The sequence below is a fragment of the Actinomadura sp. CNU-125 genome, assembly GCF_001942465.1.
Classification (GTDB): domain Bacteria; phylum Actinomycetota; class Actinomycetes; order Streptosporangiales; family Streptosporangiaceae; genus Spirillospora.
Window position 1 is genome coordinate 1 of the sequence record NZ_MKJY01000377.1, and the last position, 50,459, is coordinate 50,459.

Here is a 50,459-nt window from a genome sequence, read left to right on the forward strand (position 1 = left end):
CTATCCGCACAGCGACTCGATGTGGCCCGGTGCGCCCGAGCAGCTTCACGAGGTGCTGGAGGCCAACGCCGTCCCGGACGACGAGATCGACAAGATGACGCACGAGAACGCCATGCGCTGGTACTCGTTCGATCCGTTCGCGCACGTGCCGAAGGCGGAGGCGACGGTCGGGGCGCTGCGCGCCGCGTCCGCCGACCACGACGTGTCGATCCGCCCGCGCAGCCACCGCGTCGTCGCCCCGGAGAAGAAGCTGGAGGCGTTCCACTCGCCGTCGTCGTGGGGAGCCGCCCCTTCGCGGTGATCCTTGTACGGACGGACGGACCGACGGGCGCGGGTCCACGGGAACCCGCGCCCGTCGCCATGCCCGCCCACTCCCGGGACGTGACCGGCTCCTCTGCGACAATGTCCGTGCGGTACGAGAGCGAGGTCGTGAATGGCATCCCCCCGGCGCGTGGGCACCGAGACATCCAAGACGCGGGACATCCTGCTGAACTGCGTCGAGCGGTTGATGCTGGAGACGGGCTACGCCGGGGTCTCCTACCGCGCCATCGCCGCGAGGGCGAACGTGACGCCCGGGCTCGTCCAGTACTACTTCCCCACGCTCGACGACGTGTTCATCGCGGCGATCCGGCGGCGGTCGCAGCAGAACCTCGACAAGCTCGCCGAGGGCCTGCGGGCGCGCCCCGACCAGCCGCTGCACGTCCTGTGGGAGTACAGCAGCGACGAGTCGGCGGCGGCGCTCACGACCGAGTTCCTCGCTCTGGGCAACCACCGCAAGTCCATCCGCTCGGAGATCACCGAGTGGACGGAGCGGGTGCGGCGGCTGCAACTCCAGGCTCTCGGGGAAGCGTCGCGGGGGAAGTCCCCGATGCTCGGGGAACTGTCGACGGAGACGCTGCTGTTCCTGGTGACCGGGATTCCCAAGCTGGTCCGGCTGGAGGAGGGCGTCGGCATCGCCGCCACGCACGCCGGTGTCGTGAAGGAGTTCGAGGAGTTCCTCGACTCGGTGGAGCCCGAGGGCGGACGCGCCTGAGCGCGCCCGCCGTTCGGGTCACCCCCGGTCGACGATCGCGGGCATCGTGTCCCAGCCCCGCACCGTGGTGGTCGGGGATCGGCGGGCCGCGGCCAGGTCGACGGCCCAGTCGGGGAAGCGGTTCAGCACCTCGTCGAGGGCGACGCGTCCCTCCATGCGGGCCAGGGCGGCGCCCAGGCAGTAGTGGGCGCCGTGCCCGAACGTGACGTGCGTGCCGATCTTCCGGTGGACGTCGAAGCGGTCGGGGTCGTCGAAGCGGCGCTCGTCCCGGTTGGCGGACGCGACCATGAGCAGCATCGCGGCTCCGGCGGGCACCGTGGTGCCGTGGTAGTCGACGTCCTCGGTGACGTACCGCGCCACGTGCGGGCCCGGGGGCTCGTAGCGCAGCAGTTCCTCGATCGCGTTGGGGACGAGCGAGCGGTCGGCGGCCAGTTCGCGGCGCTGGTCGGGGTGTTCGGCCAGGACCTTGCCCATCCAGCCGAACAGGCGTCCGGTGGTCTCCACCCCGGCGCCGGCGATCACCGTCAGGAAGGTGACGATCTCGTCCCCTGTGAGCTTGCGGACGCGGCCGTCCACGTCCTCGAACTCGACGCCGAGCAGCTCGGTGATGAGGTCGTCGGAGGGGTTCTTCTCCCGCCAGTTCACGTACTCGGCGTACATGGCGCCGTCGAAGTACTGCTCCTTGTTGATCGCCATCGGCTTGCCGGCCTCGTTGCGCAGGTTGCTCTGCGCGTAGTCGCGCACTTTGGGCTGCTCGGCGTCGGGGATGCCGACCAGCATGCCGATGGCCCGCATCGGCAGCTCGTCCCCGAGGTCGGTGACGAAGTCGAAGCGGTCGGCGCCGGTCAGCGGGTCCAGACAGGCGACGCAGAAGGCACGCACCTTGTCCTCGACCATCCGCATCCGGCGCGGGGTGAAGGCGCGGGAGACCAGGGCGCGGTGGACGGTGTGCTGCGGCGGGTCCTCGTGGATGAACACGCCGGGCGGCATGACCGGGTCGGCCTTGATCACCTCCAGGATGTCGCCCTTGGCGGAGCTGAGCCGCGTCACGTCCTTGAGGGCGGCGTCCACGTCGGCGAACCGGCTCAGCCCCCAGAAGTCCTGCCGCTCGTTGTGGTACAGCGGCGCCTCGTCGCGCAGCCGCCGGTAGGTCGGATACGGATCGCGGTCGATCTCGACGTCGTAGGGGTCGTAGTGGAGATCGCTCACTGTTCCTCCTCGGACGGTGTTGCACGATCGTACAGCGCTTGCTATACGTTCGTATAGCAGGGATGCGCCGTTCCGGGAGAAGAAGTGGGTGGGCGAAATGCGTCCGAGGACGAGCGGTTGAGCCGGGTCGCGGTCGTGACCGGCGGCGCGTCCGGGCTGGGGCTGGCGATCTGCGCGCACCTCGCCCGGCGGGGCGGCCGCGTCGCGGTGCTCGACCTCGACGCCGACGCCGCCGGACGGGCGGCGGCGGACCTCGCCGCGCGGGGACACGAGGCCGTCGGCGCGGAGGTCGACGTCGCCGACCGGGCCTCCGTCGAGGAGGCGTTCGCCGAGGTCCGCTCGGCGCTGGGGCCGGTCGAGATCCTGGTGACCAGCGCGGCCGTGTCGGGATTCGTCCCGTTCGAGGAACTCACCGCCGACGCGTGGGCCCGCACCATCGCGGTGAACCTGACCGGGACGTTCCACTGCGCGCAGGCCGCGATCGGCGACATGGCCGCCGCGGGCTGGGGACGGATCGTCACGCTGTCGTCGGCCGCGGGCCAGACCGGGACGCCGCGCCAGGCGCACTACTCGGCGTCCAAGGGCGGCGTGATCGCCCTGACCAAGGCCCTGGCGCTCGAATACGCCGCCAAGGGCGTCACCGTGAACACCGTCCCGCCGTTCACGGCCGACACGCCGCTGCTGCGCACCGCCCAGGAGTCCGGGCTGCTGCCGGGCTCGGACGTCCTGGCGCGGATGGTCCCGGCCGGGCGGCTCGGCACCGGCGACGACATCGCGGCGGTGTGCGCGTTCCTGTGCTCGGACGAGGCCGGATACATCACCGGCCAGGTCATCGGCGTCAACGGAGGTGCGGTCACATGAGCGGCGGGTTCGACATGGACGGACGGGTCGCCCTCGTCACCGGCGGCGGCACCGGCATCGGACGCGGCACCGCCCTGGTCCTCGCCGAACACGGGGCCGACGTCGTCCTTGCCGGGCGCCGGCGGGGGCCCCTGGAAGCGACCGCCGAGGAGATCGAGGGCCTCGGGCGCCGCGCCTTCGCCGTCCCCACCGACGTCACCGACCCGGAGCAGTGCCGGACGCTCGTCGACACGACCGTCCGGGAGACGGGCCGCCTCGACGTCCTGGTCAACTGCGCGGGAGGGGCGCCGACCAAGGGGCCGATGAAGTGGACCGACGACGAATGGGACCGGGTCCTGGCGCTCAACCTCGGCAGCGTCTTCTTCCTGTCCCGCGCGGCGGCCGAGCCGATGCTCCGACGCGGCAAGGGCTCGATCGTGAACATCTCGTCCGGTGCGAGCCTGCTGGCCATGCCGCAGGCCGCCCCGTACGGCGCCGCGAAGGCCGGGGTGAACAACCTGACCGGTTCGCTGGCCGCCGCGTGGACGCGCAAGGGCGTCCGGGTCAACACCATCGCGGTCGGGGCCGTCCGGGCGGCGACCCTGCTGGACGAGGCGGACCGGCAGGGGATCGACGTGGACGCCATCGCCATGACCAACGGCTCGGGACGCCTCGGCGAGCCCGAGGAGATCGGCTACGGCGTCCTGTTCTTCGCCTCCGACGCATCGAGCTTCTGCTCCGGCCAGACCCTCTACATGCACGGTGGCCCCGGACCCGCCGGGGTCTGAGTGATCGAAGGGACCGCGGGTCGGCCCCCTCCGGCACGATGCGGAGGGGGTCGGCCGTCACGCGCTCACGGGCCCGCCTCCCGCCGGACGGGCGGGGTGGCGAGTTCGCGGAGGAGGTCGCGGGTGCGGCGGCGCGAGGCGGCGCGGTCGGGGCCGACGCCGACGATGTTGACCCAGATGTCGGTGGCTCCGGCGTCCAGCAGCGACTGGAGCTGCTTGCGGACGGACGTCTCGTCGCCGACGAGCGCGGCCTCGGCGGGCGACGACGCGCCGCCGATGTCCATCACGCGCCGGTAGTTGGGCATCCCGGCGTACGCCCCGGCGGTCGCGGCGACCGCCTCGCGGGCCTCGGGGACGTCGTCGTGGACGGCGACGGGCAGCCCCGCGACGATGCGCGGCGCCGGACGTCCGGCGGCGGAGGCGGCGGCGTGGATGCGGGGCGCGATGTGCTCGCCGACCGCCTTCACCGGCGCCATCCACAGGATCGTGCCGTCGGCGTACTGGCCCGCCACGCGCAGCAGCCGGGGCGACAGCGCCGACAGCAGCACGGGGACGGGCTCGGCGACCGGCGCCATGCGGCCGCTGCTGCGGGTCGACCAGTCCTCGCCCCGGAAGTCGACGTCTTCGCCGCGCAGCAGGGCGGTGAGGATCCGGATGTACTCCTCGGTGCTGCGGCCGGGCCGGTCGTAGGACATGCCGTAGACGTCGCGGACCATCGGCTCGTGGGAGGGGCCGATGCCGATCGTCAGGCCCGGGCGTCCCATGGTGGCGGCGGCGGAGACGGCGCGGTTGGCCTGCAGCAGCGGATGGCACGGGTAGGTCTGCAGGACGGCCGTGCCCAGCTCGATCGCCGAGGTCTCCCGTCCGGCGACGGCCATCGGCGCCAGCGGGTCGCCGGTCACGATGCTGGCGTACCACAGGGAGGCGAAGCCGTCGGCCTCCGCCCGTTTCGCCTGCTCGACGATCTTGTCGGGCGTCGCGGCGCCGCCGGTCAGGCCTATGCGCATGGGGGCTCCTTCACTCGTGGACCACCACTCGCACCCGGTCGAGGTTCCGCACGAGCGCGTAGGGGGTGGAGGTGTCGCCGTCGCGGTGCGAAGCGGCGCGCAGGACGGGGTAGTACGTGCCGGGTTCGGTGTAGGTGTGCGTCGCCCGGACGTGCACGGTGCGTCCGGGACGGCGGAGGGGCGACCGCGTGAACTCGCCGGTGCCCATGAGGTCCCAGGCGGTGGAGACGACCTCGCCCGTCCCCGGCGGGACCTGGATCTTCGCCCGGAAGGTGACGGGACGGCCGGCGCGGACGTCGATCCGGTCGGTGCCGCGGGCGGTCAGGTCGACGACGGGCTGGACGCCCCGGCGGGCGGCGGCGTTCGCGGGCACGGCGACCTGTCCGTCCGTCACGCGGCGGCGGGTCGAGCGCGGAGGCTCCACGCCGCGTTCGGCCCAGGCGGCCACGTCGCGGAGCGCCTGCTGGAGGATGCCGGTGTAGTCGACGACGCCGGGCAGGTGGGCGCCGATGTGGTCGGCGTTGTCGTTGAACCAGACGCGGAGGTTCCGGCCGGACGGCCCGGACGCCTGCTCGGCGTACCAGTCGGCGTGCCATGGGAACGCGTCGGTGTCGAGCAGGTTGGCGACCATGATCACCTTGCCGGTGAAGCGGCCAGTATGGGTGCCGCCGCCGCTGACGCCCGTGGAGATCGCCGGGCCGACCTCGACGGGACGCTGCGGGTAGATCGGTCGTCCGTGCTCGTCCCGGAACTGGTCCCAGGCGTCGAAGCCGGGGCGCGTCGGGACCTGGTGCCGGTGGTAGGCCAGCAGCGCGAGCGACCACGGGTCGTGGTCGGCGCGGGCGGCGCGGAACAGGTCGCCGAGCGGCGACCGCTCGGTGCCCAGGTAGCCGGGCTCGGTCCAGAAGTCGTCCGCGTACGTCGGGTCCATCGCCTTGACGGCGCCCGCGAAGCCGAGCAGGCCGTCCGGGGCGTCCAGCCCGAGGACGTACGAGGGGTTCTGCCACGCGCGCAGCGGTACGCCCATGGCCGTGACCTCGCGCAGCACCGACCGTTCGACACGGGTGAGCCCGGCGTACGGGTCGCCCGAACCGCCCGGACGGACGCGTCCGCGATCCGCGGGGCGTTGTCCTCCAGGACGAACCGGGCGAAGGCGCGGACGAAGAAGTTGTTCGGGATCGACGTGGGGACCCCGGGGATGAACGGGACCGCGCCGTCCCAGACGCCCGTCGTGTTCTCCATCGCGCCGATCGTCTGGTACGAGCCGCCGCTGCCGCCGTAGACGTAGCCGTGGATCCGGTCCTTCGCGGACGCGTAGTGCCGTGCGGCGACCGTCCTGGAGAACTTCGCCGCGGCGGCGTCGGCCCGATAGCCGGCGGTGCCCGTGACCTGGACGGTGTAGGCGCCGGCGTCCGCACCGGACGCGATGCTCTCGGCCGTGGCGTTCGCGTCCTGCGTCGGGTAGACGAGCTGGTGGAACCGGCCGTCCCACCGGTTCCCGGCCGGGAAGTAGAAGTTGAACCGGACGTCGGTGCCCGCGAAGTGCCCCGAGACCCGGCGGTGCGGGACCGGACGGGCCACGTCGCTCTCACCGTCGATGACCGGCTGGTCGTACATGGGGTCGACGCAGTCGGCCGTGACCTGCAGGGGCCCGCCGGGTTCCCGGGGCGCGCACTCCGGCGCCCGCGGTGCCGCGCTCGCGGCCGGGGCGCCGGCGAGGCCGAGCAGCACCGCGGTGCCCGCCGCCGCGACCCGCCTCGACGGCCGGCCGAAGCGCCGGCGTCACCGGGCGGCCTCCTCGTCCGACCAGCGGGCCGGGGCGGGCTCGTCCAGGAGCAGCGGGCGCCGGTAGGACAGGTCGTCGGTGTCGCGGGTGCCCTTCGGGTAGCCCTGCTCGGTGAAGAACGGCGACTTCAGCACCGAGGCGTCGGCGGTGAACATCGCCTCGACGGTGGAGCGGCGCAGCGCGATGCGCCACCGGCCGTCCCGCCGTTCGAGGCGGTCGAGGTAGCGCCCGTTGATGATCTGCGCGGTGCGCCCGTCCCGGCCGAGCAGGACGACGAGCGAGTAGCTCTCGCAGTGCGCGACGTCCCCGTCGATCTCGCAGGAGTGCGTGGTGATGTTGTGCAGGTGCGTCCGCGACGTCGCCGCGTGCGCGGGATTGACCCACGCCGCGTAGTCCGCGCCGGAGTTGACGGCGAACCCGTGTTCGTCCGCGCCGTCCGGATGGTAGGCGCCGCCGATCAGGTCCGCGTCGTGGCGGTCGCAGCCGCGCGCGTGGCGGGCGACGCAGTCCAGGATGTCGGCCCGGTCCTTGAGGTACCGGACGTCGCGCCGCAGCGCCTCGAACTCTTCGCCAGTCACGTCAGGCCACCGCCTCTTCGCCGACGAGGGTCGTGCGGTGCATCAGCCGCCGCGACGTCGGCTCGAACGGCATGGCGCGGTGCAGCATCCCGGTGTTGTCCCAGATGACGAGGTCACCCCGCCGCCAGCGGTGCCGCAGGACGAAGCGCGGCCGCGTCGCCCATTCGGTCAGCCGGTCGAGCAGCGCCCGTCCGTCCTCCGCCGGGAGCCCGACGACCTCGCCCGCGGTGGCGCCCACGAGCAGCGACCGGCGCCCGTTCCGCCGCGTCCACACCAGCGGGTGGGTCCTGGACGACACCCGCTCCCACGCGGCGCGTTCCCGCTCCGACGCGTCCGGGACGGCCCTGCTCTGCGCGGCGGCGAAGCTGTGCACCACCCGCAGGCCGTCCAGTTCCGCCTTCTCCGCCTCGGGCAGTTCCCGGTAGGCGAGGAAGGTGTTGGCGAACTCGGTGTCGCCTCCCGCCGGGTCGACCTCCCGGGCGGTGAGCAGCGTGGCCTTCTGCGGGACGTCGATGGTGGCCCCGTCGATGTGCCAGTGGAAGTTGCCCCGCCGCATGGCCGCCAGCGCGGCGTTCGTCCTGCCCGGATCCAGGGTGATCGTGTCGATCTCGGGATGCCGGTGCTCGCCGGTCTTCGACACCAGCGGCTCCCCCAGCAGCCGGGTGAAGGCGACCAGGTCGTCGTCCCCGATGTCGAGCTCGCGGTAGACCACGACCCCGTGTTCGTCCAGGGCGGCCCTGCACTCGTCCGCGGCGCGCCGATCGACGAGCCGTCCGCCGGACGCGCCGGTGACCTCGACGCCGAACGGCTCCAGTGCGGTGAACGTGACGGTCATTCCCCACCTCTCCGATGTTGATGATCCGTATAAGAGTTATATATCAAATATTTGAGAATCGCATTCTCGCAAGACCCGTCGGGCGCATCGCCCTCTTAGGCGATCGCCTAAACTTTGCTTGGGCACATGCCTAACACCGGTCCATCGCCCGGGTCAAGGCCCCGCTACAGTGACCGGGGCGCCGGGCACCGGCGGATCCGTCCCACCCCGCGATCGAGAGCGACATGAGCGACACCCCACCGACCAGGGACTCCAAGACCCGGACCGCACTGCTCGACGCGGCGACGCGGCTGATGCTGGACGAGGGGTACGCCGCGGTCACGACCCGCAAGGTCGCCGCGAAGGCGGGCGTCAACCAGGCCCTCGTCTACTACCACTTCCGCACGATGGACGAGCTGTTCCTGGCCGTCTTCCGGCGCGGTGCCGAGGCCAGCCTCCAACGGCTGGACGACGCGGCACGGGCCGACGACCCGCTGCGCGCACTGTGGCAGGTCAGCAGCGAACCGCAGAACAGCGCCCTGACCGTCGAGTTCATCGCCCTGGCCAACCACCGGCCGGCCGTCCGCACCGAACTGGCCGACTACACCCGCAGGTTCCGGCTGCGGCAGCAGGAGATCATCGAACGAGTCCGCGACGACCGGAACGCCGACGTCCCCGAGGGGCCGACCCCCGCCGCCGTGACCGTCCTGGCCGCCGCGCTCGCCCGCATCCTGTCCATGGACGGCGCGATCGGCATCACCGACGGCCACGACGAGGTGCTCGCGCTCGTCGAGGACTACCTGCTCCGCTCGTCCCCTCGTCCCTGAGCGATCCGGTACCGGACGGCCTCGCCGGGCCCGAGTCCTCGGCGGACGGCCGAGCGGCGGCCGGGTTGTGCGCGCCCCCTTTCACCGAATAGATATAGATGTTCATATAAGGCGGAGGTGGACGTGCGGTCGCTGCGGCCAGGGGATCCGGTGTCGGTCGGCCCGTACCGGATCCTCGCCCGGCTCGGTGCGGGCGGAATGGGGATCGTCTACTTCGCCCGGTCACCGGGCGCCCGACCGGCCGCGCTCAAGGTCGTCCGGCGGGAGTTCGCCGACGACGCGGGGTTCCGGGAGCGGTTCCGCCGCGAGGTCGCCGCCGCGAGGAAGGTGAGCGGGCTCTACACGGCCCCGGTGCTGGATGCCGACGCCGACGCGCCGCAGCCCTGGTTCGCCGCCGGCTACGTCCCCGCGCCCACGCTGGGCGAGGCCCTCGCGAGCGCCGGAACGCTGTCCGAACCCGCCGTCCGCGCACTGGGCGCGGGACTGGCGGAAGCGCTGCAGGCGATCCACGCGGCCGGCCTGGTGCACCGCGACCTCAAGCCCGGCAACGTCCTGCTGGCCGAGGACGGTCCCAGGATCATCGACTTCGGGATCGCCAAGGTCACCGACGCCACGCGGCTCACCGGCACCGACGCCATGATCGGCACGCTGGCCTACATGGCTCCCGAGCAGATCACCGAAAGCAGGGACGCCGGACCCGAGGCGGACGTGTTCTCGCTGGCGGGGGTGCTGGTCTACGCGGCGACGGGCGCCAAGCCGTTCGGCGAGCGGGACCCGGCCACGGTCCTGTACGAGGTCATGTACGAAGAGCCGTGCCTCGACGGCGTCCCCGCGTCGCTGCGTGGGCTGCTGGCCGCCTGCCTGGCCAAGGAACCGTCCGAACGTCCCGACCTGGAGTCCGTGCTCGCCGCGCTGACCCCGGTCGATCCTCGGGCGCTGGACTCGCCCGCGCTGCGCCGGGAGGTCGCGGCCAGGGAGGCCGAGGCGACCAGGGCGGTGACGGAGCCGGTCACGCCGCCCCCGCCGACGCCGCGGGTCGACGACGGGGAGGCCGGCAAGGTCGGACGTCGCCGGATCCTGGGGCTGGCCGCCGCGGTCGCCGTGGCCGGCATCGGCGCGGGGACGACGGGCTGGACACTGACCCGCGGGCGCTCCGCCCCCGCCGAGCCCGCTCCCCGGGGAACCGCCCTCGGCACGGCGCCGCCGCCCGCGTGGACGTTCACCCCGCCGCGTCCCGTAACCGGGACGTCGATGGTGCGGGTGGCGGGCGATGTCGTCCTGTGGGGCGGCGGAGAGGAGATGTACGGGGTGGACGCCCGGACGGGGCGGCGGCTGTGGGCGCACGAGAAGGCCAACCCCGCGTATGCGGGCAACCTCGCCCGCGGATCGACGCTCGTCGTCATCGGCGGCGTGATCGGCGACTTCGACGACCGGACGATCACGCTGGTCGACGTCCGGTCCGGCGAGGTCGCGAACCTTCCCACGCCGCGCGCCGTCCGCCCCTCGTTCGTCCCCGGCGTGGCCGGCGACACGATCCTCGTGCGTTCGCCGACGGACGCCTGGGGGCTGGACCTGGACAGCGGCGAGATCCGGTGGCACCGCTCCGACGAGGGCCTGCTCTCCGGAGCCGTCGACGAGACCGGCGTCTACCTCAGTTCCGACCGGTCCCTCGCCGCCCTCGACCCCGTCACGGGCCGCGACCGCTGGGTCCATACCTGGTCCGGGAGCGGCGGCGGGCGGGACGGGGCGAGCCTGGACCTCGCGGTCGCCGGCGGGCGGCTGTTCGGCGACTTCGGCGACACCCTCCAGGCGTTCGACACCGCCTCCGGAAAGTCCCTGTGGACGCGGAACAGCGACGAGCAGTTCGACACCGTCGTCACCGCGGGCGCCGACGTGATCTTCAAGCACGAGGTTCTGCGGGCCTACGACCAGGCGACCGGCGCCCCCCGCTGGACGCTGGTCGCCCCCGAACCGTTCGCCGACCACCGGGGACACCTCGCGGCGGGCGACGCCCTCGTCGCGGCCGCCTTCAACGAGAAGGAGGGCCCGGCCCAGGGCGTTCTCGTCGCCGGGACCGACGGCCGGGCACGGTGGGCGCACCGGGGACCGGCGGAGTCGCAGGCCGGCTGGGAGGTCGCGGTGTCCGGTTCGTCGGTCTTCGCGACCGACCACAAGCGGCTCTACCGCTTCGAGGCGGGACGATGACGGCGCTGGAGCCCGGCGATCCCGAACGCATCGGGCGGTACCGTCTGCTGCGGCGCCTCGGCGAGGGCGGCATGGGCGTGGTGTACCTGGGCGCGTCCCCGGCGGGACGGGCGGTGGCCGTCAAGGTCGTACGGCCCGAACTCGCCGGAGACCCCGAGTTCCGCGCCCGGTTCCGGGCCGAGGTCGACGCCGCCCGGAAGGTCGGCGGGGCGTTCACCGGCCCGGTCGTCGAGGCCGAACCCGACGGCACCGTCCCGTGGCTGGCGATCGCGTACGTCAACGGCCTCAGCCTGAAGGAGACGGTCGAACGGTACGGGCCCATGCCCGAGCCGCTGCTGCGCACCCTCGGCGCCGGACTGGGCGAGGCCCTGGTCGCGATCCACGAGGCGGGCCTGCTGCACCGCGACCTCAAACCGGCCAACATCCTGCTCGCCAAGGACGGCCCCAAGGTCATCGACTTCGGCATCAGCAAGGCCGCCGACACCGCCACGCTCACCGCGGAGGGCCGGTTCATCGGCTCCCCCGGCTACATGTCGCCCGAGCAGATCCGCGGAGCGCGGCTCACCCCGGCCGCCGACGTGTTCGCCTACGGCGCCGTGCTGGCCTTCGCCGCCACCGGCCGCCCGCCGTTCGGGAAGGGCGCGGTCCCGGCGATCGTCCACCGGACCCTGCACGAGGAACCCGATCTGCACGGCGTACCGGCGTCCCTGGTCCGGCTGGTGACCGCCTGCCTCGGCCGGGACCCCGACCGGCGCCCGCCCGCGAAGCTGCTCCCGTCGCTCCTGGCCGCCGAGCCCGTCGCGCCCGGCTGGCTCCCCGGCGACATGGGCGACGAGCTGCGGCAGCGGGAGGACACGCTCGTCCTGGACATGCGCACGCTCGTCAGGGCCCGGACGCGGCGACGGCTGCTGGTCGGCGGGGCCGCCGCCGTCGGACTCGCCGCCATCGGCGGCGGCACCGCCGCGGCACTGGCCGTGACCCGGCCCGGGACGCGACGGCGGCTCGCTCCCCCGAAGCCGCTGTGGCGAACCGAGATCGAGGAGCGGGACGACATCGACCTCGCGGTCCGCCGCCGGTCGATCATCGTGATCGCTCGCGGGACCTTCGCGGACGACCTCCGCGGCTACTCGCTGGGCACCGGGCGTCAGACCTGGTCCGAGACGGGCCGGCTGGTCGCGGGACCGGAGCTCGTCTACACGACGGCCGGTTCCGGCGGCGCGGTCGTCGCGACGGACGACGCCCACACGGTCAAGTGGACCTACGAGCCACCGGCGAAATACCGGTACCCCGAACTCGCGGCCCCGTCCAACGGCCTGCTGGCCCTCGTCGGAGACCGGACGGTCATCGGCCTGAATCCCGCCACCGGCGGCCTGCTCTGGACCCGCGAGCGGCCGCACGCGTCGTCCCTCGCTCCGCAGGGCGTCCAGGGCCGCACCCTCCTCGTCGTAGCGTTCGAGGAGGAAGGCGCGAACCGGCACCTCGCACTCGACATCACGACGGGCGAGGTCCGGTGGTCCAAGCCGCTCGACAACACGCTCCTCATGCCGCGCGACGGTGACCTGTTCTTCGTCGGCTCCTCCCGCACGACCCTCGACGCGCTGTCGACCGGCACCGGCCGGAAGGTCTGGAGCGCCGACCTCCCCGACGCCGCGAGGGACGCCGACGGCATGCTCCTGCCCAACGTCCGGGTGGCCGACGGGCTGCTCTACGTGCCCGGGCCGACCATCTACGCCCTGGACGAGTCCACCGGGCGGCGGCGATGGACCTACACGCCGTCCTCCCCCGGCGGCCGGACACGCGGCTTCCTGGTCAACGGCGACCGCGTCCACATCATGGACGGCCCGCGGCTCGTCGCCCTCGACGCCCGCACCGGCGGACGCGTCTGGTCCGCCGACGCCCCCGTCTCCGACGGCGCCCCGCTGGTCGCCGCCGGCGGGCTGATCTGCACCGGCGTCGCGGACACCGCGGACCCGGGCCTCTACGCCTGGGACGCCGAGACGGGACGGCTCGTCTGGAACCACCCCGTGAGCACCCCCGCCTCCACCGAGCCCTGGGTGTTCGACAGCGCGGGCCCCATCCTCGCCGCCGCCCACGGCACCGCACTCCACGCCTTCCGCCTCGGCTGAGCCCATATCGAAGAGAGCGCGGTCAGTCGCGCGCCCCCATGACGTCGGACCCGCTTCGGCCTACGAGGTCTTTCCGCAGGCGGTGATGGTGTCGATCAGGGTGGCGCGGAGGAGGGCCACCTTGTAGCCGTTCCCCGGCAGGGGGCTGCAGCGGGCGGTCGCCAGGTCGGCGGCCGCGGTCGCGGTCTCCTCCGTGACGGGCCCGCCGATCAGGGCTTCGGCGACTTCGGGGAGGAGGAGGGGCGTGCGGGCCGCTCCGCCCACGGCCATGGCGGCGGTGGCGACGGTGTCACCGTCGAGGGTGAGGCGGGCGACGGCTTCGGCCAGGGGCCACTCCGCCTTCTCACGGGCGGTGGCGCGGCGGTAGGCGGCCCGTTCGTCCGGTGCGGGCGCGGGCATCCGGACGGCCTGGAGGATCTCGCCGGTTTCCAGACGGTGGTCGCGGGTCGGGTCGCCGCCGTCCCCGTACAGTTCGGCGACGCCCAGCGGGGAGCGCCCGTGGACTTCGACGGTCGCGTCGTAGGCGAGGAGGGCCACCGCGAGCGAGGAGGGATGGGGGGCGATGCAGGGGCCCTGGTCGATGACCGCCGAGTACAGGTGGGCGCCCGCGCGGGCGGGGCAGGTGTCGCCTCCCGTCTGGTGACAGGCGAGGGCGGTGTTGCGCGGGTACCAGCAGCGGTTGCGCTGGAGGAGGTTGCCGCCGACGGTGGCGACGTTGCGGATCTGCGGGGTGGCGACGGCGGCGGCCGTGGCCGCGAGCGCGGGGTAGGCGGCGGACAGGCGGTCGTCGGCGAGCAGGTCGGCGACGGTGGCGAGGGCGCCGATGCGGGCGGCGCCGTCCGGTCCCCAGGTGGTGCCGCGCAGGCCGGGGATGCCGAGCAGGTCGACCGGAGGGCGGGTCGCGCGGGTCATGACGTCGGTGCCGCCCGCGCGGAACTCGCCGCCGGTGTCGCGGACGGTCCGGGCGGCGTCCTCGATCGCGGTCACGTGCCGATCCCCTCCAGCAGCAGGTCGGGCCGGATCGGCAGGTCGTGCGGGCGCCATCCGGTGGCGTGCCTGACGGCGTTGCCGATCGACGCGGCGACGGCCATGGTGCAGATCTCGCCGAGGCCGACGCCGCGGCCGGGGACGTGGTCCCAGCCCTCGGTGTGGAAGTACACGTCGATCTCCGGAGTGTCGGCGATGCCGGGAATGCGGTAGTCCTCCATGTTCGTGGTGAGGACGGTGCCGGTGGCCGGGTCCTCCTGGCGCTGCTCGAACAGGGCGTAGCCGATGCCCTGCACGACTCCGCCCTCGCACTGGTTGCGGGCCGGCCTGGGCGCGTAGATGTGACCGGCGGCCACGCCGCTCCACACCCGGGTCGGCCTGACGCGGCCGAGCAGGGTGTCCACCTCGACCTCGGTGACGACGACGGCTCCCGAGAAGCCGCGGCCGATCGCGAAGTGGTCGAGGGCGAAGGGGGTGACGTAGCCGCGGCGGTCCCGGGGCCGTCCGCCGACGACCCGCAGCCCCTCGGCCTCGTCGAGGGAGCGGGTGCCGAGGGCCTTCCGCAGGCGCCGGGCCGCGTTCTGGGCCGCGGGGGCGATGGAGGGGGTGGAGCAGCTGCTGGCGGCGGACGGTCCGTAGGCGTGGTCGCTGCGGCCGAGTTCGACGCGCACCCGGCCGGGCCGCAGGCCGAGCTCGGACCGCACGACCTCGGCGATCACCGAGCGGCTGCCGGTCCCGATGTCCTGGGTGGCGATGCGGGCGACCACGACGCCCTCCTCGACCGTCAGCTCCACCTTGGTGCCCGGGTCGAGGAAGTACATGTAGTTGGCCGCCGCGACGCCCACGCCGCGGCGATGGCGGCCGCCGCCGGGGTCCGTCCGCCCGCGCCACACGGGCAGGGCCGAGGCCCGGTCGTACAGCGCGTGCCGCTTGGTGTTGCCGTCCCAGCGGCGGCGCAGCGCGATGGGGTCCTCGCCGCGGCGCAGCGCCACCTCGTCGACGGTCTGCTCCAGCGCCCACAGCATCGGCGGCAGGCCGGGGCCGCGGAAGGGGATGCCGGGGGCGCGGTTGGTGATGTGGTCGTAGTCGCGGATCCGGCGGGGCGCGTTGCCGTAGAAGAACCGCGAGTGCCAGGCCGCGTTGGACCCGATGGAGACGCCGGAGTCGCCGTGCGCGTCCATCGTGAAGGCGGACAGCCCGCCGTCGGCGTCGGCGAGGAGCGCCAGTTCGATGCGCACCCCGGGGCGGGTGCCGCCGTCGACGAGCTCCTCCGGCCTGGTGAGAACGACCCGTACCGGCGCGTCGTGCAGGCGGGACAGCTCGACGGCGGCGACCACGTCGGAGGTGACGTTGACCTTCGAGCCGAAACCGCCGCCCACATGCTCGGCCACGATATGGACCTGTTCCGGGCGGAGCTTCCAGCGCTCGGCCGCCTGCGCGGCGACGCGGGTCACCGCCTGGGTGGACAGGTGGAGACGCAGGTCGCCGTCTTCCCAGCGGGCCACGCAGCCGTGCGGCTCCATGCAGGTGTGGGCCTGGACGGCGGTCGTGTAGGTGGCCTCCACGAGCGTCCGGCCGTCGCCGTCGCGGGCTTTGTCGATGCGCTTCACGGCGGTGCGGTCGCGCCAGCTCATGGTGGCGGGCCCGCGCACGTTGCCGTCCCACCTGGCGGACGCGAGCGGGCCCTCGCTCGCGCGCGGGGCCCGCTTGCGGGACTCCTCGGTCGGGTAGACGACCGTGTCCGCGTCCGGCGACAGGACCGCGGGCAGCACCGTGTAGTCCACCTCGACCCGCGCCGCCGCCGCGAGCGCCTCGGCCCGGGTGGGCGCGGCGACCGCGGCCACCGGCTGGCCCGCGTACCGGACGACGCGGTCCGGCGGCAGCAGCTCGGCCAGCGGCCCGTCGTAGCGGATGTCGCCCACCTTCGCGTGCGGGTGCGGCGACCGGACGATCACACCTTCGAGCTGCCCCTCCAGGACGACGTCCGCCGTGTACCGCGCCGCGCCCGTGATCTTGCTGAGGGCTTCCACGCGGGCCGGAGTCACGGTGCCCTCGTCGTGCTCGCCCCTGCACGCCGCCGCGACCGCCGCGTAGATGCCGACGTACGCTCCGCAGCGGCACAGGTGTCCGGCGAGGGCCTCGGCGATCTGTTCCCGGGACGGCTCGGCCATGCCGTTCGCGGCCCGCCACCGGTCCGTGAACGCCGCCGCCTCCACCACGAAGCCCGGCGTGCAGTAGCCGCACTGGAGCGCGTCGTGCGCGGCGAAGGCCCGCTGCACCGGATGGTCGCCGCCGAGCCCCTCCACGGTCGTGATCTTGCGGTCCGCGACCGCCTCGGCCGGCAGCAGGCAGCTCGCCGCCGTGCTCCCGTCCACCAGAACGGTGCACGTGCCGCACACTCCCGTGCCGCAGGCGACCTTGGTCCCGGTCAGCCCCATCCGCTCCCGCAGCACCCGCGCCACGGTCTCCTCGGGCTCGACACCGACGTCAACGGGCTCGCCGTTGAGGCTGAATTCCATGTGCGCTCCATGCGCCGGACGATGATCAGCGCCATCGTGGCACAGTGAATTACACAAATCACCGCTTTCGTGCGATCTTGCCTTCTAAGCTCGTTCTCGACGGCCAACGCCCACGGCAGACGGGATTCACCGGTGTCGCAGCAGCCAGACGTGCCGCAGGGGATCGACCCGAACACCCCGAACGTGGCCCGCATGTACGACTACGTGCTCGGCGGGAAGGACAACTACGCCGCCGACCGCGAACTCGCGGGCCACCTCATCGCCTCCATCCCGGACGGCGTCGAGGCGCTGCGCGCCAACCGCCGCTTCCTCGGCCGCGCCATCGCCCGCATCGCCGCGGAGGGCATCGACCAGTTCATCGATCTCGGTGCCGGACTGCCCAACCAGGGCAACGTCCACGAGATCGCCCAGCGCGTCCACCCGCACGCCCGCGTCGTCTACGTGGACATCGACCCGATCGTCATCGCGCACGCCCGCGCGCTGCTGGCCGCCGACGACCGCACCGCCGCGCTCCAGGCCGACATGCGCACCCCCGAAACCGTCCTCGCCTCCGACGCCGTGGCGCGCCTCATCGACTTCGACCGCCCGGTCGGCGTCATCTTCAACGCCATGCTGCACTTCGTCACCGACGCCGAGGACCCCGCGGGCATCGTCGCCGCCTTCACCGACCGCATGGCGCCCGGCAGCCGCCTCGTCATCTCCCACAGCACCCTGGACGACCGGCCCGCCGAACTCGTCGAGATCATCGAGGCCGCCTACGAGAACGCGTCGGCGCCCATGGTCTTCCGCGACCACGACCGGATCCTGCGCCTGTTCAACGGCCTCGCCCTCGTCGAACCGGGACTGGTCAAGGTCAACCGGTGGCACGCCGACGACGCCGAGGCCGCCGCGAGCGGCGGCGCCTGGGTCTACGGCGGCGTCGCCGCCAAGTGACCGCCGCGCCTTCTCCCGCGCGTCATGGGGTGGCTCCGGTTCGGTCGGCGCCGTAGCGCTCGCGTAGAAGACGTTTGTAAAGCTTGCCGTTGGGATCGCGCGGCAGTTCGTCGACGAAGTCGACGCTTCTGGGACATTTGTAGGTCGCCAGTTCCGCCCGGCAGTGGGCGATCAGTTCCGCGGCCAGCGCCGGGCTCGCCGCGGCGTCCCCGGTGAGCCGGACGACCGCCTTGACCGCCTCGCCCATCTCCTCGTCCGGGACGCCGATGACGGCGACGTCGGCCACCGCGGGATGACCGACCAGCGCGTTCTCCGCCTCCTGCGGATAGATGTTCACCCCGCCCGAGATGATCATGTGCGCGCGGCGGTCGGTGAGGTAGAGGTAGCCGTCCTCGTCCAGGTAGCCGATATCGCCCAGGGTGCGCCAGCCCTTGTCGTTGGTCACCGACGCCGTCTTCTCCGGATCGTTGTGGTACTCGAACGGCCGCCCGCCCGCGAAGTACACCGCCCCCGGCCGCCCGGGCGGCAGGTCCCGCCCGTCCTCGCCGACGATGTGGCACTCCTGCGCCGGCCTGCCGACCGAGCCCGGGTGGGCGAGCCATTCCTGCGGCGTGATGGCGGTGTGGCCGACGTCCTCGGTGCCGGAGTAGTACTCGTGGACGATCGGCCCCCACCAGTCCAGCATCCGCCGCTTCACCGGCACCGCGCACGGCGCCGCCCCGTGCGTGACGTTGACCAGGCTGGAGGGGTCGAACCGCTCCCGGACCTCGCGGGGCAGCCGCAGCATCCGCACGAACATCGTCGGGACGAACTGCGCGTGCGTCACCCGATACCGCTCGATCAACTCCAGGCAGTACGCGGCGTCGAACTCCTCCATCACCACGACCGTCCCGCCGATGCGGTGCATCGACATGCAGAACACCAGCGGCGCACCGTGATACAAGGGCGCGGGAGACAGGTAGACCGCGCCCGGACCGGTGCCCTGCAGCACCAGCCCGTTCGCGATCTGCACGGGCGGCGACGCCGGATCCCCCAGCGGCGTGCCCGGCAGCGGCTTGCGCACGCCCTTCGGCCGCCCGGTCGTCCCGGACGAATACAGCATCTCCCGGCCCTCGCACTCGTCCGGGAGGGGATCGGCCGAGGAGGCGGCCAGGAGGTCTTCGTAACGCTCGAAACCCGGGACCTCCCCCGCCGCCGCCACCCGCAGCGGGACCCGCGCCAGGTCCAGCCCGGCGACCACCCCGGCCATCGCCTCGCTGGACACCAGCGCGACGGCGCCGCAGTCGTCCAGGACGTACTGCACCTCACCCGCACGCAGATGACTGTTGATCGCGGTGTAGTACAGGCCCGAACGCTGCGCCGCCCACGCGACCTCCAGAAACGCCCGGTTGTTCTCCATCAGGATCGCGATGTGGTCACCGACCCGCAGGCCACGGGCGCGCAGCGCCCGCGCGAACCGCACCGACCGCTCCTCCAACTGCGCGAACGTCACGACCTCGCCGCTCGCCCCCATCACGATCGCCGGACGGTCGGGGGACTGCCGGGCATGCCGGGTCGGCGTCATCGGCTCCGTCATCGTACGGACTCCTCCACTGACAAGAATTGAATTCTTGGCTTTGAGAAGGATATTTTCACTATCGGGAAGACGCAATGGCCGGGCGCGGGCCCGGTGGGACTTGGGACGGGAAAGAGGTGAGGCACGTGGGGGACGATCTGGGCGCCGCCGGGTTGCGACTCGAACGCCGGGGGCCGATCGGCTGGTGCTTCATCGACCGGCCCGAAGCCAGGAACGCCTTCACCCCGGCGATGTACTTCGGCATCAAACGCGCCGTACGCCTGGCCAACACCGATCCCGACCTGGCGGCTCTCGTCATCACCGGAACCGGCGACGTGTTCGCCCCCGGCGGCGACCTGGGCGGACGCGCCGACCCCAGGGACGCGGACGTCCCCGACATCGGCCACGAAATGCTGCCCTTCCTGACCATCCGCGACAGCCGCGCACCGGTGATCGCCGCGGTCAACGGCATCTGCCAGGCCGGGGGCCTGCTGATCGCCATGCTCGCCGACATCGCCGTCGCCAGCGACCGCGCCACCTTCCGCGCCCCCGAACTGCTGCGCGGCATCCCCGACGCCACCTTCTCGGCCGTCCTGCCCGCCCACGTCGGCATCGCCGTCGCCCGCGACCTGCTGCTGTCGGCACGCCGCTTCGACGCCGCCGAAGCCCACCGGCTCGGCGTCATCTCCCGCGTCGTCCCCCACGACCGACTCCAGGACGAAGCCACCCGAGCCGCCCGCGAAATCCTCCAGACACCGCCCATGACCCGCATGCACGTCAAACGCATGCTGAACGAACGCTACGGCTTCATCGACTACCAGACCATGTTCTGGGCCCTGGAAGAATCACCCGAACCCCGCGAAGGGATGAAGGCGTTCATGGAGAAGCGCGCCCCGAACTGGGTGCCGCCGGGGCTCGACTCCGATCACGGTTCATGACGGCGGGGCGGCGGGCGAGATCTTGCGGAGGCAGAAGTCGGCGATGCGCCGGACGTCGTCGTCCGTGGGTTCCCCGCCGCCCCACACGTAGTCGCCCAGTTTGCCGAAGGTCGCGTACGCGGCGAGCGAGGCGTCGAAGTCCGGGTCGGCGCTGCCGAGGTCGCCGAACGGTTCGGCGAGGAGCCCGGCGAGCCGCTTGCTGGCGATGGGCGGCGTGGAACCGATGACCTCGCTCACCGCGCCCGCGTTCCACAGGACGGCGCGCGTGTTCGTGCCGATCTCCTCGCGCGCCTGCGAGAGCACGCCCTCGACCCAGCGGCGGACCTTGCCCTCCGGGGTCGGCTCCTTGCTCATCTGGTGCGCTACGTAGCCGCGCAGCCGCTCGGTCCCGTCTTCGAGCAACGCGACGACCAGCGCGTCCTTGGAGGGGAAGTACCGGTAGAACGCGTCGTTCGACAGCCCCGCCGCGCGCACGATGTCGGCCACGCGCGGACGCGTCGTCGTGCCGCGCTGCCGCATCACCTCGAGCGCGGCGTCGAGCAGGCGCCGCACCTCGCCGGTGTACGTGGCACCGCGCTCGACCAGGGCGCGCTGGGCGATCCGGCTGGCGACACCGTCACCGGAAATCGGATTCTCGCTCACACGAACCGTATTCTGACACCCGTTCGGGCGGGGCGCAAACGACCCGCCGCAGATCATCGCTCGCACGGCCCGGCCAAAGCCGTTCACATGCCCAGAATCACCCTCACCCGGGGACGATCAGCACCTTGCCCGCGGAGGTTCGGTTCGCGACGGCGGCGAGCGCCTCGGCCCCGCGCTCCAGCGGGTAGACGGCGTGGACGTGCGGTTCCAGCTTCCCGTCCGCGAAGAGCCGCGCCAGCTCGGCGCGGCCGCGGCGCAGCGCCTCGGGGTCGCGCCGTCCCCAGCCGCCGATCTCGAACCCGCCGACCGTGACGCCCTTGAGCATGACGAGGTTGAGCGGGATGCGCGGGATGTCGCCCGCGGCGAAGCCGACGGACACGAACCGTCCGCCCCAGCGCATCGCCCGCAGCGCGGGCTCGGCGTGCTCGCCGCCCACCAGGTCGAGGACCACGTCGGCACCGCCCGCAGCGGCCAGCCGCCGCTTCAGGTCGTCGTAGGGCAGCGCGACCTCGGCGCCCTTGGCCAGGCACAGCGCACGCTTGGCCGCGGACGAGGCGACCGCGATCACCCGCGCGCCGAGCAGCCGTCCGACCTCGACCGCGGCGAGGCCGACGCCGCCCGCCGCGCCCAGCACGGCCAGGGTCTCCCCCGGCACGAGCCGGGCCGCCAGGGTGAGCGAATGGTGCGCGGTGGCGTAGGCGACGCCGAAGGCGGCGGCGGCCCGCATGTCGGTGCCGGGGGCCAGCGCCGTCAGGCCGGTCGCGGGGACCGCGACCCGCTGCGCGAAGGCGCCGACGAACGTCGAGCCCATGACCGCGTCGCCGGGGGCGAGACCCTCGACGCCGGCCCCCGCCTCGACGACCCGTCCGGCGAACTCGCTGCCCGGGGTGAACGGGACGGGCGCCGCCACCTGGTACGTCCCCTTGACGATCAGGATGTCGGAGAAGTTCACCGCGGCGGCGTGCACCTCGACGACGACCTCACCGGGCCCGGCGACCGGGTCGGGCAGCTCGCCCACCTCCAGATCGTCCAGGGAACCGTGGACCGGGCAACGCAGAGCCTTCACCGACGCCCTCCTCGACCACCGACCTGCGAGACGCACGAAGAATAACATTCTCCATATCAAGATTGATACTCTCAGGCGGCGTCGGAGAGCGGACGAAGCCCGGCCTCAGGACCGCGTCATGCGGGTTCCATGAGGATGAGGTACAGGCGTTCGGCTTGAGATCGATCGTCTCGTCATGGTGCGCGCCGGGCCTGACGATCTCGTCGGAGACCTGCCGGAGGCCGGCCCCGGCCGGATCGGTGAAGTAATTGCTCGTCGTCTGGTCGATTCTGAACATCCGCAGGCGGACCGGGCCGCGTCCGAGCCGCCGCGGCAGCCGGGACATGTGGATCGTGGCCCGGTGGCTCCGGTCGTTGGTGTGCTGCCAGTTCCAGACCATGAGCGATGCGCCCGTTCGGTCTTTCGAGGCGATCGCGTAGACGCCGTTGTCGTCCTCGCGGCTGCCCGAGACGGTGGCGGACACCTCGATGTCCTTCATCTTGGACTGCATCAGCATCATGTTGCCGTAGGGCGTGAAGATCCCGGTGGGGACGGGCCCGTCGTCGACCCGTGTCACCAGTTGGTCCTTGCGTCCTTCGGCGAAGTGCCGAACGACCCAGTTGAACATGTAGGTGTCGGGCTGCCGCGAGTACACGTAGTTGTAGGTGGCCATACCGGCCGCCTGCCGAAGATAGTCGGTCGTACCGGTCCGGTCGTCATAGGACGGGCCGGGATAGATTCCGGTCTCAGTAATGAAACTCGGGACGCGCCCTCGGATGCGGCGTTCTCTCAGCCACGTCAGGATGTCACCGCGTTCCGAGGAGACCTGCCGCAGGTCGGACTTGTAGAAGGTGGGGACCTGGTAGTCGTCGTCCCACTTCATATAGGCGTGGTAGCTGATGAAGTCCAGACGCTTGTGCGGGTCGCGGTCGGCGGCGTAGTCGTCCAGGAACGGCTTCATCCACTCGGGATCCATGACGCTGATCGCCGGACCGCCGATCTGGAGCCGGTCGGCCGGCCGCACGCCCTCGTCGACCTCGTTGGCCGCCTTGTAGAACGGCGCGTAGAAGCGGTACAGGTCGCCCGGTCGCAGGGTGACCTCGTCCGCCGGACGGCCGTCGTGGCGTTCGTGCCCGTGATACTTCCAGTCCGGCTCGTTGAACACCTCGACATACTTCACGGCCGGGTACTTCTTCTTGAGGTCGCCGAGCATCACCTCCAAGAGGGGCTGCAGGTCCTTGAGCGGCCGCTCGCCGCGAATGAACTCGTCCGGGTTCAGGTTCACCAGCACCGAGTCCGACAGGTGGCCGGCATCGGTGAGGTAGGCGTCCGTGTTACCGGAGAAATCGCACGTGCCGGTCTCGATGCTGCACTGCTCGAACGCGTAGTCGAGCCACACCCGATGGACTTTCTGATGCAGTCCCTGCTCGTTGAGGAAGCGCGCGTCGGCGGAACGTTGTTCGATGAACGCGTTCTCGTTGGCGTAGTTGTTGTAGCGCTCCGACCGCCGCAGTACACCCCGCCGGTCGGCGAAGTCGACCGAGACGGTCGCCGGGGCGAGCGCGGCGGGCCGCGCGGCGGCCTCGGACGGCGCGACGGCGGAGAGGGCGATGAGCAGTGCGAGCGCCGTCGTGACGAGAGCGGCCCGCATGGTACGGGTGCGGGCGAATGTCGAAGTCATGGTCGTCCCTGAGAACTGCCGGGCTCACCGGACGCACGGTTCTCCCGCCGCGCGGCCCGTCGGTCACCCGGCATCAGACGTGCTGCCCACGAGGGGCGGCAAGAGGTTGCCACGTGTTGCCGCCGTGAAGGCGGCGGGGCCGACGCGGCGTCACGGCAACAGACGGCGTCACGGCAACAGATGGCAAGCCGTTGCCGGACGGAACCTCGGGCCGTTGTGATGAACCGACGCATCGGCTCGGCGCCCGCGTTCGGCGCGCCATCGGAGGTAAGCCACTATGACGCGGGGTCCGTTTCATGCGGCCGGATGATCGGGATCGCACCATTCGCTCCGTGCTCTCGACACTCATGTTCGAACCGGATCAACTGGAGCGGCTGCGTCGGGCGTTCGCCCCGGCGGAGTTCGTCCACGTCGCGCCGTGGGACGACGCGGGCATCGCCCGTGCGCTCGAACACGCGGACGTCGCCGTCATCACGGGCGACCTGGACGAACGGTATCTCGCCGCGCCGCGCCTCGGGTGGGTGCACTGCGACCACTCCGGTCTCACCAGATCCGCGCGGCCCGAGGTGTTCGAGCGGGGACTGATCGTCACCGGCTCCGCGGGCCGTTCGGCCCCCGCGCTGGCCCAGCACGGGTTCTACTTCGCGCTCGCGCTCGCTTTCGACGCCCGGGGCCTGTTCGGCATGCAGGACGCGCACCGCTGGCGCTTCATCGACGGCTACGAGAAGAAGCTCGCGCTCTGGGGCCGGACGCTGGGCATCGTCGGTTACGGCCACACGGCCCGGGAGATGGCGCGCCTCGGCAAGGCGTTCGGCATGCGGGTGATCGTGTACCGGCGCCGCCCCGCGGAGAAGGCCGCGGACGTGGACGTCATGCTGTCATCGGACGACGGGGACCCGTTCGGGTCGTTCCTCGACGAAGCCGACGTCGTCATGATCGCGGCACAGCTGACCGACGCCACCCGCCACCTCTTCTCGACCGGCGAGTTCGCGCGGATGAAGAACACCGCCCTGGTCATCAACATGGCACGCGGGGAGATCATCGATCAGGACGCCCTCATCGAGGCCCTGCGGACCGGAGAGATCGCGGGCGCCGGACTCGATGTGGCCACGCCCGAGCCGCTTCCTCCGGAATCGCCGCTCTGGGACTTCCCCAATGTCGTGATCACCCCGCACGTGACCCCGGCCGTCCCGGACCGCACCCAGCGCTCGATCGACATCGTCGTCGAGAACATCCGGCGCTACCGCGCCGGCGAACCTCTCCTGAACGCGCTGACCGAACGCGACGTCTACACGCCGAATCGGCGCGATTGAGACCACCGGGCACCGGCGCGACTCCACACTCCCGACAGTCAGGACGTTCGATGTCTGCAAGCGACGTGGCACAGATCGGCCGCCGCGACGGCGGCTCCCCGGACATCGTCCTGGACCGGGCGACCGGCCCGCGCGGCGCCGTCGGCACGATGGTCCTGTTGAACTCGCTGGGCACCACCACCGCCCTGTGGGACGACGTCGTACCGTTCTTGACCGATTCGTTCGACGTGGCGCGATTCGACCAGCGCGGTCACGGCACCGCCGCGGACTACGCGGTACCGCAGGGTCTCGACGACCTCGTCGACGACGTGCTGGGCGTCGTCGACGGTCTCGGTACCGGACCGGTCCACCTCGCTGGCATCTCGATCGGCGGCATGATCGCCCTTCGCGCCGCGCGAACGGCGCCGGACCGCGTCGCGTCCCTCGCCGTCATGTGCTGCGCGGCGGTGCTCGATCGGCGGAGCTGGGTCGAGCGGGCGGACCTCGTCCGGCGGCGGGGCACGGCGGCGATCGTCCCGCCCGTGCTGGACCGCTGGTTCGCACCCGACTACCGGCGCGCACGGCCCGACGTCGTGCGGGCCTACGCCGACATGCTGGGCTCGACCGACCCGGAGGGGTACGCGGTCGGCTGCGACGTCCTCGCCGACGCGGACGTCCGCGCCGACCTGGTCGGGATCGACGCGCGCACGCTGGTCCTGGGCGGCGCGGAGGACCCGGCCACGCCCCCGCACGAGCAGCGCGCCATCGCGGACGCGATGCGGCGGGCGCGGCTGGAGATCCTTCCGGGAGTCGCGCATCTCGCACCGGCGGCGGCGCCGGAGGAGGTCGCGGCGGCCCTGACGGCGCACGCCCTGAACCGTCCGCGCGGCGAGTCCCGGACGTGACCACCGACTATCCGAGGAGATGGACATGGACATCGGCTTCATCGGCCTGGGCGTGATGGGACGGCCGATGGCCGCCAACCTCATCGCCGCAGGTCACCGGCTCACCGTCTACCGCGACAGCGCGCCGGCCCGCGAGGTCCTGGGCGGACGGGCGCGGTTCGCGGGGTCCGCGGCGGAAGCGGCGCGGGACGGCGAAGCCGTCGTCCTCATGCTCCCGGACACCCCCGACGTCGAAGCGGTGATGCGCGGCGAGGACGGCGTGCTCGCCGCGCTGCGGCCGGGCACCCTCGTCATCGACATGAGCTCGATCTCGCCCGCCGCGGAGCGCGGGCTCGCCGCCGAGGTCGCGGCGGCCGGTGGCGAGTACCTGGACGCCCCGGTGTCCGGCGGGGAGGCCGGGGCGCGCGAGGGAATGTTGTCGATCATGGTCGGCGGCGACCGGACGGCGGTCGAGCGGGCCGCGCCGATCTTCGAGGTCCTCGGGGGGCGCGTCTCCCACATCGGCGCGGCCGGGGCCGGTCAGGTGGCGAAGGCGGCGAACCAGATCGTGGTCGGCGTGACGATCGAGGCGGTCGCCGAGGCGCTGCGCCTGGCCGAGGCCGCGGGTGTGGACGCCGGCGCCGTCCGCGACGCCCTGCTGGGCGGGTTCGCGTCGTCGCGGGTGCTCGACGTGCACGGCGCGCGAATGCTCAAGGGCGAGTACGAGCCGGGCTTCCGCGTCGCGCTCCACCGCAAGGACCTGGGGCTCGCCGTGGAGGCGTCGGCCCGGCTCGACGTGTCGTTGCCCGTCTCCGGCCTGGTGCACCAGCTGATGAACGCGGCGGTGGCCGCGGGCCTGGGCGACCACGACCACGCGGCGCTCAAACTGCTCCTGGACGGGCGGACGGGCTGATGCCGGGCAGGTGGCGGAAACCGTTCACGGTCTTCCAGACGAACCTCCAGGAAATCGACGCCACCATGGACGTCGAGGCCGCACTCGACGTCATCGAGGACCACGGCGCCGACACCTGGCTGGTCAACGCCGGCGGGATCGTCGCGTTCCATCCGACCGATCTGCCGTTCCAGACGCGCAACCCCTTCCTCGCCGACCGCCCTTCCGGGGACCTGCTGGGCGACGCCGTGACGGCCGCCGAGCGGCGGGGCGTCCGGGTGATCGCGCGGCTCGACCTATCCAAGGTCGCCGCCGCGGTCGCCGCGGAGCATCCCGGGTGGCTGTTCAGGTCGGCGGCGGGCGAGCCGCAGGTCTACAACGCGCTCTACAGCACGTGCCCGGCGGGCGAGTACTACCAGCGGCGCGCGCTGGAGATCTTGGACGAGATCCTCGACCGGTACGCCGTCGGCGGTTTCTTCGTCAACTGGTTCAATTTCAACGAGCGCGACTACAGCGAGGTCGTCCACGGCGTCTGCCATTGCGCGTCGTGCGCCGAGCGGTTCGCCGAGTTCAGCAACGGCCGCGCACTCCCCGATACCCACGAGACCACAGACCTTCCCCTGTGGCTGCGCTACACCGCCGCCACGCTGGAAGAGCTGGGGCGGAAGTACACCGACCATGTGGCGTCGCGCGACCGCGACCTCGCGTTCGTCCTGACCAAGGGCGCCCCGATGCTGTACAGCGAGGGCAACAACGCCTTCCGGCACATGCCCGGCAAGGAGCTGTGGCCCCATGCGACCGCCGAGACGGTGAGTGCGCACGTGTCGGCCGGGACGAGGGGACCGCTCGTCCTGAACGCGGTCGCGCACGTCGATTCGACGTACCGCATGGGCGCGGAGCAGCCCGAACACGTCGCCCAGCACCTGATCCAGGCGATCGCGCGCGGCGGTAATCCCTCGACCTACATCCTCGGCGCACCGGGACGGCTGCCGATGGCGAGCGTCTCGCTGGCCCGGACCGTGACCCGGTTCCACCGCGAGCGGCACGACCTCTACGCGGCGTTGCGGCCCGCCGCGACGATCGCTCTGGTGCGGCCCGGAGGCGAGCGCGGTCGGCACCCGGGCCGTCTCGACGCCTTGGAGGAGTTCCGCGGGCTGTACCGGGCGCTGCAGGAGAGGCATCTGCCTTTCGACGTGGTCGGGCTCGGCGACCTGGCGGCGATGGACGCCGCCGGCCGGCTGGACCGTTACCGGCTCGTCGCGTTGCCCGACGTCGGCCCCCTCGGGACCGACACGGCCGAGGCGCTGGACGCGTTCGTCGAACGCGGCGGGAACCTGCTCACCACCGGCGGCGGCGGAACCACGCCGGAGGGCGGCGTGGCACTGGCGGCGAGTCCGGCGGCGCGCCGTATCGGCGCCCCCGTGTCCGGCAAGGAGGTGTGGTCGACGTACGCCACTCTGGACGAGCAGCCGCACGCCCACGAGGGCCGGTTCGTGGGGTCCGTCGTCCCGGTGTACGGCAGCAGTGCCCGTTACGTCTGGAAACCGGGCTGCGACAAGGCGGGGTCCGTTCTCGCCCAGGCCCCGTGGGGGCCGCCGGAGCTGAGCCACGGCCACGTCCCCGGCGGCGACCCGGCGGTCGCCTCGATCCACTACGGATCCGGTGTGTCGGCCATGATCCCGTGGACCATCGGCCGCACGTACCGGGAGTTCGCCAAGACCGAGATCCGCGAGCACCTGCTGCGCGTGGTGGAGCCGCTGGCGGACGCCGGGTCGGCGCGGCACTGCCCGAGCAGGTCGAACTCGTTCTGGGGCGCGACGATGACGGATACGTGGTGCACCTGATCAACCAGACGGGAGCACGACGGCGCTCGTTCGGTCCGCATGTGCCCGTCCGCGACGGACGTCTGGTGCTGCACCATGCGGCCGGGAACGAGACGGCCACCTCGCTGGTGACCCGGCAGAAGCTCGGCACACGGATGGACGGGGACGCTCTCGTCATCGACCTGCCCGTCATGGACCTGTTCGACGTGATCACCGTTCGCCCGGCACCGGTCCGGGAGGACGGGCGCGGCGGCGCCGCCTCCTGACGGGCGTCACGTGCGGCCGGGGCCGGTGCCGGTGCCGCCCGCGGCGACGTCCATGCGGCGGCGCCGGGCGGTCGAGCGGCGCACGATGAGGCGCGCGGGGAGCGGCATCGCCCGCACGGCGGGGCTCGCGGGCTCGCCGCGGTGGGCGAGCACGGCGTGGACGCCGCCCTGCCCTGGGCGCGCAGCGGGGCGGCCACGGTGGTCAGTCCCGGAGAGACGATCCGGGCGGGGAAGATGTCGTCGAAGCCGATCACGCTCACGTCTTCGGGCACCCGGACTCCGGCGGCCTGGAGGGCGAGCATCAGGCCGATCGCGAGCTGGTCGTTGTAGGCCACGACGGCCGTCGGCGGGTCGGCGCGCAGACAGGCGGCCGCCGCGCGGCCGCCCGCGACCGTGGGGGCGAACGGGCCGACGCGCTGCGCCCGGCGCCCCAGGTTCGCGGCCGACTCGCGGAGACCGCGCCAGCGCATCCCGTCCGCCCACGACGCCTCCGGCCCGGCGACGTAGGTCAGCGCGCGGTGGCCCAGCCCGGCGAGGTGCTCGGCGGCCAAGCGGGTGCCGCAGGCGTCGTCGAGGACGATGCTCGGGACGTCCGCGACGTCGCGGTTGAGGACGACCGTGGGGCGCTGCCCGGCGACCACGCGGATGGCGGAGTCGGGCAGGCGGGTGCCCGCGAGGACGATTCCCTCGACGCCGGGCAGCGCGCGGCGGAGGCTGTCGCGTTCGAGGGTGTCGGACTCCTGCGCGTCGATGAGCAGCAGGACGTAGCCCGCTTCGGCGGCGGCCGATTCGGCGCCCCGGATGATCTCGGCGTAGAAGGCGTTCGTGACGTCGGAGACGACGAGGGCGAGCATCGACGTGCGGGCGCCGGTGGCCGCCGGGGACGCCGGGACGGTGCGGTACCCGAGTTCGGTCGCCACCCGCCGGATGCGCTCGGCGGTCTCGGCGTTGACGCGGCCCGGCCGGGCGAAGGCGCGGGACACCGTCGAGGTGGCCACGCCCGCCGCCTTCGCCACGTCGTAGATCGTCGGGGGCCTGCCGGAACCGTTCGCGCCACCGGTCATCCGCACTCACCTCCACCGCTGTGAGAACCATGTTCTCTGCTGGTGAAGACAACATATGGCAACTGCTTGCCGCCGCGCACGGCCCGAACGTCTGATGGACCCGTAATCCAGGCGAAACGTCCCGTCCACCCCACCGTTCACCCGGATGAAGGAACCCCCACGATGCGTAATCGATCCTCAGGCCAGCGGATGCGACCGCGGGTCCTCACCTCGATCGCGGCCATGGCCGCGGTACTGGCCGCGGCGTCCTGCGGCACGTCGGGCGGGCAGCCGCCGGCGGACGAGCGGACGCTGACCCTCGCCGTCCAGGGCGCGCCCAACTCGTTCGACCCCGTGGAGCTGACGGACGGCACCCAGGCGTACGTCTGGAGCTCGGTCTACGACACGCTGCTGCGGCACGACAACACGGGCGAGCTGAAGCCGAACGCGGCCAAGAGCTGGAGCTACTCGGACGACCGCAAGACCCTCACCCTGAAGCTGCAGGACGGCATGACGTTCAGCACCGGCGCCCCGGTGGACTCGGCCGCCGTGAAGGCGACCCTGGAACGGACGATGAAGGAGCCGGGCCCCAACCAGTTCAAGCTGGCGGCGGTCGAGTCCGTGGAGACGCCGGACGAGAGCACGGTGGTGCTGAACCTCGAAGAGCCGGACGCGGCGCTGCTGCACGCGTTCACGATGGCGGTCGGCGTGATCGGCGATCCGAAGACCCTGGACTCCGAGCGCACGGCCCTGAACCCGGTCGGCTCGGGAGCGTACGTCCTTGACGGGTCGACGGTGAACGCCTCGAAGTACGTGCTGAAGAAGCGCGACGACTACTGGAACGCGAAGGCGTACCCGTTCGAGACCGTCGAGATCCGGGTGATCAAGGACCGGACCGCCACCGTGAACGCCCTGCAGTCGGGCGAGCTCAGCGCGGCCAGCGTGGAGACCACGCAGGTCGACCGGCTCAAGGGCGCCGGATTCGACGTGAAGTTCATCGAGGCGGTCGCCATGGGGGGCCTGACCCTCGCCGACCGGGACGGGACGAGGGTGAAGCCGCTCGGCGACGAGCGGGTCCGGCGGGCGATCAACATGGCGTTCGACCGGAACAAGATCGTCAAGCAGTTGCTGCGCGGCGCGGGCAAGCCCACGCAGCAGGTGTTCGGCCCGAAGGGCGACGCGTACGACCCGGCGCTGGAGCGGACGTACGCCTATGATCCGGCTGCGGCGAAGAAGCTGATGGCCGAGGCCGGATACCCGGACGGGTTCGAGGTGCACATGCCGAGCCTGTTCTTCACCAAGCCGTTCGAGCCGACGATCGACCAGTCGCTGGCGGAGATCGGCGTCGAGGTGACCTGGGACCCCACTCCCCCGCAGAACAGCGTGTCGGCGATCACCTCGAAGAAGTACGGCATGTTCTTCTCCGTCGAGGGGGTCACCTCCACACCGGGCGAGGTACAGGCGAACCTCGGCTCCCGCAACGTGTTCGACAGCGCCGACCCCGAGCTGACGAAGCTCCTGGCGCAGGTGAACGCCGAGTCGGACCCCGCGAAGGCCGCCGAGCTGTACAAGCGGATCAACGCCTTCACGGTCGAGAACGCGTGGTTCACGCCGCTCTTCTTCAGCGGTAGGCACTGGGCGACCGACGGGAGCGTCGAGTTCCTCGGCGACGGCTCGAACGTGTTCTCCACCATCCGGACGTTCGGCCCCACCGGCTGACCGGTTCGGCCGCGGCCGACGGCCCCCTCCTGACGTTGACCTGCGGCGTGTTGCCCTTATGGGCGCCCGAGTCAGGGCAACACGCCGCAGATCAACGAACCCCGGTGAACGCCCCGAAGGAGACCCTTCCATGTTCCTCTACGCACTGCGGCGGGCGGCCACGGGCCTGGTGCTCGCGGTGCTGGTCACGCTGATCACGTACCTGCTGCTCAGCCTGTCCTTCGACGACATCGTCCGCGGCCGGCTCGGCCCGGCCGCGACGCCCGAGACGGTCCGGGCGATGAAGGCCGACATGGGCCTGGACCGGCCGGTGCTCGTCCAGTACCTCGACTGGTCGTCGCACGCGGTGCGGGGCGACTTCGGCGTCTCGTACTTCACGAGCGAGCCGGTCGGCCCGGCCGTGTCCGCCCGCCTCGGCGTCACGCTGTCGGTCGTGCTCGTCGCGCTGGCCTGCACCGTCCTGATCAGCGTGGCGCTGGGCGTGTTCGCCGCGACGCGCGGCGGCGTCATGGACCGGGTCGCGCAGGCCGCCTCGCTCACCGGCTACCTGGTGCCGAACCTGCTGATCGCGATCGTGCTGGTCGTCGTCCTGTCGATCAACCTGGAGCTACTGCCGGCCACCGGGTTCACCCCGATCGGCGAGAACCCGTCGCGCTGGGCGCAGACGATCCTCATCCCGGTGCTCGCGCTGCTGGTGTCCGGGGTGGCGTCGCTGACCGCGCAGATCCGCGGATCGATGATCGACGAGCTGCGCCGCGACTACGTCCGGACGCTGCGGACGCGCGGCGTCCCGACCCGTTCGATCGTCCTGCGGCACGCGCTGCGCAACGCGGCGGGGCCCGCGCTGACCGTGCTGTCGTTCGAGTTCATCGCGATGCTGGGCGGCGCGCTGGTGATCGAGCAGGTGTTCGCGCTGCCGGGCTTCGGCACGTACGCGTTCGAGGCGTCGCTGCAGGGCGACGTCCCGATCATCATGGGCGTCAGCGTCTTCGCGGTCCTGCTCGTGGTGGGCCTGAACCTCACCGTCGACCTCGTGAACGGCTGGCTCAACCCGAAGGCGAGGGTCCATTGAGCGCGGATCCGATGAGCACCGATTCCACGGACGCGACCGCCGGTCCCCCTGACGCGGACGTCGCGGACACCGCGGACACCGGCCGGGCGGTGCCCCGCCGCAGGTCGGCGGCGCGGCGGCTGCTGCGGGACCCGCAGGCCGTCGGCACGGCCGCGCTGCTGCTGGCGATCGTCCTGCTGGGGCTGCTGGCGCCGGTGCTGGGCGACCACGGCCCGAACGAGGCGTCGCTCGACGCGATCAACGCCGACGCGGGCACGCCGGGGTACCCGCTGGGCGGCGACGGCAGCGGGCGCGACATCTTCGCCCGGCTGCTCCACTCGATCAACACCAGCGTCGTGTCGGCGCTCGTCGGGACGTCCATCGCGCTGGCCATCGGCGTCACGGCGGGCCTGGTCGGCGGGTACTTCGAACGGCGGATCCGGGGCGTCACCGAGTGGGTGTTCAGCCTCATCATGACGCTGCCCGGCCTGCTGCTGCTGATCGTGCTGATGCCGGTGACCGGCGGCGACTTCCGGGTCACGATGGCGATCTTCGGGGTGCTGCTGTCGCCGGGCGTGTACCGCCTGGTCCGCAACCAGGTCCTCGGGGTGAAGAACGAGCCGTACGTGGACGCCGCGCGCGTCTCGGGGCTGACCGGGCGCCGCATCATGGGACGGCACATCCTGGTCGCCGTCCGGGGGCCGGTCGTCATCATGGCCGCGTTCCTGGCGGGGCAGTCCATCAACGTGCAGGCCGGGCTGGCGTTCCTCGGCGTCGGGTCGAGCGCCACGCCGAGCTTCGGCGCGATGATCTCCGAAGGCTTCCAGAACCTGTACGAGGAGCCGCTGCAGTTCGTCTGGCCGAGCCTGCTGCTCGGCGTGCTGAACGCCGCGCTGGTGCTGTTCGGGAACGCCCTGCGCGACACCCTCCAGGGCGCACGGCCCAAGCCGTCGAAGGCCGTCCCGGCCCGGCCCGGACGCGCGGCCCCGGCGGCGGACGCGGCGGCGGACGTGGCGGCGGACGCGGTCCCGGCGGCCGGCGGGCTGCTGGCGGTCGAGGAACTCGCGATCGCCTACCCCACGCCGTCGGGCGGGCTGGAGGAGGTCGTCTCCGGGGTCACGCTGAACCTGTCGTCCGGGGAGACGCTCGGGCTGGTCGGCGAGTCGGGCTCGGGGAAGACGCAGACGGCGTTCGCCGTGCTCGGCGTGCTGCCCGCCGAGGCCGTCGTCGTCCGCGGGTCGATCCGGCTGGACGGGCGGGAACTGCTGGGCCTCGGCGAGCGCGGGCTGCGCGGGATCCGCGGCCGGTCGATCGCGTACGTCCCGCAGGAGCCGATGTCGAACCTCGACCCGTCGTTCACCGTCGGCGCCCAGCTCGTCGAGGGGGTCCGCGCGGCGGCGACGTCCCGGATCTCGCGGCGGGACGCCCGCGCGCGGGTGCTCGCGCTGCTGAAGCGGGTCGGCATCCCCGACCCGGAGCGGACGTTCCGGTCGTACCCGCACCAGATCTCCGGCGGGATGGCGCAGCGGGTGCTGATCGCGGGCGCGGTCGCCAGCCGCCCGATCCTGCTGATCGCGGACGAGCCGACGACGGCCCTGGACGTGACCGTGCAGGCGGAGATCCTCGACCTGCTGCGCGACCTGGAGAAGGAGCTGAACATGGCGGTGCTGCTGGTCACCCACGACTTCGGGGTGGTCGCCGACGTCTGCGACCGGGTCGCGGTGATGCGGCGGGGCGAGATCGTCGAGACCGGGACGACCGCCGGGCTCTTCGGCGACCCGCGGCACCCCTACACGCGGATGCTGCTCGACTCGATCCCGGACGGCGGCGCCGCACGCACCGCGCGTCCGTCCGCCGGGTCCGCCGGGTCCGCCGGGAAGGAGACGCGATGACGGCGCCGCTCCTCGACGTGGACGGCCTGCGCGTCGCCTACCCCGGGCGCGGGTTCCGGGCGCGCCCGGTGGAGGTGCTGCACGGCGTGTCCCTGACGGTCGGTGAGGGCGAGACGCTCGGCGTCGTGGGCGAGTCGGGGTCCGGGAAGACGACGATCGGACGCGCCGTCCTCGGCCTCGTGAAGCCGAGCGGCGGGCGCGTCCGGTTCCGGGACCGGGACATCACGCACGCGTCGCGCGCGAGCGCCGCGCCCTCGCCCGCGACCTTCAGGTGGTGTTCCAGGACCCGTACGGTTCGCTGAACCCGGCGCTGACGGTCGGCGACATCCTGAGCGAGCCGCTGGTGGTGCAGGGCGCCTCCGCGAAGGACGCGCGGGCGCGGGTCCGCGCGCTCCTGGACCAGGTGGGGCTGCCGTCGGACGCGCCGGAGCGGCTCCCGCGCGAGTTCAGCGGCGGGCAGCGCCAGCGCGTCGCGATCGCCCGCGCGCTCGCCCCGGAGCCGCGGCTGATCGTCTGCGACGAGCCGGTGTCGGCACTGGACCTGTCGACGCAGGCGCGGGTGCTCGACCTGTTCCTCGACATCCAGCGGCGCACCGGCGTCGCCTACCTGTTCGTGTCGCACGACCTCGCGGTCGTCCGGCACGTGAGCCACCGGGTGAGCGTGGTGTACCGGGGCGACATCGTCGAGACCGGCCCGGCCGCCGCGGTGACCGCGGAGCCCGAACACCCCTACACCCGCCGGCTGCTGCTGGCCGCGCCCGTCGCGGACCCGGAGGAGCAGGCGCGGCGGCGCGCGGAGCGGCGGCGCCTCCACGACGCCGAGACCGCAGCCGAAACCGGAGCCGGAGCCGAAACCGGAGCCGCCGAGATCGGACAAGGAGCCCACGGATGACCCGTCCCGTTCCCGGCTTCCTCTGGGGCGCGGCCACGGCCCCGCACCAGGTGGAGGGCAACAACGTCAACAGCGACTGGTGGGTGCGCGAGGAGCGCGTGCCCGGGATGGAGCGCAGCGGCGACGCCTGCGACAGCTACCACCGGTACGCCGAGGACATGCGGCTGCTCGCCGACGCGGGCCTGAACTGCTACCGGTTCGGCGTCGAGTGGGCGCGGATCGAGCCGAGCCCCGGCCGGTTCTCCCGCGCGGAACTCGCGCACTACCGCCGGATGATCGACACCGCGCTCGGCCTGGGGCTGGCGCCGGTCGTCACCCTGCACCACTTCACGCACCCGCGCTGGTTCGCCGAGGAGGGCGGCTGGACGGGCGACGCGGGCATCGAGCGGTTCGCGGCGTACGTGCGCGCGGTGTGCGGCATCCTCGACGGCGTCGAGTGGGTCTGCACGATCAACGAGCCGAACATGCTCGCCCTCATGGCCGGGGCCGCGCGCGCCGCGAAGGCGGCCGCCGCGACGGGCGACACGAAGAAGTGGATGAGCCCGACGGTCGAGGGCGCGGCGCGTCCCGTCCTGCCCGACCCGGACCCGGAGGTCGGGCGGCGGCTGGCCGACGCGCACCGCGCAGCCCGTGCCGTCCTGGCGGAACGCACGGACGCGAAGGTCGGGTGGACGGTCGCGAACCAGGCGCTCACCGCGACGCCGGGGAACGAGGAGCGGCTCCGCGAGATCCGGTACGTGCGCGAGGACCTGTACCTGGAGGCGGCGCGCGGCGACGACTTCGTCGGCGTCCAGTCGTACTCCGGCCAGTCCGTGGACGAGAACGGCATCGTCCCCCATCCGCAGGGCCCGGACACCACGCTGACGGGCAACGCGTACCGGCCGGACGCGCCTGGCATCGCCGTCCGGCACACGTGGGACGTGACGGGCGGCGTGCCGGTCGTCGTCACCGAGAACGGCATCGCGACCGCCGACGACGGGCGCCGCGTCGCCTACACCGCCGAGGCCCTCCGGCACCTGTTCGCCGCGGTCGACGACGGCGTCGACGTGCGCGGCTACATCCACTGGAGCGCGCTCGACAACTTCGAGTGGGGGCACTGGGGACCGACGTTCGGGCTGGTCGCGGTCGACCGGGAGACGTTCGAGCGGCGCCCCAAGCCGAGCCTGGCCTGGCTCGGGGAAGTCGCCCGGCGCGGACGCCCGTGACACCGGACCCCCACCCGTCCGAGACCGGCGCGGCGAGCCGCGCCCCGGTCGGGCGCGCCTTCGTCGTCCTGCTGCTGACGGCGAACTTCGGCCTGTCGATGGCCCTCATCGTGCCGATGGCCTACTCGCTGGCGCTGCGCGTCGACCGGCTGGCGCCGGGCCGGGAGGAGACCCTCGGGTACATCCTCGGGTTCGGGTCGGTGCTCGCGCTGGTGTCCGGCCCGATCGTGGGGACGCTCAGCGACCGGACCCGGTCGCGGCTCGGCCGCCGCGCCCCGTACCTGCTGGGCGGCGCGGCGCTCGGCATGGCCGCCGTCCCGGTGATGGCGGCGGCGCCGGACGTCGTCGTGCTGGGCCTCGGCTGGGGCATGGCGAGCCTCGGGTGGGGCACGGCGCTGGGCGCGCTGGGGAACGTGCAGGCCGACCGGGTCCCGCACCGGCTGCGCGGGAAGGTCGCCGGGCTGTCGGGGTTCACGATGCAGGTCGCGCCCATCGCGGGCGTCCTCATGGTGGGCGCCGTGAGCGGCAGCGGCCTGCTGGTGTTCCTGCTGCCGGGCGCGGCCGGGGCCGCCCTGCTGGTGCCGTTCCTGCTGTTCGCCCGCGAACCGGACGGGCGGACGCTCGCCGTCCCCGATCGGCTCGGCGCGGCGGGCCTGCTCCGCTCGTACCTGTTCTCGCCGCGCGCGCATCCGGACTTCGCGTGGAACTGGCTGGGCCGCTTCGCGTTCTTCTTCGGCCAGTCGTCCAGCACGACGTACCTGACGTTCCTCATCGCGCAGCGGCTCGGGATCCCGCTCGCCGACGTCGCCGGGATCGTCGCGATCACCGGCGGGATCGGCGTCGTCACGACGACGGCGGCGGCGATCGGCGGCGGGTATCTGTCGGACCGGCTGGGACGCCGCCGCCCGTTCGTCTTCGCGGGCGCCGCGGTCTTCGCGGCGGGCGGGTTCGTCCTGGCGTTCGCGGGAAGCCTGCCGGTGCTGCTCGCCGGGTCCGCGCTGACGACCCTCGGCATCGCGCTGTTCACGGCGGTCGACCAGGCCATCGTCCTAGACGTGCTGCCGGAGCGGGACACCGCGGCGGGCCGCCACATGGCGATCAACGCGTTCTCGCAGAAGGTCCCCGGCGCGCTGGCGCCGCTCACCGCGCCGCCGCTGCTCGCGATCGGCGCGGGCACCGGCGCGAACTACACCCCGCTGTACGCGGTGTCCGCGCTCCTCGCCCTGCTGGGCGGCTCGATCATCCTCTGGCGGGTACGGGAGGCGCGCGACGACAACCCGCGGCAACCCGTTGCCCCGCCCGCGCCGTCCCGCCGACGATTCCCATCGGCCGCGCCCGCCGGCGCGCCCGCCGACGCACCGGCCCCGCCGCGAGGAACCCGAACGGCCCCGAGAGAGGACGTACGACTGTGCCACCCCCCGAACTGGACGGGCTGCCGCTGGAGCGGAAGGCCGCGCTGCTGTCCGGCCGGAGCTGCACGCGCACCGAGGCGATCGACGAGGCGGGCCTGCCCTCGATCGCGCTGCTCGACGGGCCGAACGGGCTCCGCCGTCCCGGCGATTCGAGCGAGCACATCGATCCGCGCCGCAGCCTGCCCGCGACGTGCTTCCCGCCCGCGGTGGCGGTCGCGTCGAGCTGGGACGTGGGGGTCGCGGCGCGCGTCGGCGCGGCGATCGGGCGGGAGGCGCGCGCCGCCGGGACGGCCGTGTCGCTCGGGCCGGGCGTCAACATCAAGCGGTCGCCGCTGTGCGGCCGCAACTTCGAGTACTACTCGGAGGATCCGCTGCTCGCGGGCGTCCTGGCGGCCGCGCACGTCCGGGCGCTGCAGGAGCGGGGGCCGGGCGCGTCGGTGAAGCACTTCGCCGCGAACAACCAGGAGACGGGCCGCAAGAGCGTGAGCGCGGACGTGGACGAGCGCACCCTGCGGGAGATCTATCTCGCCGCGTTCGAACGCGTGGTGCGGGAGGCGGACCCGGCGACCGTGATGGCGTCCTACAACCGGATCAACGGCGTGCACGCCTGCGAGAACCGGTGGCTGCTCACCGAGGTGCTGCGGGACGAATGGGGGTTCACCGGCGCGGTGATCTCCGACTGGGGCGCCGTCGGCGACCGGGCGGCGGCGCTGGCCGCCGGGCTCGACCTGTCGATGCCGGGCCCGGACCCGGACGGCGACGCGGAGATCGTCGCGCCCGTCCGGTCGGCGCGCTGGACCCGGCGGTCGTCGACCGGGCCGCCGCGCGGGTCGCCGCGCTGGTCCGGCGGTCCGGCCCCGCGGCGGACGGCGGCGAGCTGCCCGCCTCGATGCTGGACGAGCACCACGAGCTGGCCGTCGAGCTGGCCGCGGAGTCGGCGGTGCTGCTCCGCAACGAACGGGGCGTGCTGCCGCTCGACGGCGTCCGGAGCATCGCGGTGATCGGCGAGTTCGCGGTGGCGCCGCGGTTCCAGGGCGGCGGCAGCGCGACGTCCGGGCGGCGCGCGTCGACGCCGCGCTGGACGCGATGCGGACGCTCGCCGCCGACCGGGACGCGATGGTCGCGTACGCGCCCGGGTTCTCGCTGGACGGCGACGCCGACGGCGACGGCGATCCGGCGGCGCTGCGCGAGGAGGCGGTGCGGGTCGCGCGGACGGCCGAGGTCGCGGTCGTGTTCGCCGGGCTGCCCGAGTCCGCGGAGTGGGAGGGCACCGACCGCGAGTCGCTGGCGCTGCCGGACGAGCAGGTCGCGCTCGTCCGCGCGGTCGCCGCGGCGGCCGGACGCACCGTGGTCGTGCTGTCGAACGGCGCGGTCGTCTCCCTGGAGGGCTGGCACGACGAGGTCGACGCGATCGTCGAGGGGTGGCTGCTCGGGCAGGGCGGCGGGCGCGCGATCGCCGACGTCCTGTTCGGGGCGGCGAACCCGTCCGGACGGCTCGCGGAGACCGTCCCGCTGCGGCTCCAGGACCACCCGAGCTTCCTGAACTTCCCGGGCGAGCAGGATCACGTCAGGTACGGGGAGGGCGTGCTCGTGGGGTACCGGTACTTCGCGACGGCCGAGGTCCCGGTCAGGTACCCGTTCGGGCACGGGCTCTCCTACACCTCGTTCGAGACGCGCGATCTGCGCGCCGTCCCCACGGGCCCGGACACGGTGGACGTCTCGGTCACCGTGGCCAACACCGGCGCCCGCACGGGCAAGCACGTCGTGCAGGTGTACGTGGCCACCGGCGCGGGCCCCGTCCGGCGGCCCGTCCGGGAGCTGCGGGCGTTCACGAAGGTCGAGCTGCGGCCCGGCGAGTCGACGACCGTGGAGTTCGCGCTGGACCGCCGCGCGTTCGCGTACTACGACGTCGTCCTAGGCGGGTGGGCCGTCGCGCCCGGCGCGTACACGGTGCAGATCGGGGAGAACGCGTCGGCCGTCGTCGCGGAGGCCGCGGTGACGCTCGCGGGCGACGAGGCCGATCTTCCGCTGTCGCTCGACTCGTCGCTGGACGACTGGCTCACCCATCCCGCCGTGGGCCCGGACGTCGTCCGGGAGCTGGCGGCGGGGCGGAGCGAGGAGACGATACGGCAGGGGATGCGGACGCCCGAGTTCCGGATGATGTCCTCGATGCCGATCCGCAAGTTCGCCAAGTACCACGCCCGCGACCTGACCGCCGGGACGCTGGAACGGCTGCTGGAACGCCACGGGCTCGCCGGGAGCGGCCGTGAGTGAACCGGACGGACGGGCCGCGACCGCGGGGTTCGTCGCCGCGCCCTTCTCCCCCGCCCCCGGAACCGCCGCCCCCTACTTCCGGCGCGAGTTCACCGTGGACCGGACGCCCGACCGGGCGACGCTGCACGTGACGGCGCTCGGCGTCGTCGAACCGCACCTGAACGGGACGCGCGTCGGCGACGAGGTCCTCGCGCCCGGCTGGACCTCCTACCGGCACCGCGTCCCCGTCTCCGGCCACGACGTCACCGCCCTGATCCGGCCCGGCGCGAACGCGCTGGGCGCCGTCGTCGGCGAGGGCTGGGCCGCCGGACGGCTCGGCTGGAGCGCGAACGGGAAGCCCGACCGGCACCACTACACCGACCGGCCCGCCGTCTACCTGCGGCTGGAGCTGTCCTACGGCGACCGGACCGAGGTCGTCGGGACGGACGGGTCGTTCACCTGCGCCACCGGTGCGGTCCTCGCGCACGGCCTCTACGACGGCGAGACCCACGACGCGCGGCTGGAACCGGACGGCTGGGACCGCCCCGGCTTCGACGACGCGTCCTGGTCCCCGGCGGTGCCGTTCGACTGGGACGAGCGCGCCCTGGTCCCCCGGACGGCCCCGCCGATCCGCCGGATCGAGGAGCTCGCGCCGGTCGCCGTCACGACGAGCCCGTCCGGCGCGACGATCGTCGACTTCGGGCAGAACATCGCCGGCCGGATCCGGCTCACCGTCACCGGCGAAGCGGGACGCACCGTGACGCTCCGGCACGCCGAAACGCTCACCCCCGACGGCGAACTCGACGTCCGGTCGCTGCGTTCCGCACAAGCCACGGACCGCTACACGCCGCGCGGCGGCGGGGAGCCGGAGACGTGGGAGCCCCGCTTCACCGTGCACGGCTTCCGGTACGCGGAGGTCGACGGGCCGTTCGACGAGGTCACCGCCGTCGTCGTGCACAGCGACATGCCCCGCACGGGCCGGTTCGAGACGTCGAACGACCTGCTCGACCGGCTGCACGCCAACACCGTGTGGTCGATGCGGGGGAACTTCGTCGGCCTGCCGACCGACTGCCCGCAGCGCGACGAGCGCATGGGCTGGACGGGCGACATCAACGCCTTCGCGCCGACCGCCGCGTTCCTCTACGACGTGCGCGGGGTGCTCGGCTCCTGGCTCGACGACCTCGCGGCCGAGCAGCGGGAACGGGGCGTGGTGCCGTTCACCGTCCCGGACGTGCTCCCGCACCCGTCGTCCCCGACGGCGCTGTGGGGCGACGTCGCAGTCGGGCTCCCGTGGACGCTCTACCGGGCGTACGGCGACCTCGCGATCCTGCGCCGCGCCTACGGCTCGATGACGGCGTTCGTCCGGGACGTCGAGGCCCGGCTGGACGGCGACGGGCTGTGGAGCGGCGGGTTCCAGTTCGGCGACTGGCTCGACCCGGACGCGCCGCCCGACGACTCCGCGGGCGCGAAGACCGACCGGTTCCTGGTCGCGAACGCCTACCTGTGCAGGACGGCCCGGCAGATGGCGGAGACCGCGCGGCTCCTCGGCGAGGACGCCGACGCCGCCCGCTTCGCCGCGCTGCACGAGCGGGTGCGGGCGGCGTTCCGCCGCGAGTACGTCAGCCCGAACGGGCGGGTGACCGGCGAGACCGTCACCGCGTACGCGCTGGCCATCGTGTTCGACGTCCTCGATCCCGCACAGGAGGAGCGGGCCGGGAACCGGCTCGCCGAACTCGTCGCGGGCGCCGGGTACACGATCTCGACCGGGTTCGCGGGGACCCCGCACGTCCTGCCCGCGCTCACCCGGACCGGTCACCTGGACGACGCCTACCGGCTGCTCCTCCAGACCGCGTGCCCGTCGTGGCTGTACCCGATCACGATGGCGCGACGACCGTGTGGGAGCGGTGGGACGCGGTCCGGCCGGACGGCACGCTCAACCCGTCCACGATGTGCTCGCTCAACCACTACGCCTTCGGCGCGGTGGCCGAATGGCTGCACACGACCGTGGGCGGCCTGACCCCGGTCGAACCCGGCTACCGGACGATGCGCATCGCGCCGCGTCCGGGCGGCGGGCTCACCCGCGCCGCGCTCGCGCACCGCACCCCGCACGGCGAGGTGCGGGTGGCCTGGCGCGTCGCCGGCGGCCGGATGACGGTCGAGGCGACCGTCCCGGACGGCGCCGCGGCGACGGTCGTCCTGCCCCACCATCCGGACGGCCTGGTGACCGAGGTCGCGGGCGGCGAGCACGCCTGGTCGTACGAGCCGCCCGCGGGGAGCCTGCCGAGTGCGGGCCACGACCTGGACACGCCGCTGCGGGCGCTGCTCGCCGACCGGGCGGTCCGGGCGGCCCTGGAGGCGGCGTTCGCCCGGCACTTCCCCGACGTCCCCTTCAAGCAGATCGCCCGGCGGCTCGGGGACGAGCCGCTGCGGACCGTCCTGGACAGGATCCCCGACGCGGCGGGCGACGCGAGGGCCGACCTCGCCGCCGCCGCGCTCGGCACGCGATGGGAGCAGCGCCAATGTTGAGACCACGATCGACCGCGACCCGCGAGAAGGTGAACCTGGACGGCGTGTGGCGGTTCGCCCTCGACGGCGCCGCCGGGCCCGAGCCGTGGAGCGGCCCGCTCGCCACGCGGCTGGAGGCGGCCGTCCCGGCGAGCTACAACGACCTGTTCACCGACCCCGCGATCCGCGACCACGTGGGCCGGGTCTGGTACCAGCGGACGGTCCGCGTGCCGCGCGGCTGGACGAACGAGCGCGTCCTGCTGCGGGTCGACGCGGCCACCCACGAGGGGCGCGTCTACGTCGACGGCGCGCTCGTCGCCGAGCACGTCGGCGGGTACACGCCGTTCGAGGCCGACGTCACCGACCACGTGCGCGCCGGGGAGGAGTTCCGCCTCACGATCGGCGTGAACAACGAGCTGACGAACGTGACGATCCCGCCGGGCACGATCACCGTGTCGCGGAGCGGCCGCCGCGAGCAGCAGTACAAGCACGACTTCTACAACTACGCCGGGCTGTCCCGGTCGGTGTGGCTGCACTGCGTCCCGGCCGTGCACGTCACGGACGTCACGATCACGACGGGCCTCGACGGCACGACCGGGACGGTCGGGTACGCGGTCGAGACGAACGCGCCCGCGCCCGTCCGGGTGCGGGCGCTCGACGCGGACGGCGCCGAGGTCGCGGCGGCGCACGGCACGGACGGCGTCCTGCGGATCGACGGCGCGACGCCGTGGCGGCCGGGCGCCGCCTACCTGTACGACCTGGTCGTGGAGGTCCTGGACGAGGACGGGGACGAGGACGGCGACGGGGTCCTGGACGTCTACCGGGAGCCGTTCGGCGTCCGGACGGTCGAGGTGCGCGGCACCGAGTTCCTGATCAACGGCGAGCCGTTCTACTTCACCGGGTTCGGCAAGCACGAGGACACGCCCGTGCGCGGCAAGGGCCACGACGACGCCTACCTCGTGCACGACTTCCAGCTCCTGGAGTGGATCGGCGCGAACTCGTTCCGCACCTCCCACTACCCGTACGCGGAGGAGGTGCTGGAGTTCGCCGACCGGCACGGCATCGTCGTCGTCGACGAGACCGCGGCCGTCGGGCTGAACCTCGCCGTGCAGGGCGGGCTCACCGGACGTCCGCACGACCCAACCTGGGCGCCGGAGACGTTCGGCGACGCCACCCGGGACGCCCACGCCCGGCACCTGCGGGAACTGATCGCCCGCGACAAGAACCACCCGAGCGTCGTCATGTGGTGCCTCGCCAACGAGGCGTCGACGGCCGAGGAGGGCGCGCGCGAGTACTTCGAGCCGCTGGTCGGGTTGACGCGCGGGCTCGACCCGTCCCGTCCGATCACCTTCACCGCCTGGCTCGGCGCGACCGGCGGCAACGACCTCGTCGCCGACCTCTTCGACGTCGTCACCGTCAACCGGTACTACGGCTGGTACATCGCCAACGGCGACCTCGAAACGGCCGAGCGGTACCTGGAGGACGACCTGCGCGCCTGGATCGAGAAGTTCGGCAAACCGGTCATGATGGGCGAGTACGGCGCCGACACCCTGCCGGGCCTGCACTCGGTGTGGGACGTCCCCTGGACGGAGGAGTACCAGCGGGACTACTTCGAGATGAACCACCGGGTGTTCGACCGCTTCGACGCGTTCGTCGGCGAGCACGTGTGGAACTTCGCCGACTTCGCCACGTCCAACGGGATCCACCGCGTGGACGGCAACAAGAAGGGCGTGTTCACCCGCGACCGGCGGCCGAAGAGCGCCGCGCACGCCCTCCGGGCCCGCTGGCGGGACCTGAACGGGAGGCGATGACGATGCCGCCGACGCTCACCGGACGGGACGCGCGGGACGCCGACCGCGCGGGCCGGCTGCTGCGCACGCCCGGACGGCTCGCCGTCGCGTTCTCCGGCGGCGTGGACTCCTCGGTGCTGCTGGCGATCGCCGTCCGGGAGCTGGGCGCGGACCGGGTGCTCGCCGTGCTCGGCGTCTCGCCCAGCCTCGCGGCGGACGAGCGCGGCGCGGCGCACGAGGTCGCCGCGCACGTCGGCGCGGCCGTGGTGGAGGTCGAGACCCGCGAGGGCGACTCGCCCGCCTACCGCGCCAACGGCCCCGACCGGTGCTTCCACTGCAAGGACGAACTGTTCGTGCGGATCTCGGCGGACGTCGCGGCGGCGCACGGCGTCACCGCCGTCGCGTACGGGGAGAACGCCGACGACGCGCGCCGCCCGGACCGTCCGGGTTCCCGGGCCGCCGCCGGGCACGGGGTGCTGCGGGCGCTCGCCGACGCGGGCCTCGGCAAGGCGGCCGTCCGCCGGATCGCGGCCGCGTTCGGCCTGCCGTCGCGGACAAGCCCGCCGCACCGTGCCTGGCGTCCCGGATCCCGCACTTCGCGGAGGTCACCCCGGAGAAGCTGGCGCAGGTCGAGGAGGCGGAGCGGGCCTTGCGGCGGCTCGGGCTGCGCGACTGCCGGGTCCGGCACCACGGCGAGGTCGCCCGCGTCGAGGTGCCGGTCGAGGACATCGCGCGGCTGGCGGGCGAGCTGCGCGCGGACGCCCTCGCGGCGGTGCGGCGGGCCGGGTTCCGCATGGTCGCGGTCGACCTGGCCGGCATCCAGTCGGGCGCGTTCACGCTGCCGCTGGTGGAGGCGCGGCATGGCTGACGGGTGGCGCCCGCCGGAGTCGTTCGCGCGGCTCGACCACGACCGGGCGGCGCGCCGCGGCTACCCGGAGGCGGTCTACTGCGAGGGGAAGACCCCCGAGCAGGTGCGCGCGATCGCCGCGCGGCGCCGCGACCGCTGCGACGGCGTCGCGCTGTTCGCGCACGCCGGGCCGGAACACGCGCGGGCGGTGGCGGCCGAACTCCCGGACGCCCGCCACGAACCCGACGCGCGGCTGCTGGTGTGGCCGCCCGAGCCGCCCGAGCCGTCCGGCGGGCGCGTCGTGGTGCTCGCGGCGGCAGTCCGACCTGCCGGTGGCGCGCGAGGCCGAGCTGACCGCGCGCCACCTCGGGCGGCCGTGCGAGCTGGCCGTGGACGTGGGGGTCGCGGGGCCGCACCGCGTCCTCGCGCTGCTCGGCACGCTGACGCGCGGCCCGCGCGATCGTGGTGGCGGCGGGCATGGACGGGGCGCTGCCGAGCGTCGTCGCGGGCCTGGTGCCCGCGCCGGTCGTCGCGGTGCCGACGTCCGTCGGGTACGGCGCCGCGTTCGGCGGGGTGGCGCCGCTGCTGGCGATGCTCAACGCGTGCGCGCCGGGCGTCGCGGTGGTCAACATCGACAACGGCTACGGCGCCGGGCACCGCGGGCGCAGATCGCGCACCGCACTGAGTCACCCGGGCGGGTCCGCGTCCAGGCCGGACGGCACGGGCTCGCCGTGCGCGAGCCCGTCGGCGTGCGCGCCGCCACCGCCGCGTCGAGGACCGCCCGGACGGGCACGCCGCGTTCGGCCGCGAGCCGCGCGGCGTCCTCGAACTCGGGGACGGCCTGCACCACGCGACCGTCCCGATGCCCCACCTTGACCGGCAGCCGCGCGGCGAGGACGTCCACGCGCGCCCAGCCGCGCCGCAGCATCGTCTTGCGGACGGCCCGCTCCCGGACGCCGAGCGTGCTCGTCAGCCGGAACATCGCCGCGCGCAGCACGTCCGCCCGTCCGGGCGGGCCCAGCACGCACAGCGTGTGCGCCGGGCGTCCCTTCTTCATCAGGACGGGAACGAGCCACGCGTCCGATGCCCCCGCCTCCAGCAGCGAGGCCAGCACGCCCGGCCACACCCGAGGATCGAGGTCGTCGACGTTGGCCTCCAACACGACCGCCACCGCGCCCGACCCGTCCCCCGGCTCCGCTTCGGGCCCTTCCCCGCCTACCTCCCCAGGCGCCGCTCCAAGCCCCTCCCCGGACATCTCCCTGGGCTCCTTCGCGGGCACCTCCTCGGACATCTCTCGGTGCACCTCCCCCGGCGTCTCCCGGGGCCTCTCCCTCGGCTCCCCCTCGGGCCCGCCCTCCGGCGCGGCTTCAGGTTCGCCGAGGAAGACGCGGACGATGTTGGGGCGGGCGGGGGTGTCGCGGGAACCGGCGCCGGTGCCGGTCGCTTCGAGCCGCATGGGCGGGAGGCCGGGTGCCTCGCGGGCGAGGACGGCCAGCAGCGCCATGCCGTGGGGGTGGCGAGTTCGCCGGGGCCGCCCGCGCGGACGCGCCGTCCGGCGGCCAGTTCGGCGACGGCGGGCACGGGCACCGGCGTGTCGCCGTGCGCGGTCGGGACGCGGCCGGTGCCGACGGCGACCGGGCCCGCGGCGACGTCGGTCACCGACAGGTCGTGGAGGGCGGCGCAGACGCCGACGACGTCGGCGATGGAGTCCCACGCGCCGACCTCGTGGAAGGCGACGTCGTCGACGGGGACGCCGTGGACGCGCGCCTCCGCCGCGGCGAGCCGTCCGAACACCGCGAGCGCGTCCGCGCGGACCCGGGCGGGGAGAGCGGCGCGGGCGAGCAGCCGCCGCACGTCGCGCCAGGCGCGGTGCGGGTGGTCGTCGCCCGGGATCACCCGGACGCGCGCCGCGCGCAGCCCGGCGCCGGGTCACCTCCTCGTGCACGAGCCGGACCTCGCCGGGGACGACCGCCTCCACCGCCGCCCGGACGGACGCCGGTGCGGCGCCCGCGTCGAGCAGGGCGGCCAGCAGCATGTCCCCCGCGACGCCCGCCGAGGCGTCGATCCACGCGGTCCGCACGGGTTCAGCCGCGCAGCCGGTACAGCACTTCGCCCGCCTGCGGCACGACGAGCGTGTCCGGGTCGGCGGCGAACGCGTCGACGTCGACGGCGGCCGGGTCGAGGTGGTCGAGGTTCGCGCGGCGCACGACGTCTTCGGGGATTCCCGTCGCGAGGGTGACGGTGACGCGGCAGCGCTCGCCATGCTCGGCGTCGTAGGTGCCCGCGCCGCGCAGGTGGGTGGAGTGGGCGAGGACGCCCCAGTGCAGGTGCCGGAAGCGGTCCCACTGCTTCGTGAAGTAGTCGCGGCAGTGGTAGCCGATCTCCTCGATCTCGGGGTGCATCGCCGAGATGGTCCGGACGTGCGGCGCGTACAGGACGACCTGGCCGCCGTCCGCGACGACCGGTTCGACCTTGTAGAAGCCCTTCGCGGCCGTCCACATGTCGTCGTACTTGTCCGGCATGACCGACAGCACTCGCCGCACCGGCGCGTCCAGGTAGCGGACGTGGACGCCGGCCGACACCTCGGCCGCCGCCGCCCACGCCTCCTCCGGCGGGCCGAACGCCAGCGAGTGCAGCTCCCCCGAGCCGGACGCGACGACCGCGCACAGCGCGAGCCTGCGGGCCGGGACGAGCGCCGCGGCCTCGTCGATCAGCGCGCGGACGGGCGTGACGCCGCGCGTGCCGATGATGTCCGCGCTGGTGATCAGGGCGCCGAGCCAGTGCGACAGGTCGATGACGTCGGCGTGCGCGACGCCCGGGAAGAAGTACTTGTTGCCGCCGGAGAACCCCACGACCTCGTGCGGGAACACGGGGCCGACGACGAGCGCGACGTCGTGTTCCGCGACGGCCCGGTTGATCCGCACGTCCACCTCGTGGTGCAGCAGCCCGCCGGACAGCTCGCCGACGCGCGCGGCGCCGATCGTGCCGAGCGAGACGAACGTCGACGGCTCCCACCACGCGTGGTTCAGGACGGTCATGCCGGGGAGCGCGGGGACGTGCGCGGCCAGTTCGGCGTCGCCCATCGGCGCGTGCGTCCCGAGCGCGACGAGGACGGTCAGCCGGGTGACGCGGCCGTGCAGCGCGGCGTGGACGGCGCGCACCAGCATCGGGAGCGGGCAGCTCCGGGTGCCGTCGGGCACCACCAGGCACACGCTGCGGCCGTCGAGGTCCTCCGCCGCGAGCCGCTCGGCGACGAACGCCGCCGCCTCCTCGGCGGCGAGGACGCCGCCGGGGCCGCCGATCCGGTGCATCATGGCGACAGCGGACCACGCCCGCGTCCCGGCGGGCAACCGCGCGCGGCAACACGTGGCAACCCGTTGCCGTGCGGATCGGCCGCCGACGACCATTCAGGCCATGCCGATCCATCTGCATCCCGACCGGCTCCTGCCCGCCGACCCCGGCGTGCGGGCCCTGGCGCGGCGGCTCTACGAGTCCGTCCGGGCGCTTCCGGTCCTGTCGCCGCACGGGCACGTCGACGCGCGGCTGCTGGTCGAGGACGAGCCGTTCGGCGACCCGGCGAGCCTGCTGATCTCGCCGGACCACTACGTGACCCGGCTGCTGCACGCGGCGGGCGTCCCGCTGCACGAACTCGGCGTGGGGCGCGGCCCGCTCCCCGAGGCCGACGCCCGGACGGCGTGGCGGCGGTTGTGCGAGCACTGGCCGGTGTTCCGCGGGACGCCCGTCCGGTACTGGCTGGAGGCGGAGCTGGCCGAGGTCTTCGGCGTCGACGAACGTCCCGGTCCGGGCACGGCCGACCGGATCTACGACCGGATCGCCGAGCGGCTCGCGGAACCGGCGTTCCGGCCGCGCGCGCTGTTCCGCCGTTTCGGCATCGAGGTGCTCGCCACGACCGACGATCCCTGCGACGACCTCGCCGCGCACCGGGCCCTCGCCGCCGATCCCGGCTGGCGGGCGCGGGTCGTCCCGACGTTCCGTCCGGACCGCTACCTGGAGCCGGGGCAGGACGGCTGGGCGAAGGCGGTCATGCGGCTGGGCGAGGCCGCCGACGTCGACACGTCCGGTTACGCCGGGTACGTCCGGGCCCTGGAGGCGCGGCGCCGCCACTTCGTCGAGCACGGCGCGACGTCCGCCGACCACAGCCACGCCGACGTCCGGACCGACCCGCTGCCGCCCGGCGACGCCGACCGCGTCTACCGCGCCGCCCTCGCCGGGACGGCGACGGAGGCGGAGACGGTCGCGTTCCGGCGGCACATGCTGCTGGAGATGGCCCGCATGTCGTGCGAGGACGGTCTCGCGATGACGCTGCACCCGGCGGTGCGCCGCAACCACCACTCGCCGACCCTGCACCGCTACGGACCCGACACCGGCCACGACATCCCGCTGCGGGCGGAGTTCACCGACGCGCTCCGTCCGCTGCTGGAACGGTACGGGACGGCGGACGGCTTTCGGCTCGTGCTGTTCACGATCGACGAGACGGCGTTCTCCCGGGAGATCGCGCCGCTCGCCGGTTTCTACCCGTCGGTCTACGCGGGGGCGCCCTGGTGGTTCCTCGACGCGCCCGACGCGATCCGCCGGTTCCAGCGGGCCGTCACCGAGACGGCGGGGCTGTCCCGCACCACCGGCTTCGTCGACGACACCCGCGCCTTCTGCTCCATCCCGGCCCGGCACGACATGTCCCGCCGCCTCGACGCCGGGTTCCTCGCCGAGCTGGTCGCCGAGCACCGGCTGACCGAGGACGAGGCGTTCGAGACGGCCGCGGAGCTGGTCACCGTCAACCCGCGCCGGGCGTTCAAGCTGTGACCCGGCCGCTGACCCGCGCCCGCGACGGCCGTCCGGCCGCGCCGGTGCGGATGCTCCACCTCGGCCTCGGCGGCTTCTTCCGCTCCCACCAGGCCTGGTACACCGAGCACGCGCCGGACGCCGCGCGGTGGGGCTTCGCGGCGTTCACCGGCCGCAGCACCCGGACCGCGGCCCGCCTCGCCGCCCAGGACGGCATGTACACGCTGGTCACGCGCGGCCCGGACGGCGACCGCTGCGAGCGGATCGGGTCCGTCGCGGCGGCGCACCCCGGCGGCGACCACGCGGCCTGGCTCGGGTACTGGCGCGATCCCGGGCTGGCCGTCGTCACGCTGACCGTGACCGAGGCCGGATACACCCGG

General features: G+C 73.4%; 39 protein-coding genes and 7 pseudogenes. 30 read left to right on the top strand and 16 right to left on the bottom strand.

The window, feature by feature from the left end; all coding sequences use genetic code 11:
• Positions 1-301: hypothetical protein (locus BJF79_RS33940; RefSeq protein WP_262402955.1), on the top strand; the 301-nt coding region annotated here is incomplete at its 5' end.
• Positions 302-451: 150 nt separating this feature from the next.
• The gene (locus BJF79_RS33945; protein WP_262402956.1) at positions 452-1,033 is read left to right on the top strand and encodes a TetR/AcrR family transcriptional regulator; all 582 of its coding nucleotides are present in this window, start codon (positions 452-454) and stop codon (positions 1,031-1,033) included.
• A gap of 18 nt (positions 1,034-1,051) precedes the next feature.
• Here BJF79_RS33945 and BJF79_RS33950 read toward each other — a convergent pair whose 3' ends face one another.
• Entirely contained in the window at positions 1,052-2,242 is a 1,191-nt protein-coding gene (locus BJF79_RS33950; protein ID WP_075903593.1) for a cytochrome P450, read from the bottom strand.
• A gap of 117 nt (positions 2,243-2,359) precedes the next feature.
• On the opposite strand from BJF79_RS33950, the gene BJF79_RS33955 reads away from it, so the two are divergent.
• Together BJF79_RS33955 and BJF79_RS33960 are read left to right on the top strand one after the other, a co-directional pair.
• Positions 2,360-3,103: an SDR family NAD(P)-dependent oxidoreductase gene (locus BJF79_RS33955; protein ID WP_075903595.1), complete on the top strand. Its 744-nt coding sequence runs from the start codon at positions 2,360-2,362 to the stop codon at positions 3,101-3,103.
• On the top strand, positions 3,100-3,870 hold the full coding sequence (locus BJF79_RS33960) for an SDR family NAD(P)-dependent oxidoreductase (RefSeq protein WP_075903597.1): 771 nt from the start codon (positions 3,100-3,102) through the stop codon (positions 3,868-3,870). The genes BJF79_RS33955 and BJF79_RS33960 overlap by 4 nt, the downstream gene beginning before the upstream one ends.
• Before the next feature lie 65 nt (positions 3,871-3,935).
• On the opposite strand, the gene BJF79_RS33965 is transcribed toward BJF79_RS33960, so the two are convergent.
• The 4 genes from BJF79_RS33965 to BJF79_RS33980 all read right to left on the bottom strand — a co-directional run bounded on the left by BJF79_RS33965 (position 3,936) and on the right by BJF79_RS33980 (position 8,076).
• The gene (locus tag BJF79_RS33965) at positions 3,936-4,877 is read right to left on the bottom strand and encodes a TIGR03564 family F420-dependent LLM class oxidoreductase (protein WP_075903599.1); all 942 of its coding nucleotides are present in this window, start codon (positions 4,875-4,877) and stop codon (positions 3,936-3,938) included.
• A gap of 10 nt (positions 4,878-4,887) precedes the next feature.
• Positions 4,888-5,904, bottom strand: coding sequence for a PKD domain-containing protein (locus tag BJF79_RS62875; protein WP_262402957.1), 1,017 nt, complete (start codon positions 5,902-5,904; stop codon positions 4,888-4,890).
• Between the two features lie 755 nt (positions 5,905-6,659).
• Positions 6,660-7,241 carry a nuclear transport factor 2 family protein gene (locus BJF79_RS33975; RefSeq protein ID WP_075903601.1) on the bottom strand — a complete coding sequence of 194 codons (582 nt, stop codon included), beginning with the start codon at positions 7,239-7,241 and terminating at the stop codon, positions 6,660-6,662.
• Between the two features lies 1 nt (position 7,242).
• Positions 7,243-8,076, bottom strand: a complete 834-nt coding sequence (locus BJF79_RS33980) for a TauD/TfdA dioxygenase family protein (RefSeq protein WP_075903603.1) — start codon at positions 8,074-8,076, stop codon at positions 7,243-7,245.
• A 224-nt stretch (positions 8,077-8,300) separates the two neighbouring features.
• On the opposite strand from BJF79_RS33980, the gene BJF79_RS33985 reads away from it, so the two are divergent.
• From BJF79_RS33985 to BJF79_RS33995, 3 genes are all read left to right on the top strand, one after another.
• The gene (locus BJF79_RS33985) at positions 8,301-8,882 is read left to right on the top strand and encodes a TetR/AcrR family transcriptional regulator (RefSeq protein ID WP_075903605.1); all 582 of its coding nucleotides are present in this window, start codon (positions 8,301-8,303) and stop codon (positions 8,880-8,882) included.
• Between the two features lie 117 nt (positions 8,883-8,999).
• A complete protein-coding gene (locus BJF79_RS33990; RefSeq protein WP_158079373.1) occupies positions 9,000-11,087 on the top strand; it encodes a protein kinase domain-containing protein in 2,088 nt (695 codons plus the stop codon).
• Positions 11,084-13,213: a serine/threonine-protein kinase gene (locus BJF79_RS33995; RefSeq protein ID WP_075903609.1), complete on the top strand. Its 2,130-nt coding sequence runs from the start codon at positions 11,084-11,086 to the stop codon at positions 13,211-13,213. The genes BJF79_RS33990 and BJF79_RS33995 overlap by 4 nt, the downstream gene beginning before the upstream one ends.
• Positions 13,214-13,273: 60 nt before the next feature.
• Here the strand turns inward: BJF79_RS33995 and BJF79_RS34000 are convergent, their stop codons facing one another.
• Positions 13,274-14,200, bottom strand: coding sequence for an FAD binding domain-containing protein (locus tag BJF79_RS34000; RefSeq protein ID WP_075903611.1), 927 nt, complete (start codon positions 14,198-14,200; stop codon positions 13,274-13,276).
• Positions 14,197-16,719 (bottom strand): molybdopterin-dependent oxidoreductase, encoded by a 2,523-nt coding sequence (locus BJF79_RS34005; RefSeq protein ID WP_075903613.1) that lies wholly within the window; start codon positions 16,717-16,719, stop codon positions 14,197-14,199. Before BJF79_RS34005 ends, BJF79_RS34000 begins: the two co-directional genes overlap by 4 nt.
• 132 nt (positions 16,720-16,851) lie before the next feature.
• On the opposite strand from BJF79_RS34005, the gene BJF79_RS34010 reads away from it, so the two are divergent.
• Positions 16,852-17,652, top strand: coding sequence for an SAM-dependent methyltransferase (locus BJF79_RS34010; protein WP_075903615.1), 801 nt, complete (start codon positions 16,852-16,854; stop codon positions 17,650-17,652).
• Between the two features lie 22 nt (positions 17,653-17,674).
• Here the strand turns inward: BJF79_RS34010 and BJF79_RS34015 are convergent, their stop codons facing one another.
• Complete coding sequence (locus BJF79_RS34015; protein ID WP_262402958.1) at positions 17,675-19,228, bottom strand: acyl-CoA synthetase; 1,554 nt, start codon at positions 19,226-19,228, stop codon at positions 17,675-17,677.
• Positions 19,229-19,353: 125 nt separating this feature from the next.
• Between BJF79_RS34015 and BJF79_RS34020 the strand changes: the two genes are divergently transcribed.
• Positions 19,354-20,145, top strand: coding sequence for an enoyl-CoA hydratase/isomerase family protein (locus BJF79_RS34020; RefSeq protein ID WP_075903617.1), 792 nt, complete (start codon positions 19,354-19,356; stop codon positions 20,143-20,145).
• Here BJF79_RS34020 and BJF79_RS34025 read toward each other — a convergent pair.
• The 3 genes from BJF79_RS34025 to BJF79_RS34035 form a co-directional block, all read right to left on the bottom strand.
• Positions 20,140-20,787 (bottom strand): TetR/AcrR family transcriptional regulator, encoded by a 648-nt coding sequence (locus tag BJF79_RS34025; RefSeq protein WP_075903619.1) that lies wholly within the window; start codon positions 20,785-20,787, stop codon positions 20,140-20,142. The two genes, BJF79_RS34020 and BJF79_RS34025, sit on opposite strands and share 6 nt — an antisense overlap.
• 103 nt (positions 20,788-20,890) lie before the next feature.
• The gene (locus BJF79_RS34030; RefSeq protein ID WP_262402959.1) at positions 20,891-21,805 is read right to left on the bottom strand and encodes an NADPH:quinone oxidoreductase family protein; all 915 of its coding nucleotides are present in this window, start codon (positions 21,803-21,805) and stop codon (positions 20,891-20,893) included.
• Positions 21,768-23,513 carry a hypothetical protein gene (locus tag BJF79_RS34035; protein ID WP_143220606.1) on the bottom strand — a complete coding sequence of 582 codons (1,746 nt, stop codon included), beginning with the start codon at positions 23,511-23,513 and terminating at the stop codon, positions 21,768-21,770. The genes BJF79_RS34030 and BJF79_RS34035 overlap by 38 nt, the downstream gene beginning before the upstream one ends.
• 332 nt (positions 23,514-23,845) lie before the next feature.
• Here BJF79_RS34035 and BJF79_RS34040 point away from each other — a divergent pair, with 332 nt between their 5' ends.
• Genes BJF79_RS34040 through BJF79_RS51890 form a run of 5 tightly spaced genes read left to right on the top strand, consistent with a single transcriptional unit; the run spans position 23,846 to position 28,670 of the window.
• A complete protein-coding gene (locus BJF79_RS34040) occupies positions 23,846-24,826 on the top strand; it encodes a D-2-hydroxyacid dehydrogenase (protein WP_262402960.1) in 981 nt (326 codons plus the stop codon).
• Between the two features lie 50 nt (positions 24,827-24,876).
• Positions 24,877-25,710, top strand: coding sequence for an alpha/beta fold hydrolase (locus BJF79_RS34045; protein ID WP_083734445.1), 834 nt, complete (start codon positions 24,877-24,879; stop codon positions 25,708-25,710).
• Between the two features lie 25 nt (positions 25,711-25,735).
• Positions 25,736-26,602, top strand: coding sequence for an NAD(P)-dependent oxidoreductase (locus tag BJF79_RS34050; RefSeq protein ID WP_075903648.1), 867 nt, complete (start codon positions 25,736-25,738; stop codon positions 26,600-26,602).
• Positions 26,602-28,425: an alpha-amylase family protein gene (locus tag BJF79_RS34055; protein ID WP_083734446.1), complete on the top strand. Its 1,824-nt coding sequence runs from the start codon at positions 26,602-26,604 to the stop codon at positions 28,423-28,425. Before BJF79_RS34050 ends, BJF79_RS34055 begins: the two co-directional genes overlap by 1 nt.
• Positions 28,413-28,670 carry a hypothetical protein gene (locus BJF79_RS51890; RefSeq protein ID WP_083734447.1) on the top strand — a complete coding sequence of 86 codons (258 nt, stop codon included), beginning with the start codon at positions 28,413-28,415 and terminating at the stop codon, positions 28,668-28,670. The genes BJF79_RS34055 and BJF79_RS51890 overlap by 13 nt, the downstream gene beginning before the upstream one ends.
• A gap of 6 nt (positions 28,671-28,676) precedes the next feature.
• Here the strand turns inward: BJF79_RS51890 and BJF79_RS62880 are convergent, their stop codons facing one another.
• Both BJF79_RS62880 and BJF79_RS67615 read right to left on the bottom strand, forming a co-directional pair.
• Positions 28,677-28,823: a hypothetical protein gene (locus BJF79_RS62880; RefSeq protein ID WP_262402961.1), complete on the bottom strand. Its 147-nt coding sequence runs from the start codon at positions 28,821-28,823 to the stop codon at positions 28,677-28,679.
• A 17-nt stretch (positions 28,824-28,840) separates the two neighbouring features.
• Positions 28,841-29,734 (bottom strand): annotated as a pseudogene (locus BJF79_RS67615) (LacI family DNA-binding transcriptional regulator); the annotation flags it as partial.
• A gap of 189 nt (positions 29,735-29,923) precedes the next feature.
• Between BJF79_RS67615 and BJF79_RS34065 the strand changes: the two are divergent.
• From BJF79_RS34065 to BJF79_RS67625, 14 genes and pseudogenes are all read left to right on the top strand, one after another.
• Positions 29,924-31,432, top strand: a complete 1,509-nt coding sequence (locus BJF79_RS34065) for an ABC transporter substrate-binding protein (RefSeq protein WP_262402963.1) — start codon at positions 29,924-29,926, stop codon at positions 31,430-31,432.
• A 130-nt stretch (positions 31,433-31,562) separates the two neighbouring features.
• The gene (locus BJF79_RS34070) at positions 31,563-32,504 is read left to right on the top strand and encodes an ABC transporter permease (protein ID WP_075903629.1); all 942 of its coding nucleotides are present in this window, start codon (positions 31,563-31,565) and stop codon (positions 32,502-32,504) included.
• Between the two features lie 11 nt (positions 32,505-32,515).
• Complete coding sequence (locus BJF79_RS34075; RefSeq protein WP_083734448.1) at positions 32,516-34,375, top strand: dipeptide/oligopeptide/nickel ABC transporter permease/ATP-binding protein; 1,860 nt, start codon at positions 32,516-32,518, stop codon at positions 34,373-34,375.
• Positions 34,372-34,677: an ATP-binding cassette domain-containing protein gene (locus BJF79_RS62890; RefSeq protein ID WP_262402964.1), complete on the top strand. Its 306-nt coding sequence runs from the start codon at positions 34,372-34,374 to the stop codon at positions 34,675-34,677. Before BJF79_RS34075 ends, BJF79_RS62890 begins: the two co-directional genes overlap by 4 nt.
• Positions 34,647-35,267 (top strand): ATP-binding cassette domain-containing protein, encoded by a 621-nt coding sequence (locus BJF79_RS34080; RefSeq protein ID WP_262402965.1) that lies wholly within the window; start codon positions 34,647-34,649, stop codon positions 35,265-35,267. Before BJF79_RS62890 ends, BJF79_RS34080 begins: the two co-directional genes overlap by 31 nt.
• On the top strand, positions 35,264-36,472 hold the full coding sequence (locus BJF79_RS34085; RefSeq protein ID WP_075903631.1) for a family 1 glycosylhydrolase: 1,209 nt from the start codon (positions 35,264-35,266) through the stop codon (positions 36,470-36,472). Before BJF79_RS34080 ends, BJF79_RS34085 begins: the two co-directional genes overlap by 4 nt.
• Positions 36,469-37,749 (top strand): annotated as a pseudogene (locus tag BJF79_RS51895) (MFS transporter); the annotation flags it as partial. The gene BJF79_RS34085 and the pseudogene BJF79_RS51895, both read left to right, overlap by 4 nt.
• A 365-nt stretch (positions 37,750-38,114) precedes the next feature.
• Complete coding sequence (locus BJF79_RS62895) at positions 38,115-38,885, top strand: glycoside hydrolase family 3 N-terminal domain-containing protein (RefSeq protein WP_262402966.1); 771 nt, start codon at positions 38,115-38,117, stop codon at positions 38,883-38,885.
• Positions 38,886-38,970: 85 nt separating this feature from the next.
• Positions 38,971-40,158, top strand: coding sequence for a glycoside hydrolase family 3 C-terminal domain-containing protein (locus BJF79_RS62900; RefSeq protein ID WP_262402967.1), 1,188 nt, complete (start codon positions 38,971-38,973; stop codon positions 40,156-40,158).
• Positions 40,159-40,285: 127 nt separating this feature from the next.
• A pseudogene (locus BJF79_RS34100) lies at positions 40,286-42,069 on the top strand (family 78 glycoside hydrolase catalytic domain); the annotation flags it as partial.
• Positions 42,070-42,084: 15 nt separating this feature from the next.
• A complete protein-coding gene (locus BJF79_RS62905; RefSeq protein WP_262402969.1) occupies positions 42,085-42,663 on the top strand; it encodes an alpha-L-rhamnosidase C-terminal domain-containing protein in 579 nt (192 codons plus the stop codon).
• Positions 42,657-44,453, top strand: coding sequence for a beta-glucuronidase (gene uidA, locus BJF79_RS34105; RefSeq protein ID WP_075903635.1), 1,797 nt, complete (start codon positions 42,657-42,659; stop codon positions 44,451-44,453). Before BJF79_RS62905 ends, uidA begins: the two co-directional genes overlap by 7 nt.
• Positions 44,454-44,455: 2 nt before the next feature.
• Positions 44,456-44,722: pseudogene (locus BJF79_RS67620) on the top strand (asparagine synthase-related protein); the annotation flags it as partial.
• A gap of 1,034 nt (positions 44,723-45,756) precedes the next feature.
• Positions 45,757-46,155 carry a hypothetical protein gene (locus BJF79_RS67625; protein WP_410050179.1) on the top strand — a complete coding sequence of 133 codons (399 nt, stop codon included), beginning with the start codon at positions 45,757-45,759 and terminating at the stop codon, positions 46,153-46,155.
• Here the strand turns inward: BJF79_RS67625 and larC (BJF79_RS67630) are convergent.
• From larC (BJF79_RS67630) to BJF79_RS34135, 3 genes and pseudogenes are all read right to left on the bottom strand, one after another.
• Positions 46,115-47,175, bottom strand: a pseudogene (gene larC / locus BJF79_RS67630) (nickel insertion protein); the annotation flags it as partial. The gene BJF79_RS67625 and the pseudogene larC (BJF79_RS67630) overlap by 41 nt on opposite strands.
• 37 nt (positions 47,176-47,212) lie before the next feature.
• A pseudogene (larC, locus tag BJF79_RS67635) lies at positions 47,213-47,359 on the bottom strand (nickel insertion protein); the annotation flags it as partial.
• A 4-nt stretch (positions 47,360-47,363) separates the two neighbouring features.
• A complete protein-coding gene (locus BJF79_RS34135; RefSeq protein WP_075903639.1) occupies positions 47,364-48,593 on the bottom strand; it encodes a lactate racemase domain-containing protein in 1,230 nt (409 codons plus the stop codon).
• A gap of 100 nt (positions 48,594-48,693) precedes the next feature.
• On the opposite strand from BJF79_RS34135, the gene uxaC reads away from it, so the two are divergent.
• Both uxaC and BJF79_RS34145 read left to right on the top strand, forming a co-directional pair.
• A complete protein-coding gene (uxaC, locus tag BJF79_RS34140; RefSeq protein ID WP_075903641.1) occupies positions 48,694-50,100 on the top strand; it encodes a glucuronate isomerase in 1,407 nt (468 codons plus the stop codon).
• Positions 50,097-50,459, top strand: a pseudogene (locus BJF79_RS34145) (mannitol dehydrogenase family protein); the annotation flags it as partial. The gene uxaC and the pseudogene BJF79_RS34145, both read left to right, overlap by 4 nt.

Excerpts from the sequence above, each read along its gene's own strand:
- BJF79_RS34065 (WP_262402963.1), top strand. The coding sequence starts at position 29,924 with ATGCGACCGCGGGTCCTCACCTCGATCGCGGCCATGGCCGCGGTACTG.
- BJF79_RS34085 (WP_075903631.1), top strand. The coding sequence starts at position 35,264 with ATGACCCGTCCCGTTCCCGGCTTCCTCTGGGGCGCGGCCACGGCCCCG.
- BJF79_RS34075 (WP_083734448.1), top strand. The coding sequence starts at position 32,516 with ATGAGCACCGATTCCACGGACGCGACCGCCGGTCCCCCTGACGCGGAC.
- BJF79_RS33960 (WP_075903597.1), top strand. The coding sequence starts at position 3,100 with ATGAGCGGCGGGTTCGACATGGACGGACGGGTCGCCCTCGTCACCGGC.
- BJF79_RS34015 (WP_262402958.1), bottom strand. The coding sequence starts at position 19,228 with ATGACGGAGCCGATGACGCCGACCCGGCATGCCCGGCAGTCCCCCGAC.
- BJF79_RS62890 (WP_262402964.1), top strand. The coding sequence starts at position 34,372 with ATGACGGCGCCGCTCCTCGACGTGGACGGCCTGCGCGTCGCCTACCCC.
- BJF79_RS34070 (WP_075903629.1), top strand. The coding sequence starts at position 31,563 with ATGTTCCTCTACGCACTGCGGCGGGCGGCCACGGGCCTGGTGCTCGCG.
- BJF79_RS62900 (WP_262402967.1), top strand. The coding sequence starts at position 38,971 with ATGCGGACGCTCGCCGCCGACCGGGACGCGATGGTCGCGTACGCGCCC.
- BJF79_RS33965 (WP_075903599.1), bottom strand. The coding sequence starts at position 4,877 with ATGCGCATAGGCCTGACCGGCGGCGCCGCGACGCCCGACAAGATCGTC.
- BJF79_RS34135 (WP_075903639.1), bottom strand. The coding sequence starts at position 48,593 with ATGATGCACCGGATCGGCGGCCCCGGCGGCGTCCTCGCCGCCGAGGAG.
- BJF79_RS62905 (WP_262402969.1), top strand. The coding sequence starts at position 42,085 with ATGTGCTCGCTCAACCACTACGCCTTCGGCGCGGTGGCCGAATGGCTG.
- BJF79_RS33985 (WP_075903605.1), top strand. The coding sequence starts at position 8,301 with ATGAGCGACACCCCACCGACCAGGGACTCCAAGACCCGGACCGCACTG.
- BJF79_RS33980 (WP_075903603.1), bottom strand. The coding sequence starts at position 8,076 with ATGACCGTCACGTTCACCGCACTGGAGCCGTTCGGCGTCGAGGTCACC.
- BJF79_RS62875 (WP_262402957.1), bottom strand. The coding sequence starts at position 5,904 with ATGGGCGTACCGCTGCGCGCGTGGCAGAACCCCTCGTACGTCCTCGGG.
- BJF79_RS34055 (WP_083734446.1), top strand. The coding sequence starts at position 26,602 with ATGCCGGGCAGGTGGCGGAAACCGTTCACGGTCTTCCAGACGAACCTC.
- BJF79_RS33995 (WP_075903609.1), top strand. The coding sequence starts at position 11,084 with ATGACGGCGCTGGAGCCCGGCGATCCCGAACGCATCGGGCGGTACCGT.
- BJF79_RS34035 (WP_143220606.1), bottom strand. The coding sequence starts at position 23,513 with ATGACTTCGACATTCGCCCGCACCCGTACCATGCGGGCCGCTCTCGTC.
- BJF79_RS34050 (WP_075903648.1), top strand. The coding sequence starts at position 25,736 with ATGGACATCGGCTTCATCGGCCTGGGCGTGATGGGACGGCCGATGGCC.
- BJF79_RS34005 (WP_075903613.1), bottom strand. The coding sequence starts at position 16,719 with ATGGAATTCAGCCTCAACGGCGAGCCCGTTGACGTCGGTGTCGAGCCC.
- BJF79_RS67625 (WP_410050179.1), top strand. The coding sequence starts at position 45,757 with ATGGACGGGGCGCTGCCGAGCGTCGTCGCGGGCCTGGTGCCCGCGCCG.
- BJF79_RS34045 (WP_083734445.1), top strand. The coding sequence starts at position 24,877 with ATGTCTGCAAGCGACGTGGCACAGATCGGCCGCCGCGACGGCGGCTCC.
- uidA (WP_075903635.1), top strand. The coding sequence starts at position 42,657 with ATGTTGAGACCACGATCGACCGCGACCCGCGAGAAGGTGAACCTGGAC.
- uxaC (WP_075903641.1), top strand. The coding sequence starts at position 48,694 with ATGCCGATCCATCTGCATCCCGACCGGCTCCTGCCCGCCGACCCCGGC.